This window comes from Xylanibacillus composti (assembly GCF_018403685.1).
GTDB classification, from domain to species: domain Bacteria; phylum Bacillota; class Bacilli; order Paenibacillales; family K13; genus Xylanibacillus; species Xylanibacillus composti.
On the sequence record NZ_BOVK01000013.1, the window covers coordinates 1 to 57671 of the forward strand.

General features: G+C 53.1%; 57 protein-coding genes, 1 pseudogene and 1 riboswitch. Of the genes and pseudogenes, 38 read left to right on the forward strand and 20 right to left on the reverse strand.

What is annotated here, in order from left to right:
• Positions 1–144 precede the first annotated feature (144 nt).
• The 3 genes from XYCOK13_RS04665 to XYCOK13_RS04675 are packed head-to-tail and all read left to right on the forward strand — an operon-like array spanning position 145 to position 1841.
• Positions 145–480, forward strand: a complete 336-nt coding sequence (locus XYCOK13_RS04665) for an ArsR/SmtB family transcription factor (protein ID WP_213410729.1) — start codon at positions 145–147, stop codon at positions 478–480.
• Between the two features lie 42 nt (positions 481–522).
• Entirely contained in the window at positions 523–1035 is a 513-nt protein-coding gene (locus tag XYCOK13_RS04670) for an SRPBCC domain-containing protein (protein ID WP_213410730.1), read from the forward strand.
• Between the two features lie 2 nt (positions 1036–1037).
• Positions 1038–1841, forward strand: a complete 804-nt coding sequence (locus tag XYCOK13_RS04675; protein ID WP_308443012.1) for an alpha/beta fold hydrolase — start codon at positions 1038–1040, stop codon at positions 1839–1841.
• Positions 1842–2053: 212 nt separating this feature from the next.
• Here the strand turns inward: XYCOK13_RS04675 and XYCOK13_RS04680 are convergent, their stop codons facing one another.
• Entirely contained in the window at positions 2054–2965 is a 912-nt protein-coding gene (locus XYCOK13_RS04680) for an SDR family oxidoreductase (RefSeq protein WP_213410731.1), read from the reverse strand.
• A 112-nt stretch (positions 2966–3077) separates the two neighbouring features.
• On the opposite strand from XYCOK13_RS04680, the gene XYCOK13_RS04685 reads away from it, so the two are divergent.
• Positions 3078–4070, forward strand: coding sequence for a helix-turn-helix transcriptional regulator (locus tag XYCOK13_RS04685; RefSeq protein ID WP_213410732.1), 993 nt, complete (start codon positions 3078–3080; stop codon positions 4068–4070).
• A 285-nt stretch (positions 4071–4355) separates the two neighbouring features.
• A complete protein-coding gene (locus XYCOK13_RS04690; RefSeq protein WP_213410733.1) occupies positions 4356–4697 on the forward strand; it encodes a hypothetical protein in 342 nt (113 codons plus the stop codon).
• Positions 4698–4954: 257 nt separating this feature from the next.
• Here XYCOK13_RS04690 and XYCOK13_RS04695 read toward each other — a convergent pair whose 3' ends face one another.
• The 4 genes from XYCOK13_RS04695 to XYCOK13_RS04710 form a co-directional block, all read right to left on the reverse strand.
• Positions 4955–6544, reverse strand: coding sequence for an MFS transporter (locus XYCOK13_RS04695; protein ID WP_213410734.1), 1590 nt, complete (start codon positions 6542–6544; stop codon positions 4955–4957).
• Between the two features lie 165 nt (positions 6545–6709).
• Entirely contained in the window at positions 6710–7357 is a 648-nt protein-coding gene (locus tag XYCOK13_RS04700; RefSeq protein ID WP_213410735.1) for a response regulator, read from the reverse strand.
• 303 nt (positions 7358–7660) lie between these two features.
• Positions 7661–7897, reverse strand: a complete 237-nt coding sequence (locus XYCOK13_RS04705; RefSeq protein ID WP_244864997.1) for an NAD(P)H-dependent oxidoreductase — start codon at positions 7895–7897, stop codon at positions 7661–7663.
• Between the two features lie 181 nt (positions 7898–8078).
• Positions 8079–9671, reverse strand: a complete 1593-nt coding sequence (locus XYCOK13_RS04710; RefSeq protein WP_280520875.1) for a sensor histidine kinase — start codon at positions 9669–9671, stop codon at positions 8079–8081.
• Between the two features lie 221 nt (positions 9672–9892).
• Between XYCOK13_RS04710 and XYCOK13_RS04715 the strand changes: the two genes are divergently transcribed.
• The 7 genes from XYCOK13_RS04715 (at position 9893) to XYCOK13_RS04745 (ending at position 18575) form a co-directional block, all read left to right on the forward strand.
• Positions 9893–10258, forward strand: a complete 366-nt coding sequence (locus XYCOK13_RS04715) for a VOC family protein (RefSeq protein WP_213410737.1) — start codon at positions 9893–9895, stop codon at positions 10256–10258.
• Positions 10255–10815, forward strand: a complete 561-nt coding sequence (locus tag XYCOK13_RS04720; RefSeq protein WP_213410738.1) for a winged helix-turn-helix transcriptional regulator — start codon at positions 10255–10257, stop codon at positions 10813–10815. Before XYCOK13_RS04715 ends, XYCOK13_RS04720 begins: the two co-directional genes overlap by 4 nt.
• A gap of 955 nt (positions 10816–11770) precedes the next feature.
• Positions 11771–12562 (forward strand): helix-turn-helix transcriptional regulator, encoded by a 792-nt coding sequence (locus XYCOK13_RS04725; protein WP_213410739.1) that lies wholly within the window; start codon positions 11771–11773, stop codon positions 12560–12562.
• Between the two features lie 85 nt (positions 12563–12647).
• Complete coding sequence (locus XYCOK13_RS04730) at positions 12648–14849, forward strand: serine hydrolase domain-containing protein (protein WP_244864998.1); 2202 nt, start codon at positions 12648–12650, stop codon at positions 14847–14849.
• Between the two features lie 129 nt (positions 14850–14978).
• Positions 14979–15530 carry a VanZ family protein gene (locus XYCOK13_RS22315; RefSeq protein WP_213410740.1) on the forward strand — a complete coding sequence of 184 codons (552 nt, stop codon included), beginning with the start codon at positions 14979–14981 and terminating at the stop codon, positions 15528–15530.
• Positions 15518–16198, forward strand: a complete 681-nt coding sequence (locus XYCOK13_RS04740) for an ABC transporter ATP-binding protein (RefSeq protein WP_213410741.1) — start codon at positions 15518–15520, stop codon at positions 16196–16198. The genes XYCOK13_RS22315 and XYCOK13_RS04740 overlap by 13 nt, the downstream gene beginning before the upstream one ends.
• Positions 16182–18575, forward strand: a complete 2394-nt coding sequence (locus XYCOK13_RS04745; protein ID WP_213410742.1) for an FtsX-like permease family protein — start codon at positions 16182–16184, stop codon at positions 18573–18575. The genes XYCOK13_RS04740 and XYCOK13_RS04745 overlap by 17 nt, the downstream gene beginning before the upstream one ends.
• A gap of 105 nt (positions 18576–18680) precedes the next feature.
• Here the strand turns inward: XYCOK13_RS04745 and XYCOK13_RS04750 are convergent, their stop codons facing one another.
• Positions 18681–19265 carry an NAD(P)H-dependent oxidoreductase gene (locus XYCOK13_RS04750; RefSeq protein WP_213410743.1) on the reverse strand — a complete coding sequence of 195 codons (585 nt, stop codon included), beginning with the start codon at positions 19263–19265 and terminating at the stop codon, positions 18681–18683.
• 205 nt (positions 19266–19470) lie between these two features.
• On the opposite strand from XYCOK13_RS04750, the gene XYCOK13_RS04755 reads away from it, so the two are divergent.
• The gene (locus XYCOK13_RS04755; RefSeq protein WP_244864999.1) at positions 19471–20496 is read left to right on the forward strand and encodes an AraC family transcriptional regulator; all 1026 of its coding nucleotides are present in this window, start codon (positions 19471–19473) and stop codon (positions 20494–20496) included.
• Here the strand turns inward: XYCOK13_RS04755 and XYCOK13_RS04760 are convergent.
• Positions 20478–20711, reverse strand: a complete 234-nt coding sequence (locus tag XYCOK13_RS04760; RefSeq protein WP_213410744.1) for a hypothetical protein — start codon at positions 20709–20711, stop codon at positions 20478–20480. The two genes, XYCOK13_RS04755 and XYCOK13_RS04760, sit on opposite strands and share 19 nt — an antisense overlap.
• Between XYCOK13_RS04760 and XYCOK13_RS04765 the strand changes: the two are divergent.
• Positions 20691–21013: pseudogene (locus XYCOK13_RS04765) on the forward strand (TetR family C-terminal domain-containing protein). The gene XYCOK13_RS04760 and the pseudogene XYCOK13_RS04765 overlap by 21 nt on opposite strands.
• A gap of 63 nt (positions 21014–21076) precedes the next feature.
• Here XYCOK13_RS04765 and XYCOK13_RS04770 read toward each other — a convergent pair.
• From XYCOK13_RS04770 to XYCOK13_RS04795, 6 genes are all read right to left on the reverse strand, one after another.
• Positions 21077–22198, reverse strand: coding sequence for an ABC transporter permease (locus XYCOK13_RS04770; RefSeq protein WP_244865000.1), 1122 nt, complete (start codon positions 22196–22198; stop codon positions 21077–21079).
• A 1-nt stretch (position 22199) separates the two neighbouring features.
• Entirely contained in the window at positions 22200–23129 is a 930-nt protein-coding gene (locus XYCOK13_RS04775) for an ABC transporter ATP-binding protein (RefSeq protein ID WP_213410746.1), read from the reverse strand.
• A 244-nt stretch (positions 23130–23373) separates the two neighbouring features.
• On the reverse strand, positions 23374–24381 hold the full coding sequence (locus XYCOK13_RS04780; RefSeq protein ID WP_213410747.1) for a FecCD family ABC transporter permease: 1008 nt from the start codon (positions 24379–24381) through the stop codon (positions 23374–23376).
• Complete coding sequence (locus XYCOK13_RS04785; protein WP_213410748.1) at positions 24378–25388, reverse strand: FecCD family ABC transporter permease; 1011 nt, start codon at positions 25386–25388, stop codon at positions 24378–24380. The genes XYCOK13_RS04780 and XYCOK13_RS04785 overlap by 4 nt, the downstream gene beginning before the upstream one ends.
• 67 nt (positions 25389–25455) lie before the next feature.
• Positions 25456–26430, reverse strand: a complete 975-nt coding sequence (locus tag XYCOK13_RS04790) for an iron-hydroxamate ABC transporter substrate-binding protein (RefSeq protein WP_213410749.1) — start codon at positions 26428–26430, stop codon at positions 25456–25458.
• Positions 26375–27226, reverse strand: a complete 852-nt coding sequence (locus XYCOK13_RS04795; RefSeq protein WP_213410838.1) for an ABC transporter ATP-binding protein — start codon at positions 27224–27226, stop codon at positions 26375–26377. The genes XYCOK13_RS04790 and XYCOK13_RS04795 overlap by 56 nt, the downstream gene beginning before the upstream one ends.
• A 347-nt stretch (positions 27227–27573) precedes the next feature.
• Between XYCOK13_RS04795 and XYCOK13_RS04800 the strand changes: the two genes are divergently transcribed.
• Positions 27574–28623 carry an NAD(P)/FAD-dependent oxidoreductase gene (locus tag XYCOK13_RS04800; RefSeq protein ID WP_213410750.1) on the forward strand — a complete coding sequence of 350 codons (1050 nt, stop codon included), beginning with the start codon at positions 27574–27576 and terminating at the stop codon, positions 28621–28623.
• On the opposite strand, the gene XYCOK13_RS04805 is transcribed toward XYCOK13_RS04800, so the two are convergent.
• Positions 28600–29445 carry a cytochrome c oxidase assembly protein gene (locus tag XYCOK13_RS04805; RefSeq protein WP_213410751.1) on the reverse strand — a complete coding sequence of 282 codons (846 nt, stop codon included), beginning with the start codon at positions 29443–29445 and terminating at the stop codon, positions 28600–28602. The two genes, XYCOK13_RS04800 and XYCOK13_RS04805, sit on opposite strands and share 24 nt — an antisense overlap.
• Positions 29429–29935 carry a DUF2243 domain-containing protein gene (locus tag XYCOK13_RS04810; protein ID WP_213410752.1) on the reverse strand — a complete coding sequence of 169 codons (507 nt, stop codon included), beginning with the start codon at positions 29933–29935 and terminating at the stop codon, positions 29429–29431. Before XYCOK13_RS04810 ends, XYCOK13_RS04805 begins: the two co-directional genes overlap by 17 nt.
• A 169-nt stretch (positions 29936–30104) precedes the next feature.
• Here XYCOK13_RS04810 and XYCOK13_RS04815 point away from each other — a divergent pair, with 169 nt between their 5' ends.
• The 20 genes from XYCOK13_RS04815 (at position 30105) to XYCOK13_RS04910 (ending at position 46774) form a co-directional block, all read left to right on the forward strand.
• Positions 30105–31061 (forward strand): calcium/sodium antiporter, encoded by a 957-nt coding sequence (locus tag XYCOK13_RS04815; RefSeq protein WP_213410753.1) that lies wholly within the window; start codon positions 30105–30107, stop codon positions 31059–31061.
• Positions 31062–31151: 90 nt separating this feature from the next.
• Complete coding sequence (modA, locus tag XYCOK13_RS04820) at positions 31152–31940, forward strand: molybdate ABC transporter substrate-binding protein (RefSeq protein ID WP_213410754.1); 789 nt, start codon at positions 31152–31154, stop codon at positions 31938–31940.
• 3 nt (positions 31941–31943) lie between these two features.
• Entirely contained in the window at positions 31944–32645 is a 702-nt protein-coding gene (modB, locus tag XYCOK13_RS04825; RefSeq protein WP_213410755.1) for a molybdate ABC transporter permease subunit, read from the forward strand.
• A 135-nt stretch (positions 32646–32780) separates the two neighbouring features.
• On the forward strand, positions 32781–33845 hold the full coding sequence (locus XYCOK13_RS04830; protein WP_213410756.1) for a peptidylprolyl isomerase: 1065 nt from the start codon (positions 32781–32783) through the stop codon (positions 33843–33845).
• Positions 33846–33857: 12 nt separating this feature from the next.
• Positions 33858–34151: a Dabb family protein gene (locus XYCOK13_RS04835; RefSeq protein ID WP_213410757.1), complete on the forward strand. Its 294-nt coding sequence runs from the start codon at positions 33858–33860 to the stop codon at positions 34149–34151.
• Positions 34135–35640 (forward strand): MDR family MFS transporter, encoded by a 1506-nt coding sequence (locus XYCOK13_RS04840; protein ID WP_213410758.1) that lies wholly within the window; start codon positions 34135–34137, stop codon positions 35638–35640. The genes XYCOK13_RS04835 and XYCOK13_RS04840 overlap by 17 nt, the downstream gene beginning before the upstream one ends.
• A gap of 27 nt (positions 35641–35667) precedes the next feature.
• Entirely contained in the window at positions 35668–36099 is a 432-nt protein-coding gene (locus XYCOK13_RS04845; protein WP_213410759.1) for a DUF86 domain-containing protein, read from the forward strand.
• Between the two features lie 47 nt (positions 36100–36146).
• Positions 36147–36587, forward strand: a complete 441-nt coding sequence (locus XYCOK13_RS04850) for a Fur family transcriptional regulator (protein WP_213410760.1) — start codon at positions 36147–36149, stop codon at positions 36585–36587.
• A 152-nt stretch (positions 36588–36739) separates the two neighbouring features.
• On the forward strand, positions 36740–37381 hold the full coding sequence (locus XYCOK13_RS04855) for a helix-turn-helix transcriptional regulator (RefSeq protein WP_213410761.1): 642 nt from the start codon (positions 36740–36742) through the stop codon (positions 37379–37381).
• A 147-nt stretch (positions 37382–37528) separates the two neighbouring features.
• Complete coding sequence (locus XYCOK13_RS04860; protein WP_244865001.1) at positions 37529–39100, forward strand: spore germination protein; 1572 nt, start codon at positions 37529–37531, stop codon at positions 39098–39100.
• Complete coding sequence (locus XYCOK13_RS04865; RefSeq protein WP_213410762.1) at positions 39097–40221, forward strand: GerAB/ArcD/ProY family transporter; 1125 nt, start codon at positions 39097–39099, stop codon at positions 40219–40221. The genes XYCOK13_RS04860 and XYCOK13_RS04865 overlap by 4 nt, the downstream gene beginning before the upstream one ends.
• Before the next feature lie 2 nt (positions 40222–40223).
• Positions 40224–41417, forward strand: coding sequence for a Ger(x)C family spore germination protein (locus tag XYCOK13_RS04870; protein WP_213410763.1), 1194 nt, complete (start codon positions 40224–40226; stop codon positions 41415–41417).
• Positions 41418–41447: 30 nt separating this feature from the next.
• Positions 41448–41588: a hypothetical protein gene (locus XYCOK13_RS04875; protein ID WP_213410764.1), complete on the forward strand. Its 141-nt coding sequence runs from the start codon at positions 41448–41450 to the stop codon at positions 41586–41588.
• Between the two features lie 113 nt (positions 41589–41701).
• On the forward strand, positions 41702–42208 hold the full coding sequence (locus XYCOK13_RS04880; protein WP_213410765.1) for a DUF948 domain-containing protein: 507 nt from the start codon (positions 41702–41704) through the stop codon (positions 42206–42208).
• Entirely contained in the window at positions 42186–42587 is a 402-nt protein-coding gene (locus XYCOK13_RS04885) for a YtxH domain-containing protein (RefSeq protein ID WP_213410766.1), read from the forward strand. The genes XYCOK13_RS04880 and XYCOK13_RS04885 overlap by 23 nt, the downstream gene beginning before the upstream one ends.
• A gap of 294 nt (positions 42588–42881) precedes the next feature.
• On the forward strand, positions 42882–43322 hold the full coding sequence (locus XYCOK13_RS04890) for a disulfide oxidoreductase (RefSeq protein WP_213410767.1): 441 nt from the start codon (positions 42882–42884) through the stop codon (positions 43320–43322).
• Positions 43323–43413: 91 nt separating this feature from the next.
• Positions 43414–44235: a glutamate racemase gene (gene racE, locus XYCOK13_RS04895; protein ID WP_280520876.1), complete on the forward strand. Its 822-nt coding sequence runs from the start codon at positions 43414–43416 to the stop codon at positions 44233–44235.
• 56 nt (positions 44236–44291) lie between these two features.
• Positions 44292–45506: a M14 family metallopeptidase gene (locus XYCOK13_RS04900; RefSeq protein ID WP_213410769.1), complete on the forward strand. Its 1215-nt coding sequence runs from the start codon at positions 44292–44294 to the stop codon at positions 45504–45506.
• 113 nt (positions 45507–45619) lie between these two features.
• The gene (locus XYCOK13_RS04905; RefSeq protein ID WP_213410770.1) at positions 45620–45841 is read left to right on the forward strand and encodes a YuzB family protein; all 222 of its coding nucleotides are present in this window, start codon (positions 45620–45622) and stop codon (positions 45839–45841) included.
• Positions 45842–45940: 99 nt separating this feature from the next.
• The gene (locus XYCOK13_RS04910) at positions 45941–46774 is read left to right on the forward strand and encodes a DUF2935 domain-containing protein (RefSeq protein WP_213410771.1); all 834 of its coding nucleotides are present in this window, start codon (positions 45941–45943) and stop codon (positions 46772–46774) included.
• A 77-nt stretch (positions 46775–46851) separates the two neighbouring features.
• Here XYCOK13_RS04910 and XYCOK13_RS04915 read toward each other — a convergent pair whose 3' ends face one another.
• Positions 46852–47988, reverse strand: a complete 1137-nt coding sequence (locus XYCOK13_RS04915) for a THUMP domain-containing class I SAM-dependent RNA methyltransferase (protein WP_213410772.1) — start codon at positions 47986–47988, stop codon at positions 46852–46854.
• A gap of 89 nt (positions 47989–48077) precedes the next feature.
• Entirely contained in the window at positions 48078–49280 is a 1203-nt protein-coding gene (locus tag XYCOK13_RS04920; RefSeq protein WP_213410773.1) for an MFS transporter, read from the reverse strand.
• 215 nt (positions 49281–49495) lie between these two features.
• On the opposite strand from XYCOK13_RS04920, the gene XYCOK13_RS04925 reads away from it, so the two are divergent.
• Complete coding sequence (locus XYCOK13_RS04925) at positions 49496–50791, forward strand: DUF4349 domain-containing protein (protein ID WP_213410774.1); 1296 nt, start codon at positions 49496–49498, stop codon at positions 50789–50791.
• Positions 50792–51553: 762 nt separating this feature from the next.
• Complete coding sequence (locus XYCOK13_RS04930) at positions 51554–52216, forward strand: DUF559 domain-containing protein (protein ID WP_213410775.1); 663 nt, start codon at positions 51554–51556, stop codon at positions 52214–52216.
• Positions 52217–52444: 228 nt separating this feature from the next.
• Here XYCOK13_RS04930 and gcvPB read toward each other — a convergent pair whose 3' ends face one another.
• The 3 genes from gcvPB to gcvT are packed head-to-tail and all read right to left on the reverse strand — an operon-like array spanning position 52445 to position 56409.
• Positions 52445–53944: an aminomethyl-transferring glycine dehydrogenase subunit GcvPB gene (gene gcvPB, locus XYCOK13_RS04935; protein WP_213410776.1), complete on the reverse strand. Its 1500-nt coding sequence runs from the start codon at positions 53942–53944 to the stop codon at positions 52445–52447.
• Positions 53941–55299, reverse strand: coding sequence for an aminomethyl-transferring glycine dehydrogenase subunit GcvPA (gcvPA, locus tag XYCOK13_RS04940; RefSeq protein WP_213410840.1), 1359 nt, complete (start codon positions 55297–55299; stop codon positions 53941–53943). Before gcvPA ends, gcvPB begins: the two co-directional genes overlap by 4 nt.
• Before the next feature lie 18 nt (positions 55300–55317).
• Positions 55318–56409 (reverse strand): glycine cleavage system aminomethyltransferase GcvT, encoded by a 1092-nt coding sequence (gene gcvT, locus XYCOK13_RS04945; RefSeq protein WP_244865002.1) that lies wholly within the window; start codon positions 56407–56409, stop codon positions 55318–55320.
• Positions 56410–56605: 196 nt separating this feature from the next.
• Positions 56606–56737, reverse strand: a riboswitch (glycine riboswitch).
• A 295-nt stretch (positions 56738–57032) separates the two neighbouring features.
• Here gcvT and XYCOK13_RS04950 point away from each other — a divergent pair.
• Positions 57033–57599, forward strand: coding sequence for a spore coat protein (locus XYCOK13_RS04950; RefSeq protein ID WP_213410778.1), 567 nt, complete (start codon positions 57033–57035; stop codon positions 57597–57599).
• Positions 57600–57671: the final 72 nt, after the last annotated feature.

Genomic DNA, 57671 nt, shown 5'->3' on the forward strand with positions numbered 1-57671 from the left:
CATTGATGCAAGGCTAGTGCAACGATTTCCCCTATTTGGTTGTGACAGCCGCATGTAGTCAGAAATAAGGGGATGAATTCCCGTTTTCGTACAAAATTTATATATTTGTTGACACGTATATATTCCTTGGTGTATATTAAGGCCATGAACACGACATCCATGCAAGCTGCCTTGGCGGTCATGGCCGAGCCGAATCGATTCAACATTATCGAGTTGTTGAAGGCAGGACCGCGAACGGTAAGCGAAATTGTGCAGCTGTTGAACATTGGCCAGCCTCAAGTGTCGCGGCATTTGCGCATTTTGAGCGAAGCGGGAATGGTGCGCGCCCGGAAGAAAGCGCAGCAGCGCATCTATAGCCTCGAAGCCCAGCCATTTCAAGATTTGGAGGTCTGGCTGGATTCCTTCCGTGTATTGTGGGAGGAGCGACTGGACAACTTTGAGGACTATATGAGCGATATCCAGCGGAAGGAGGATTCGTGACCGCGCGCGATGCGGTCATAGTTTGAACTGGGGGGAATGGAAGTGAGGAGGAAAACGCGGGTTACGAAAGTTCCCGAGCGCAGAGAGCTGATTGTGGAACGCATGGTATCCATTCCGAGGAGCGTTGCTTGGCAGGGCTGGACGCGTCCGAAGCATGTAGAGCGTTGGTGGGGACCGCGCACCTGGTGCGCAACGGTGTATGAGATGGATGTGCGCCCTGGCGGCATCTGGCGCTACCTGCTGGCCCCGGAGAACGGAGAGGGAGAAATCGCCAGAGGGATGGCAGTTTATGAGGAAGTGACGGCCCCATCCAGACTTGCCTATACAGACGCTTTCGCCGATCCAGCTTGGCAGGTGGTAGAGGGTAGCCAGATGCCCACGACAGTGACGTTCGAAGAGGCAGGGCAGCACACGTTGTTGACGATCACAACCCGTTTCGGCAGTGTTGCAGACTTGGAAGCGGCTGAATCGACTGGAATGATCGAAGGATTTACGGATGCGTTGGAGAGGTTGGAGGAGTACTTGCACAATAATCGAAAAGGTCTGGAGGACTGAAAATGATGAACGCGATTACGTCGAAAGATTCAACGAGCATTGCCTATGTCAAGCAAGGTTCTGGCCCTGCCTTGATTCTGGTTTCCGCAGCTGCTTCCGATCATCACGATGCTGCTAAGCTGGCGGAGCTGCTGGCCGCGCACTACACCGTCTACAACTACGACCGGCGGGGCCGCGGGCAAAGCACAGATGCTGGTGCTTATACGGTTGAACGTGAAGTAGAAGATATTGAAGCGTTGATTGAACTTGCCGGGGGTACTGCTAGCTTGTTCGGAAGTTCGTCCGGCGCAGTGCTGGCGCTTGAAGCGGCACATGCCCTAGGCGACAAAGTCAGCAAGCTCTTTCTGTACGAGCCTCCGTTCATTGTGAATGAGGGCCGCGCTCCGGTTCCCAACGATTATGTAAGCCGCTTGGAAGCGTTGATCCAATCTGGGAAGCGCAGCGAAGCGGTAGAGTATTTCATGACAGCGGCGGTCGGCGTGCCGCAGGAATTCCTCGAATTTATGAAGGCCGACGCGTCGTGGAAATCTATGGAAAGCATGGCGCACACGCTCGCATATGACGGCCGTATTATGAGGGATACGCAATCGGGCAAGCCGCTTCCGCAAGGTCGCTGGAAGGTGGAAGCCCCGGCCTTGGTCATCACTGGGGAGAATAGCGAAGCCTTCTTTCAGGATGCGGCGCAGGCTTTGGTCGATCAGCTGCCACGGGGTGAGCATTTGAAACTGGCTGGCCAGGATCATGCAGCAGTCGTCATGGCGCCGGATGCATTAGCCGAGGTAATGCTTGAATTCGCTCAAGCATAAGGGGTTGGCGGCACATTTGCCATCGGAACAGCTCCCCTTGATAAAAGCAGGAACCGATAGCGGCTGTTCTGGCGCAGCGCCATACGACGAACATCATGATTGCAATGATGAGACCATGAATCATCATATCCAGGCTGCCTCTAGTCCGAAGCGGACCCGAAGGCAGCCTTTTTCCTAATTGCTCCTACCAGCATGCGGACACGGGAAGCGTCTTATCGGTAGCCTTCCACGTATTCGGTCTTGCCGGCATCGACGACTTCTATGAGATATCGCAGGCAGTCAGGCCGGGAACCGTCCAGATCGGTGAACCCATACACCTGTGCCAGTCCGCCGCTGGAAAGTGATTGGCCGTTCCAGCGCTGTACATCCGGGTCTCCAGCCAGCGCTGCAACGGCCCGTCCGACATACCGGGGAGTTTCGGAGATGAGGAAGTGAGGTTCCTGTTTTGCCGCATCCCGCCAGGTTTGTTCGGTAACGTTGAAGTGCTCAAGCATGATTTCCGAGCGCATCCAACCGGGCGTCAGGGAAACGGCCGTGCATTGATGCGGCTTCAGCTCCTGGGCAAGCGCCCAGGCCATGCGCGTGACGGATGTTTTCGCCAGATCGTAGAACATCGACAAGCGGTAGTGGTCCCGGTTGTATGCTTCCGTGCCGTCAGTCATTTCAATGACAAGCCCGTTCGGATTTTGAATCAACAGGGGCAGCGCGAAATGGCTTGTGATCAAGTGGGTGTCAATGGCGAGCCTGAGCATGCGCAGTCCCTTCTCCAGCGAATGCTCCCATACGGGAACTTCCCATTCGGTCAAGTATTCCCCTCCCCATATATCGTTGACCAAGATGTCCAGTCTTCCTTGTTCCTCCTTAATTCGCGTTACCAACCATTCTACCTGCTTGGGATCCAGATGATCGGCTTGCACAGCTATGCCCTGTCCCCCGGCCGCAGTGACAAGCTCTGCTGTTTCCTCGATTGTCTCTGGCCGGTTGTACTCCGAACGCTGCGAGCGCGTCGTGCGCCCCGAGACGTAAACGGTTGCGCCAGCGGCTCCGAGCTCCACGGCGATGCCGCGGCCTGCTCCGCGCGTGGCACCGGCCACCAGTGCAATTTTTCCCGTTAGTGATTTCATAGCTTCTCCTCCTATTGGTTGCTAGTCAACGTAATCTCATTGTAGTCTATAATCAAGACACCTCATGTCATATATGGAAAGTTCATGTTTCATTTCAAAGGAGGAAGCGGCTGTGCGTGCGGACCGGCTTGTGCAAATCATGATTCTGCTGCAGAACAATGGAAAGATGACGACGGGTGAACTCGCAAGAACGTTGGAGGTATCCGAGCGCACGATCATCCGGGACATGGATGCGTTGAGCATATCCGGCATCCCGGTTGTCTCGGAGCGGGGCAAGTCAGGCGGGTGGCGGCTGCTCGATGGCTTTCGCAGTCGGCTTCACGGCCTTAAGCTGGAGGAGTGGAAGTCATTGTTTATTCTTCCCTCGGAAAAGTTGTTGGAGGACCTGGGCGTGCAGGCGAAGGGACCGCAGCTGCGTCACAAGCTGCTGGCCTCCATCCCGCAAGAAAGTCAACCTGCCGTGCAGCCGTATATGGAAAAAATCCTAATCGATACAGAAAGCTGGAAGCCTTCTCACACGGATTCCGCAAGCATGAACCAGGTATTGAATGCGCTGTGGAGCGACCGCAAGCTTCAGATGGTCTATACGAAGGCAGACGGCACCCGCACCACCCGAATCGTTCATCCGCTTGGCTTGGTCTCGAAAGGAAGCGTCTGGTATCTTGTCGCCTCGCTCGACGAGGGAGAAATTCGCAGCTTCCGTATGTCCAGAGTAGAGCAAGCCGAACAGCTCGAAGAAACATTTATCCGGCCCCAGCACTTCTCGCTGGCCGATTATTGGATGAGGAGCAAGCAGGCATTTGTTTCCTCTCTTCCCTCGCTGGAGGTAAAGCTGCTTGTGGACAGAGAAGTAGTAGGGCGCCTGACGTTTACGGACAAGTTTGTGCAAAAGGTGCATATGGATGAGAAGTCATGCGGCGAGCAAGTGCGTGTTACGTTGTCATTTCATACGGAGGAGGAGGCTGTCGCCTACGTGCTGGGCTGGGGCGGGAAGGTTCGGCTGCTGGGACCGGCACATTTAGCAGAACTGATTGTGCAGCGGGCGCGCGAGGTTGTGGCGATGTACGGAGGAGCACCGGGCCCCGCTCCGAAGATCGGGGAGTAAGGTCTGAACGGCGAGGCTTCATCTTCAACGAGGAATGCACCTACATGAAATCCCGTTACGTGAACGGATGCGGCACCTCCCCACCTACAGCGTGACAGCTTCCATTCGTTTATCCAGTCTTGGCGGCTGTTCAGGAAGCAGTGCTTAGCAAGGGCGTCATGTATTTCAGGGAGATATTGCAGTTGCCAGGCATGGCAGCCATGCTTTCAGCAGATGCTTGACAATCGGTGAGCAAGTGGGCTGATACCGCTCCGGTTTTTCCCTCCGGAAAAACGAGGGTCGGCGATGAGCAAATCCTTCGTCGGCTTGGCTATCGGCAGCGCGCTCGGACCAATTGTTGCAGCGATACTCGTCCTCGGTCAGGTCGGTCAAACCGTTATAAAGCTGGCGATGGCCAACTCCGTCTCGCAAACGCTGTCGCCCGAGCATTCCGGTGCGGGCATGGGGCTGCTGTCCCTCATGAATTTTATATCGGGGGGAATTGCAACAGGTGTCTATGGGAAGCTCATTGATCTTGGAGCAGATCAGCATTGGAACCCGCTTCATCTGTTCGGGGTCGGATCGTTGTACAGCAATCTCTTTCTATTGCTTGCAGTGCTGCATGGGGTATGCTGGCCGTCTATATGAAGCAATTCGGATTTCCGGGCAGACGGGAGAACACTGTAGACAAGTCAGCTTGATGGAAGCTGGGCTTTCGCGGGGATTATGCTGCTGTAGAACAGGACTGTGCAGCGCTCAGCTGCTCAGTCCACCACTTGTGTTTTCCCGTTCTACAGGGGGCGTCCAACGAAGGGGGGAATCCTCTGCTTGCACCGTGTATAAAATTTTGCATCGCTTGATAAAAAAGAGGTTTCTCAACAGCCTAACAAGGCGGCAATATGCAGCTAGGCGTCTCGAGCGGGTTGGCCGTCTCCTGCTGGTCTGACCTGCTTGAGCAGGAAAACTGCCAACAAGGCGAACACGATGACACAGACAGTGCCTACGCCTGCTACGGTGTTCAAGCCGTCCGTGAAGGCGGATTGCGCAGAGCCAAGCAGCTGCGTCCCTACATCCTGAGGCAGATGTTCCGCGGCGTTCCAGGCTCCGGCAAGCGTATCCCGAGCGGCTTCGCTGATGTCGCCGGGAAGTCCTTGCGGCATATTCTCTCCGACCTGTGCGCGATAGACAGCGGTGCCGATACTGCCCATGACCGCGACCCCGAGCGCCATGCCGAGCTCGGCGCTCGTTTCCGACATGGCTGAAGCGGAGCCCGTCTTTTCCGGCGGCGCTGAGCTGACGACAAGGTCTGTTACGAGCACGCCTTGAGGACCAAAGCCGAAGGAGGCGATCACGAATCCAGTCACAAGCAGGGCCAAGCTTCCCGCGGCTTCCACCTGTGTGAGCATCAGCAGTCCAATTGCTGCAATAAGAAGCCCGCCCGCGATGACATAGGCGGGACGGATGTGGCGCGTCAGGGCAGGCGCCAGCATGGAGCCCGCGATCATCCCGAGCGCCTGCGGGATTAGCCACAGCCCTGCGCGCAGCGGGGACAGGCCTTCCACCATTTGCAAATATTGAGTCACGAAGAGGAACACGCCGCCCATGCTGATCCCGCCCAACAGCATGATGCCCAGCGATGCGCCGAAAGCCGAGTTGCGGAACAGGCTGACATCCACCAAGGGATCGGTCAATTTGCGTTGTCTGCGGACGAACAGCAAGCCGAACAGCAGCCCGGTGACAATGGTCGCAACGGGCAGGATTTGCCAGCCGTACTTGGCCAGTTCCTTGATCCCGTATATGATCGGCAGCATAGTGATCAAGGAGAGCACAACGCTGACCAGATCGATGCGTCCGGCCTGCGTGTCGCGATATTCGGGCAGCAGAAATGGCGCCAATACAAGCAATAGAACCATGACGGGAACACCGAGCAAAAATACCGAGCCCCACCAGAAAAATTCAAGCATGATGCCGCCGACAAGCGGCCCGATGATTGTGCCGACCATAAAACAGCTCATCCAGACCCCAATAGCGACTGAACGCTGATTTGGATTGCGAAACATATTGCTGATCAGGGACAGCGTCGAAGGCATTAGCGTTGCGCCCGCAATGCCGAGGAGGGCACGGGTTACAATGAGCATCTCGGCACTGACCGAGAATGCAGCCAGAATAGAGGCGATGCCGAAGCAGGACGCCCCAATCATGAGGAGCTTTCGGCGGCCAATGCGGTCGCCCAGTGTCCCCATCGTTACGAGGAAGCCTGCAATCATAAAGCCGTATATATCCATAATCCAGAGCATTTGGCTGCTGCCGGGATTCAGATCCGCGCCCAAGTGAGGCAGCGCAATATACAGCACGCTGATATCCAGCGCAAGCAGCAGAGTCGGCAGCGCCAGAACCGCCAATCCGATCCATTGTTTGCTGCCGGCTTGCGGCGGGGCTGCGGGGGTGCCAGGACTGTCGTAGTGTTCATGTGTAGACTGGCTCAATATGATCATCCTTTCTCTCCACGAATGAATCTCTTTCTGTTGACAAGCGTTTGTGCCTTTCGCTCGCAATTTTCCTTATCAGAAAGCTTGCAGGTGCGAAGGGCAGTTTCACTTTACCATGAACGTTCCTATCCGATTTCTTATCGATTGCGATCTAAAGTGAGAACATCCGGATCAAACAGCCCCACCCTTAAACCACCCGTGCTTGATCGCATGCAGCACTGCCTGAGTGCGGTCCTGCACGCCCAGCTTGCCGAAGATGCGGGTAATATGTGTTTTTACAGTTTTCTCGGAGATGATCAAGCGACCAGCGATCTCTTTATTGCTGAGGCCCGTGGTCATCAGCTCGAGTACCTCACGTTCCTTGGGCGTCAGCAAGGACATATCCGATTCCGTGCCGCGGTTCGCCACGAGCTGAACGAGCCGATCCGTCACTTCTGGATGAAGCATGCGATTGCCGTCCACAGCGCCCAGAATCGTATCTGCGAGAATTTCTGGTTTTACGTCCTTCAATTGGTACCCTGCAGCGCCCGCCTGCAGCGCAGGCAGTACGCTATTGCGATCCGAGAAGCTGGTCAGAATAATCACCTTTATCTCAGGGTAGCGCGATGCGATTTTTCGGGTAGCCTCAATTCCGTCCATCTCCGGCATGTTCAGGTCCATTAAGATGACATCTGGCTGCAGGGCGTCTATCTTTTCCAACGCTTCCTTTCCGTTCAATGCTTGGCCGACGATTTCGATGTCAGGCTGTGTTTGCAGGAAATAGCGCAAGCCGTGCAGGACGACCAAGTGATCGTCAACCAGCAACACTTTAATAGCCATATCTGTTCCAGTCACGCTCCGTTCGGTCATTCAAATTGAGAGCATACAAGTTGCGGAACGAAGGTCGGCTTGCTCTCGCCTGAATTTTACCATATCGGTGCGGATAATGGGGCGACTTTTGCTGAGGGCTATGGGTGCTGCTATCTGCATGAAGTGCAGTTAGTGTGATGCATGTAATCCACCTCTACGTCCTCGCTCCCTGCACGCGTGGATGGAGTCACACCATGGCTGGATCATAGTTTCCAGCGGATTCGCAGGGTCGGCGATTCGAGCGGAATAATCAGAAGGCGGCAGCGGCTTGCTTCACCCGGTTAGTCCTTCGTCGATGAGTGCCGCCCTCCGATCAGGGAATTGATGATGACCTTCTATCACGACCGTCGTCAAATCCTGAATCCCGAAAAACGCTAGTTGATTCCGCACGAAGCGCACTGCCATTTCGCTAGGATCGTCTTGGTACACGCCGCCACGCGCGTTCAGCAGAGCGACCTTCATATGAGGCAGCAGTCCGGTCGGCCCGTCACTGGAATAGGAGAATGTCATTTCTTCATGATCCCTTCACTCCTCATCTTGTCTGATCTGTTCTAATTGTAAAGGGATGCGGCTGCAGATACGTCCGACAGCAACTGCAATTTGGCATACAAAAAAAGCCTTATCCGAAGATAAGACTATGGTCGTAGTTTCCATGAATATGCGCCAAAGCGAGAAGCCAAGATGAGGATTGCTAACCCCGCTCCTCTGCTTGAAGCGGTAGACGAGCCGTTATCACGGTTCCCAGCCCCTCCTCGCTAAGGATGTGCAGGCTGCCGCCCAGCTCCTCTGTCCTTTCCCGCATGGAAGCCAAGCCAAGGGACCTTGCTTCCTGCTCAGCTTGTTCGAGCGTAAAGCCGCGTCCTTGATCACTCACCTTCATCGTGACCCATCGCTTGTCATGGGTGAGGCTGATCCGGGTGCGATAGGTAGCGGCGTGCTTGCGGACATTGTTCATAGCCTCTTGAGCGATGCGAATCAAGGCAAGCTCGAGTTCATGCCGATAGCGAGGCTCTTGGTCCGACTGGATGAACAGGCGAAGACCAATCGTCTGCGCGTATTCCTTAAGCGTGCGAAGAAAATCAGTTCCTTCGCTGCTCGGACGCAGCTGCCAGATGAGAGAACGCATCTCGCCGAGCGCTTCCTGCGCGATCCGCTCGACCTCCCGGATGGCATTTGCAGTTTCCTCATGTTCTGTCTTCGCATGCTCCCATATGCCGCGAGCCAAGAGCGAAAGGGAGAACAGCTTCTGATTGACCGAATCATGCAGCTCCCTTGCCAGCCGGTTGCGCTCTTCAGCCAGCAGCACCTCTTCCCACTCTTGGTATAACCGGACTTTTTCCAATGCGATCGTAACGTGATCGGCGAGAATCCTCAGAATTTCCAATTCGACCTTTTCGAATGGTCTGGAGCTTCTGCTCAAGTACAAAACACCGGACTCATGGGTATGCAGCGGCAGAGCAACGGCATAAGGCCCAAAGCCATGTTCGGCCAGTCTGATCTGCTGCTCCCTGTCTGCCTGCTCGACCAGGTCTCGCATGACGAACGGAAGCGCAGCTTGTGCCCCCTTGGTTCGACCATTCTCGTAGATGGAGCGCAAGCGAAGCTTTTGCTCCTCACGCAGTGCTACCGCTACCGTAGACCAGCCGAATTGGCGGCCGATGCTGTCGACTGCCGCCTCCAGCAATCGCTGTATATTATTCATCTTCAACAGCGCACGGGTGATGCTGTTCAACTGCGAGTAATAGTTGACAATATATCGCGACATGTCCTCAACTGCTCGCCGCTCCCGCTGTTCGTACAGCTTGACTCGCTCCACTGCGGTACCGATCTGGTAGGCGACCGATTCCAAAAATGCCAGCTCCTGATCCGTGAATTGCTCTTTTCCGGGAGAACCGACATTAAGCAGACCGAGGCGCTCCCCGCGTATGGTAATCGGGACGGTGGCATGATATTCCAGGTTGTTCGTCTCCCCCCAGCATTGCTGAACAGCGTTGTGCAGCCGTTCGCACTCAATCATCGTGACAGCCTGCTCTAACTCCTCTGCCCAATACAAGCGCAAACAGAAGCAGTCATCGCAGCGCATCGGGCGCTTATCCTCCCGGCATAGCGCAGGAGGAAGGTTGGAATCGGCCACAAGCCGGTAGCCTTGCTCGCCCTCCAACAAAAATATCCAACCGCTCTCCAGATTCGTCAATGCCAGCAGCTGGACCAGTGTTGTCTGCAACATCCCCTCCAAGTCATTGCTCTGGTTCAGGGTTTCAGCAATGGTCTTCAGCGTAAGCAATTCTTCGTAATAGCGCTTTTCTGTTGACAGTGGCGCCGCCTCCGTTCCGCAGGAAGTAGTACTCCCATTCTAGCATATGTGAGTGATGTGTTTCGCTACTAGGCTATCAACAGACAAAAGCAGATAAATTATTAGAAAATTTGTGAGATGGAATGTTTACTTCCGATTTTATACCTGATATAATCTCAGTATCTCGTAACCATTAAAGGAGGAAGAAAACAATGTTTAAATCCGGTCTAACTATTTGGTACAACGTATCCAATATGGAGCGCACGCTCAACTTTTACACCAAGAGTCTGGGATTTGCGCTGGACTTCCATGATGAGGAAAGACAAATGGCCATGATCAAGACGAATACGAAGGACTGCTATATCGGTTTTGCGGAAGCGGAAACCGTCGTGCCTGTCATATCTACCACCGTGTTCGAGGTAGAGGATATCGAGCAAGCGGTGGAGCAGCTGCGGGCACAGGGCGTAACATTCACAGGCGAGATTGAGGTTATTCCGGACTTTGTGAAGCTGGCGACATTCAGCGATCCGGACGGTCATTGCTTCGAGTTGTCCCAGACACTTGTCACCTTCGAATGACGAACGACCACATTATTCAGACTACACAGGAACTTTCCGGACGGTGGACGATTCCGATTTTGCTGACTCTGCAGCAGGCAGGGGGGCGATTTACGCCACTAGGCCGCCAACTGGACATCTCTCCGTCCCGACTAAGCAGCAACTTGAAGAAGCTGGAGGAAAAGGGCATTATTCAACACTTGTCTCCGTATGAACGGCGCCACCCGCTGCTGCCGGAATACCGGTTGACGGAGAAAGGTCTGCTGCTGCGAGAAGCTGCGAAAGCCATCCAGTCAGCCGAAACAGAGCTCGGCCGCGGTTTTCTAGCCGAGAGGTCATGGAATTGGCCGGTCATGCTCGCGCTGTACTATCAGTACAACCGATTTCAGGCCATACGGAAGCTGCTGCAGTCGGCTACGCCGCGTATACTGACCATGCGCATCTCCGAGCTGTGCGAGCAGGAAATCGCGGAGAAGCAGCCAACCATGGAGCCCCGGCCGGGCTATGACTATTGGCTGCTCCCAAACGCAGAGCCTCCGGTGGGGAGGCTGGAGAAAGATCTTTGCTCGCTGTTATAGCAGCCAAGTGAAAAAGAGACATGAGGGGAAACGTGCTGTTTTCCCCTCGACAGCACGTTTCAGGTATAAGGGGGAGCTTCCAAAGTCCAAAGAGACTTGGGAACAGCTCCTTATATTTTTGTTTCTTATTCACTAAGCAGCCGGTTATTCAAAAGTAAAATAAAAGATCTCTTACAGCACAAAGCTGATTCGGGAACAGTCTCGATTTTGAATTGCGGCGAGCGATATTGGACGCGATAGTTGAACGGGGTGCCCGAGCCGCGAGTCGTTCGCTCTACGCAGGTATCAGACAATTTGATTACATACCATACTGGGCTGATTTTGCGTGGCACATCGTTTGCTCCTTACTGCTCAAATATCTGCTAAAAAAAGCGGCTGGAGCCGGGGCAGGAAGCGTAGCGGATGGGAGCAGAGAGGATGACCGAGCCAGCCGGTTCAAACTGTTCGGTCATCCATAAGCCTGTCTATTCAATGTTGACTGTTAAGCCATCTGCCTAGGCCATCCGCCAGTTTTGTATGATCTCTCACACAAAATCAGTCCAACGTGGGGGATACGCACAACTTTTATACGATCTTTCGTATAAAAACGAGGATATTCCTTACAGCACTGTTGATTTTATAAGATTTTTCATACAAAACCTGCAAACCGGGACGTACAGCAAACCCTTTTGTACGATTTTTCGCACAAAATCAGTCTAATGTGGGGGATACGCACTACTTTTATACGATCTTTCGCACAAGCAACTATTCGTTTCCTCGGTTGTGCAAGGAACAATGCTGATGCATTCCACTTACCCGGAACGGTTTCCAATTGAGCAGGTCAAGGTTCAATATCCAAGCTATTTTGCCAATAGAAAGAATGGTGTGGTAGACTAATAGAAGGAGAATAAGTGTTCGGTTGCAACAGGCCGTGCAGTGTCCAGGCTTTCGAGTATGAAGCAAAGAGGTGTCGCAGGTGGAACACGGATTTCCAGAGATCGATCATGTCCTTGCCTATATCCAGCAGCATCTGTACGACCCGCTGACGCTCAACGATCTGGCGAAGCAGGCCGCGTACAGCCCTTATCATTTCACCCGGCTGTTCAAGAAGAGGATAGGGGTTTCGCCTCAGTATTATGTATCTGTGCTTCGGTTGCAGAGAGCGAAGGAATTGCTCCTTCATACCGGATTGAGCGTACGGGATATATCTTTGGAAGTCGGACAGCAGAGCCTGGGAACGTTCACAACCAGATTTACAGAACGGGTCGGTGTCACGCCAGCGCAATTTCGCAACTCGCCCATGCTTGCAGAGGACCACAAATATACGTTGCGGCACTTGAACAATTGGGAGCAGTATGAGATGAAAGCCGGAAGGCCGGTCTCTCCCCATACAATAGAAGGCAACGTTCATGCAGACCAGCCATTCGAGGGTGTGGTATTCATAGGCTTATTCGCCAAGCCGATACCGGAGCGAATTCCCTTGTACGGCACCCTGCTTTTCAATCCTGGAAGTTTTCGCTTTACGAATGTGCGGCCGGGCATCTATTACATTATGGCCACGTCCATGGCATGGGACATGCAGGCGATCGATGTGCTGCTGCCGCACAACACGCTGCGCACGCGTTCGAGAACGCCTGTGATTGTAGGGGGCAGCGAGCCTGTGCCGTTTCAGCATGTGCAGCTTTATCCGCCAAGAATAGACGACCCTCCTATACTGATTTCTTTGCCGCTTCTCATGAATCGGTTTCTCCAACGTGTTTCTAACTAACAACTGGCAGGTAATTTTCCTAGCAATCTGCTATACTGGTACTAGAAACTATTCAAAGCAATGAATAGAAATCAGGGAGGATGCAATGACTATTATAACTGCAACCATGAAAACAAATTACAAATGGCTCTTGCTGCTCCTATCCCTCGTCATGGCCTTCAGCATGGCAACGCCTGTTGTTCAGGCGGAAGACCTGGATTCAACGGGTGAATCAGTCGGGCAGCAGGCTGAAGAAGAGAATGGATCAACGTCAGACGGGCAATCAACCGCGGAGATAGATCCGCAAGGCGATGGAGCAGCAACCAAGCAGGTCCCGGAGCTGACGGAGGAAGCCGTCACGGCGTTTTTGGATGATTTCTTCGCAGCGGAATCGACACAGCCTTATTATGTCGGGGCATCTGTCTCTATAGTCAAAGACGGGGAACTGCTGGTGCAGAAAGGATACGGACATACGGATCTGACTGGGCAGGAGCCGGTGGACCCTGCAAGCACGGTGTTCCGCATAGCGTCTGTGTCCAAGACCTTTACTGCGGCAGCAGCACTGCAGCTGGCGGAGCAAGGGAAGCTGGACTTGCAGGAGGAATTCACTGCCTATTTGGACGGGGTTACCTATGAAAATCCATACGGTACGCCTGTGACCATTGAGCACTTGTTGACGCATACAACCGGGTTTGAAGTCCGTGACCCGAACCCGAGCGACATTCACACAGAGCTTGATCAATATGTGGCAATTGAGGACTTCGTGCGCGAGCATATGCCTCCGGTTGTTCGCGAACCGGGAACATCCTACATGTACGACAATTTTGCTTCCCTTCTGCTAGGCTACGTCGTACAGGAAGCGAGCGGCATGCCGTTCGAGGATTATATGAAACAGTATATGTTTGAGCCGTTAGGCATGGCGAACAGCGGCTATGTGCTCGAGGAAAAACTGGTTGAGAATCTGGCGGCAGGCCACGATATGCTCGGCAACCCGCTTGAAGTGTATACCGTAACGCCGACCGTCATGCCGCACGGCGGCATGATGACCACGGCAGAAGACGTGGGCAAATTTATGATCGCCTTGCAGAATGGCGGAATGGCGGAGGGCGGACGCATTCTGTCCGAGGAATCGGTCAAGCTGATGGAACAATACCAATCCGCGATTCACCCGCTGCTGCCGGATACGACGTATGGATTTGAAGCGCCGTTCCAACTGCCTGGAGCCGGAAGCCATCCCGGCATCATTACGAAAGCGGGCGACTTGAACGGTTACAGCTCCTATCTGTTCCTGATCCCGGAGGAGAATGTCGGTGTATTTCTGACCTATAACCAAATGGGTGTGCTGCGGAATTTGTTTTATCCGCAATTTATTTCGACCTTTTACCCTGAATATGCCGCACCCGCCTCGCTGGATGAAAACTTCAGGCCGATGACAGCAGAACAACTCGAGAAGTTCAGCGGATTGTATGCTGACCTGCGGTTGGATGTCTTTGTCTCCACGGTGGAGGTCAACGGCTCGGGCAGCCTGCTCATTTCGGACGCGCTGCTTGGCCCGCGCGAGCTTACCCAAGTGGATGATGCTTTATTTGTCGATGCATTAACGAATCAATTCACTGCTTTCCAACTTGACGAGAAGGGTCAAGTACTCTATATGAAGGAGCCATATATCAATCCGCTCGGATATGCGGCCAAGGGCAAAGAACCGGCCGGATTCATCGATGTCGGAAATTCCGATCCGTTCGCCCCGTTTATTCACGGGCTGCAATCGCTCGGTCACTATGACAACAGCGGAGCCGCGGCTTTTGAGCCGGAACGGTCGGTAACACGCGCTGAATACGTAGAGCGGATGATGGTCGTCAGCAATGTGAAGGGAAGCAAGGCCGAGGCCTACGCTTTCACAGATATTGCGGGCCATCCGGCAGCCCCGTATATCCAGGCCGCCTATGAGATGGGACTTGTCGCTGGAGACGGGCAGGGCCTGTTTGAGCCGGATCGGATCATCACGAGGCAGGAAGCTGCTGTTTTGATTTGGAACTCGTTGAAGCTGCAGTATCCTGAAGAGTTGTTTGCGGATGTGCAAATTGCCGATGACATCAGCGAATGGGCCCAGCCTGCAGTACGGATGATTGTGGCGCTCGGCCTGTACGGTCCTGAGGTGCAGATCGATGCGGATGGCACAGTGCATTATCTTGCGCTAAATCCGCTAACCCGTCAGGAGGAAGCGGCTATTCTGTATAAGCTGCTCACCCAGCCGACCGATGTGATTGTGTCGCAACTGCTGGCGGCCCAAGCGGGGGAAGCGCAGTAAATGAATAAGCCTGTGAAGACCGACAGCCCAGAATGAAATACAGCGAATGCAGGAACCTTGCTCATGGAGCGAGGTTCTTTGCGTTATTGTGGAAGTATCGAAAATTCGAGTATATAAAGCGAGGAAATCATGAGACTATTCATAGATATATTCACTTTTTTTGTAGGACCTACCTTACTAGCATACCTGCTGATTAGGCTAAGTCTGATTAAATGGTTTAAGGTGAGAGTCGTCAAGGATGCACTCATCCTGTTATTTGTCGCATATGTAGCGTTTGTTTTATTTATCGTCTGGTTTGACCGCTCTATTCCTACTGATTATTTACTATTTAATCTGGTCCCTTTTTATACGCTGTACGAATACTTCAGTAGAGGATTTAATCATATAGCGGTCGTAAATATCTTAGGCAATTTGATCATGACCCTGCCTTTTGGCATGTTTGCGTATTTTAAAATTAACGTGATACCGAAGTTGAATATATTCTGGTATTCGCTTTGTATTCCAATCATCATTGAACTGGGGCAGCTTGTCATTTACATGTCCGGATATGGCATGAGATCGGTAGATATTGATGATATCATACTCAATTCGGCAGGCATTCTGATCGGATACTTCATAGTAAATAGTTGTTTTAAACGATTTCACTGGAACCAAGAAAGGATACTTAGATGGATTTACTAAATGCTAACTTTATTACCAAAAAATATAGTTCGGCTAGCACACAAGCAGAATTGCAATCGTTATCTTATAAGTTCAAAAAGGGTAATATCTATGTGATAAAGGGGAAGAGCGGTTCGGGCAAATCGACATTGCTCAATATCCTGGGCGGAATGGATAAACCGACTTCAGGCAGTGTTTATTATAAGGGAAGATCATTCTACGAGCTGTCGGATAAGGAGCAGTCCATTATTCGAAATAAGGAATTTGGTTTTATATTTCAGTCCTTTAACCTAATTCCAGAATTAACAGTGCAAGATAATATACATATTCCAAAGTACTTCAATAAGGACTTACAAATAAGCAGTTCAAGTGTAGAAGACTTGTCGCACGAACTTGGGATCTATTCGATATTGCATAAGAAGCCACCACAGTTATCAGGCGGTGAACAGCAGAGAGTGGCTATAGCCAGAGCACTGATTACCAACCCCGAAATTATATTTGCTGATGAACCTACCGGGAATTTAGATCTTGCCAATACTACAAAGATTGCAGATCTTCTGGTTTATTTAGTTGCAAGCAGGAACAGCACACTAATTCTTGTGACGCATGAACAAAATTTGATAAAGCATCCGCATATAGAGTTGACATTACAAGATGGAGTTTTGAAAGCAGATGAAGCCAATGTTTAGTCTCGCTATGCGATTGCTGTACGCTAGGAAAAAATGGATGGTATCCATTGCCGCGATTTTTGCAATCGTCATTTCGTCAGTCGTATCAATATTTACTTCGACTGAAACTATCAAAATAAGTATTCAGCACCAAGCATTCCAACGATACGGTGAGTTTTCAGGAATGCTGTACAACATACCGAATGGAGAATTTCATTTATCTGCTGGACACAAGTACGCAGAGTATAAATTGTTTGATAAAATACGGTTTTCTAATAACTTGAATGTGAATATTGGATGGGCAAGTGCAGATTATTTTGAAATGGGTCATATTTCACTGCTCTCAGGCGATTATCCAAGTGAGGCTAATGAAGTAGCCATTGAATCTTACTATCTGGAACAAATAAGTCCGTCTTGGAAGATTGGACAGACACAAGAAGTGCATTTAGGAAATGAAACATTTCATTATAAGTTAGTAGGTATTATTGAAAATTATTCGTCCAGGTGGACATCGGTCGATTCAAATTATCCGAACATTTTTCTTGCAAATTTTGAATCAGCTGAGAGCCATTATTTGATTGGCTATAACAGGAATTCGAGTTTTGAAAAAAATCTGAAATCAATACAAAAAATAATAAGTGATATCGGCGGCCATGGATATATAAATGAAAGACTCTTTTATGTAGGATTGAATGATTTAGTAAATATAAGTGTCATTACCTTCGCGGTAAAGCTAGCTATTTTGGTCGTCGCCTCCCTATCTATATTCACTACATTCTCTTTCTTTACTGTGAATCAAGGCTCCAAATTAGCAGTATGTAAAGCGCTGGGTTGTACAAATAAGAAGCTGTACACGATTATAGCTTTACAAACCATATCTATTTACATGTTGGGTACTGTCCTTTCCATACCGATCGTATATGTCTTGAACAAAATAATCATCGGTAGGACATATGGGCAAATCGGTATTCCTGAGGGCGTGTTTGGCTCAATCATTGGAACTGCACTTCTATGGTTAACTATACTTCTAATCATTGTGCTCTGTTTGTCCTATTATTCTGCAAAAGGCATCATGTCAGGAAACATCAGCAGGTTCTTAAAAGGTGAAGTAAACTCAGGATCTGATTCCGGTTATTTTGATAAGAATATAGACAACTATAATCTCAAGCTTCTACTTATCCAGATTCAATCCTTTCCTAAGCATGCGATTTTTTGTGTCTTGACCTTAACTTTATCGATTATCGTTGTTTTGTTCTCAACAACTATAGCTAAAGAATCCACGGGTCTGTGGACTACAGATATTGATTATTACTTGACGTCACAAGAATCAATTCAAAGTACCCGATATGGTAATCATACAGTAGTGCTGTCAAAGGGTTTAACCTTTTCACCCAGCGATGTTAAGGAGGTTGAACAGCTTGAAGGCATTCGCCATGTTGAGAAAATCCCATATATGTTTGATGTACAGAGTAGAATCAGTACAGGCTTATTAACGCCGAGCATTAAAAAATGGGTTGATTCATCTGATGTGGATACAATCACAAATACAGCGTTACTTAGAAATATCCACTATCGATTAGATGATTTGAAAGATACCAATAGCGATAATCCTCAAGAAAATATTGTACGCCTCCATATTCCGGGCATCCAACCCGATGAGGAAGTACGGTTGCATGGTAAGTCAATTACGCTTTCAAAAGCGGTGAAAAACGAGGATGAATACGAGATAAAGGAATGGGATTTCATTATTGAGGAAGTAATGGACGATTATGAAGCAGGTGAGCATCAGGCAGCACTAAAGAAAGGTATAACTATTGTTTTAGATGAGAAATATGCAATAGAGAATGAAATTACGCTAGGGTATCAAGATATTTTTATCTATACGGATGATAGTTTAGACAAAGAGATACATGCCAACATTTACAATAAGGTGTATGCATTATCAGAAGGTATACCAGGAAGTTTGTTCCAGTATATACCTGACCTTTCTTACGATGGTTCTAGGATAATCGAATTATTGATTTTTTTGGGCAGACTGAGCTTTTTTATTTCACTGGTACTTTCAGTTGCCAGTATATATGCAGTGATAACAGGCAAGTTTCATATTAGAAGAAGGTACTGGGGGATATGCAGATCTTTGGGCATGAGTTTGAACAAAGTTTATTTGCTGATGCTTTATGAAGTGGTTCTTTATTTTGTGCTGGCGTCCCTGTTGAGCAGTCTAATCTATTATTTATTTTTATTGACTATTCATATATCGTACCCAATTCTAAGTTATGCTTTGCTAACCATTACAACATTGGTTTCGGTATTTGCACTGTTATTGGCAAGTACAATAGCGATGAAATTCAGTCTGGACAGGCATTCCATAGCTTCACTTCTAAAAATAAACGAATGAATGTTGGAATGTGTAAAAAAAACCGCAACCGCGCGCACATCGTACGCAGACGCATTCATCTCTTCGGACGATAGCGCGACGGCTTCAGTATCGGTAGTGTGAGAATCAGGCAAGCTTCTCCCCGAGCCGCTTGACGAGGCGCAGCCAGTTGCCGCGCTGCTGCTCGGAAGAGGAGCTGACCGGCGTAATATCGGTGATGCCGACTGTCTTGATGCCGCAAAAGCCTAATATATTGCGTCTCATAACCAGATGTCCTGCCTGTCGGTAGATGAGCCGATTGTACCATTTCGGCGTATCCGACGTAACGATAAGACGCGCTGTCTTCCCGGTGAGCAGCTTATCCCACAAAGGGGAATTGTCGCGATACCGATAGGCAAAGCCGGGCAGGAAAGTCCGGTCGAAAAATCCCTTCAGGATCGCTGGCATCGTTCCCCACCATGTAGGGTACACGATGACGAGGTGATCGGCCCAGCGTATCCATTCCTGCGCCTGCTTCAAATCTTCCTCCAGCTCCATCCGCTTGCGGTACCCGTACTTCAAGATCGGTTCGAAGGAGAGCTGACTCAAGTCCAAGCACCTCACCTGGGCAGAATTGCTTGACGCTCCCTCGATATAAGCGCGGGATAATGCGCCGCTGAAGCTCTCCGCATCGGGATGTCCGATGATGACAACGATTTTTTTGTTCTTCATGTTCGTTCTCCTCCATTGATGGTCTGAATCGAATAAACAGTAGTGTTAAGAATGCGCTGTTCAGTACATGCCTGCTTTTGTGTTACGATAGGGGCGGGGATAGTTCCAATCATAGCGTTTGCATGGCGGATGCGACATGATGAAACACGCAGAAATAGTAAGGATTCGCGCAAGCGGACGTTTTGCCTTAAGGAGTGGATAGACAGTGCGCTCAGACTATGGTTTTGCCATATCCATGCTGTACCCGCTCAAGAAGTCATTGCTTATGCAGGGCTGCGATTTTGAGCATGTTTGTCGTCAAGTCGGTTTTGATGCGGACAGGCTGCACGATCCGGAGGACCGTATCGATGAAGAGGATTTGATCCGCTTGATGTACGAGGCGGCTGCGCATACACAGGATGACCACTTTGGTCTGCACCAGGGAGCACTGACGGACGTCTCGGACTTGGGCATCCTGGGCTATGTCATGATGCACTCGGCGAACGTCAAGGATGCGCTTCAGTGTTATCGGCGCTATCACGATATATTGTGCAGCGGTTATAACATGGATTGGCAGGTGCAGGGGAATGAGCTGCGCCTTTACTTTCTCCATGTGCATGCAAGCAATATCTCCAGGCATTGTATGGAAGACATGGTGAGCGCCGTATTCCATTTGCTTGGCCGCATGGCTAGCCGTCCTGTTCCGGTACGGGAGCTTCACTTTCGGCACGAGCCTCCTTCGGATGTATCGCCGTATACGAAAATCTTCGGGATCGTCCCGCGTTTTTCCGCCGCACACAATATGCTGCTCGTGGACAAAGAGGTGCTGGATTACCCGATTTTGTATGCAGATGCACGACTGCGCCGCACGTTCGAACCGATGGCGGAATCTATGCTGGAGCAGCTTGTTCAGGGCAAGGTATTTACAGATAAGGTGGTTCAACATATGATGGATTGCCTGCCTGCAGCATTCCCGAGTCTGCCAGAGACAGCGCGGGCTTTCGGATTAAGTGCGCGGTCGCTGCAAGCAAGGCTGAAGGAGGAGCAGACGACGTATCAGGAGCTTGCTGCTCAAGTTCGCCGGGAAATAGCGGTCAGCTATTTGCGGAAGCTGGATTACTCCATTGCGGAGATTGCCTACTTGCTTCACTTTTCCGAGCCAAGCTCGTTTTCTATGGCGTTCAAGCGGTGGACCGGACTGACGCCCGGACAATACCGTGATCAATTGCTGCGTCAGACAGGTGCAGGATAGGGCTGTGAGAAGGGGTCATGAGCAGCCAGCGAATTTCGCCAAGAGCGCTCTACCCTCACTTCCGCAATAAGCAAGAGCTGTTTCGCCATGTTTTGGAAGGCGTTCAGCGAGAAGTGGCCGATCAGGTAGAACAGGAAGCGGCAAAGGGAGCGGACGTATGGGAGCAGCTCTTTATGGGCTGCCGCGCCTTTGTGATGGCGGCTGTAACTGAGCATAACAAGCGAATCATGCTGATCGACGGCCCTTCGGTGCTTGGCAGGGAAGCATGGACGAGCGGCACTCGATGCGCTTGCTGCGCAGTCAGCTGGAACTTATGCAGCAGGTCGGTGCGCTCAAGGCCGGTTCAGTGGAGGCGATGACGCAGTTTTTGTCCGGCGGGCTGAAGGAAATGACGCTTTGGCATGCGCAGGAATCGGCTCAAGAGGGCCGAAAGATTAGTTTGGAGGAGACCATGGCGGTTATTTCGCTGTTTTTGGAGGGAATTAGACGGCGGGCAAGTGCGGAAAGCCATTCATAAATGCGTGGGCGACAAAAAAAGGCTGCTCCGTCGTTTCAGGCGGAACAGCCTTTTTCAGCATGTTTATCGTGCAGCAGCGATTGATTTCGCCTTATAGAGCCAGGAGCCGAGCAAGAAGGTTGCCGCGCCCCACAGCGCCAAGATGCCGAGTCCGCTCCAGAGCGAAGCTGAGCCGAGTCCTGTTGCGTATACCATGCTTTCCCGCAAATTGTCCACGAAGTAAGTCAAGGGCAGGAAGACGGCAACGGGCTGCAGCCACTCTGGCATCGTCTCTACCGGGAAGAACACGCCGCTCAGGAACATCATGAGGAAGCTGGCAATGTTGGCCATGCCCATGTAGGCTTCCGTCGTCTTGCTGAAGGATGAGAACAGATAGCCCATCGCATTGAAAGACAAGGCGCCGACCAGAAAGACTAGGATGAGACTCGGCAAGTGCAGATGCAAGGTCGCCCCAAATGCCAATACGCCGATAAGCGACAAGACGATAATCTGGACGAGTCCGAATATCATGCGCATCGTCATGTCGCTGAGCCCGAACAAGCTCATCTTGGCGGGAGTCATGCGGAGGCGCTTCAGCAAGCCTTTGCGCCGCATCTCGACCATATCGACCATGCCGAACAAGCCGCCTTGGGCAATCGCCAGCGCGATCATGCCAGTCAGGAGGAAATCTTCATATTTCAAGTTTTCGTTGCCCGAGGAGACCGCTTCAAATTGCAGCTCATACGTTGGCGCGGCGCCAGCGGCTGCCAGGTTGGCTTGTTGCACCAGCTTGTCGAGAATGCCGAAGATCGCCTGGGTCGATACCCCTTGCTCCTGCTCTTTGTTCACAATCAGCTGCAGCGTATGGACATCTTCCGCATTCGGCAGCACGATTGCAGCTGTTACGTCTTTTTCCTTCACCCAATGGTCTGCTTGCTCTTGTGAAACAGGCTCCCCAGACTTGACCTCAAGGGCAGGGATTTGGCTAATTTGCTGAAGCAGTGCTTGCGAGACGGCATTCGGGTTTTCCTCTACTATTGCGACCTCGGCGCTAAAGGAACTATCCGAGCTGCCGCTGAAAATCAGCATGAACAGCACCATCAGAATAATCGGGAAGAAGATGCCCCAAAACCAGGCTTGCTTCTCCCGCAGTGTGATCTTCAGATGCGAGACGAACATCTTGGAAAATTGTCTGGCGTTGTTCAATTCAATCCCTCCATTCCTTGCCTGTGAAGGCGATGAACACGTCCTCCAGGCTCATTTCCCGAATTGAGACCTGCTCTACCCGATAGTCCTTCTCCTTGGTGAAGCCGAACAGCGCATACAACGTATCCTCCGGCTGCTTCGACCACACCTTTAGCGCGCTTCCATCCCGGTGTGTCCGCACCACGGATGGCAGCTCCTGCGCAAAGTGCTGCGCATGGGCGGCAGACTCCTCTCCATGAATGAAGGACAGGCGAATCTCGCGTTCCTTGGTCAGTCGATCAATTAAGGCGGACGGCGTATCCAGAGTCACTACCTTGCCTTGGTCGACGATGCATACCCGATCGCTTAGCTTCTCCGCCTCCTCCATATAATGGGTCGTCAAGATCGTAGTCTTGCCCATCTCCTTCAGCTGGAGGATAATGTCCCAGATATTCCTGCGGGCTTGCGGGTCTAATCCGGTCGTCGGCTCGTCGAGAAAGATGATCTCCGGGTCGTTGATCATGGCCAAACCTATAGCGAGCCGCTGCCGCTGGCCGCCGGACAAGGATTTAACATGCTTGCCGCGGTGGTCAGTGAGGTTGATCATCTCCAGCACCTCTGCGACAGGCCGCGCTTTGACATAGAAGGTTGAGAACAGCTCAAGGTTCTCCTCCGGCGTCAACAGATCAAACAGCGCGCTGGACTGCGGCTGCACGCCGATCATCATCTTGATTGCCTGCTCGTGGCGCTCCCAAGTCCGGTCGCCGAACACAATTTGACCGCCGTCCGGGACCGTCAAGCCTTCGATCATTTCCAGGGTAGTCGTCTTGCCTGCCCCGTTCGGGCCAATGATCGTGAATACTTCGCCGGCTTCCACCGCAAAGCTGATATCCTCCACCGCGCGGACCGCACCGAATGATTTGCGCAAATGGCTTACTTCCAATACAGGCATTAATCATTCCCCTCGCTTCCATCAATTGTGATTCGTTTCTATTATAGGGGATGCACGCGAGAGGAGATAGCTTCGCAAGAATGAATCTGGGTACGCCTTAAGTATGAGGGGGAAACCATAATATGTATTTTTCTCTAAGGGGGGTGGGGAAAAATAGCTCGCGGGAAGCGTTTCGAGTGCAGTTCAGCCATCGCGCTGCTCACTTGTTCTCATACTGTTGCTGCGGAAAAAAAACCGCTTCCGCTCATTTCCGCAGCAGCAGATAAATGAAATAAGGCGCACCAAGCAGGGCAACCATGATACCAGCTGGGATGCCGTCCGGTTCAAGCAAGTTGCGCCCAATCGTATCGGCTATAAGCAGCAGCCAACCGCCGAGCAGCAAAGCAAGAGGGAGGTGCATTTGGCTTCGCGGGCCGATCAGTGCTTTGGCCATGTGCGGAGCCATCAGTCCAACAAAGGCAATGCCCCCTGTAATGGATACCGCGGAGGCGGCAAGGGCGACGGCAGCAGCAAATAGCTGCATGCGCTCTTTGCTTACGGCAACGCCAACGCCGATGGCGGCAGGTTCATTCATGCCGAGCAAATTGAGCGTACGGCATTTGTACAGCACAAATGGAACGAGGAAGATTAGCCATGGCAGCAGTGCCCAGATAAATGGCCAGTCCGTTCCCCAAATATTGCCCGCCAGCCACTTGGCGATGAACTCGACCTTCGTCCGTTCGGCTGAGGAGATCAGCACGATCATGACTCCAGAGAGAGCCATGGAGAACCCGACTCCTGTCAGCACAAATCTGATGGGCTGCAGCCCCGTGTGCTTCTGGTAGGAGAAGAGGTAGATCAAGCTGGCAGCGGCAAATGCGCTGATAAACGAGACGAACGGCAGCATATAGACAAACAGGCCGGCATGGATCGGGAAATACAAGTAAAACAAGGCCATCCCTACGCCTGCCCCCGAATTGATGCCGATGATGCCGGGGTCAGCCAAATCATTGCGCGTAATCGTCTGCAGGATGGCGCCGGACAAGGCGAGCGCCATCCCCGCCAGGAGCGTGACGAAAATGCGCGGCAGACGAACGGAGAACAAGGCAAACTCTTCTTTGAACGTTCCTTGGCCGAATAAAGTCGGAAGCAGTCGATCATAAGAGAGCGAAGAATAGCCCAGACCCGCGCTGACAAAAATGGTCAGCAGAATAAGCAGAAACAAGGAGACGGTCATCCATCGCTGTCGGCGAATCATAGCTGGATGCATCATGAGAACGCATTGCCCCCTTTGCGAACGATGATGAGAAAGAATGGGATGCCCATCATGGCAATGATGGCAACGACCGGTGTCTCAAAGGGCGCGTTGATGGTGCGCCCGATCGTGTCCGCCAGCAGCATGAAGGCAGCTCCCGCAATGGCGGACATTGGCAGAACGAATCGGTAATCGGTTCCGACGAGTGGTCGTACCAGGTGCGGAACCATCAAGCCGATGAATACGAGATTGCCGACTAGCGCGACAGAGGCGCCGGCGAGCAGAATAATGATGCCGAACAGGGCGAGCTTGACAGCTCGAATATTTTGCCCCAGCCCGGCGGCAACCTCTTCATTCAAGCTGAGGATCGTAACTTGTTTGGCCAGCAGCAGAGCCAGCAGTACACCTGCCGTGATAAACGGAACGATGATGCGGAGCTGATCCCAGGTTGTGCCGATCAAGCCGCCGGCTGTCCACATGGAGACGTCCTTTGAAATGTTGAAGTAAAGGCCGATGCCGTCGGTTACAGCATAGAGAAAAGCGGAAATTGCCGCGCCGGCCAGCACGATGCGAAAAGGCGAAAATCCCCCGCGCTTCATGCTTCCGATACCGAAGACAAGCAGAGAGCCAAGCGCAGCGCCGACAAGACTTGCGATCATGATCCAGAACGTGCCTGCACCTGGAAACACAGTGAGCATCACCGCAAGCGCAGCGCCTGCACCTGCAGTCAAGCCCAGCAGACCGGGATCGGCCAGCGGATTACGCGTAATTCCTTGCATAACCGCGCCGGATACGGCCAGCGCAGCACCTACGAATGCAGCTGCAATCTCGCGCGGCAAACGCAGCTCGCGAATAATGGACAAGTGGTCCGGTGCGTCTTTGGACACAAGTGCGGTCCACACGTCCTTCAGGGAAGTGTCTGCCGCCCCCAGCGTCATGGCCGCGATGAACATGCACGCAAGCAAGAGCAGGCCAATCCCAAGCGTAACCGGGAACGGGATAGGTTGTCTGTGTAAGGTCTTCATTTGTTTCATCCTCTGCAAGTCATAATACACAAAAAGAATGTAATCCAGCCAGCCCTTTATCCAAGGTCTAGTCTTCACCGAGGAAGCTTTTTCGGAAGAATGCCAGCTGATGTTCGAGCGTCAGCGCATCATTGAAATAAAATGATCTGGAATCGACTTCAAATACCCGGTTGTTTTTCACCGCAGGTATATTCCGGTACGTATCTGTCTCCATGAAGGAGTTGTCTGTTTCAGGATGCTTGCTGAACACCAGATAATCGCCTGCGAATTCAGGCAGCACTTCCAGCGACAGTGCATAGTAGCCTGCCTCCAGCGCCATTTCCTTGACCTTTTCCGGCATTTGCACCCGCATTTCCTGATACAGAATTTCCGTCCCTCGCCCCCAGTTGTCACCGAAGACATAAATTTGCTTGTCGAAGTTTTCGATAACGGTGACAGTTGACTCTTCGCCAATCTTGGCACGAATCTCGTCTCCCGATTGGCGGGCGCGCTCACGGAATTGGTCTACCCAAGCTTGCGCTTCTGCTTCCTTGTTCAGCAGCTTGCCAATTTCGATATGCTGGGTGAGATAGTCAACTTGGTTGTATGTAAACGTAACGGTTGGGGCAATTTCATTCAGTTTCTCTATGTTGTTCATCGTGCTGAAGCCGATGATCAAGTCCGGTTCGAGCTCGATGATCTTCTCCAGACTTTCCTCTGAAACTTCTTCTACGTCCTTCAAGGCTTCTTCAAAATGGGGATTAGTCTTGGACCAGGAATCGACTCCGACCAGATTCACGCCCAGCTGCATGACATTGCCCGTGAAGGAAGCCAGAACGATGACGCGCTGCGGATCAGCCGGCACTTGGATGGGACCACGCTCTGATTCATAGATGATCGTATCAGGCGAATTTTCTCCAGCAGCGTTGCTGTCGCTGCTCTGTTCGTTGTTGCTATGCTGGGCACCGGTGTCGACCGGAGGAGCGGCGGTATTACTGCCGCATGCGCTAATAACTAGCAACAGCAGCAGGATGAAGGGCATCCAGATTTGTTTCGGTTTCATGTTGATTCTCTCCTTTGATCAAATTGTAGGTAACGCACATAGGCTTGTTCGTTCTGGGATCTCGGCCAATTTCGGCATCAATGTGAAATACATGGCGCAGGACATCCTTCCGCATAACTTCCTCTGCGCTTCCGGCTTTTACGATGCGGCCATCTTTCATGGCGATCAAATGGTCGGCAAACCGTGCGGCCTGATTGAGGTCGTGGAGCACCATGACAATGGTGCGCCCCTGTTCTTCGTTCAGCTTCTGCAGCAGCTCCAGCACTTCCAATTGATGTGCCAAATCGAGGTAAGTCGTCGGCTCATCGAGAAAGATCATATCCGTTTCCTGAGCCAGGGCCATCGCAATCCAGACGCGTTGCTTCTGTCCGCCGGACAAGGCGTCGACTGGACGGTACTTGTAATGCAAGGTGCCGGTTACCTCCATCGCCCAATCGATAACTTCGCAATCCCGTTTGCTCAACCTGCCGAGTCCCTGCTGATAGGGGTATCGGCCATATGAAACAAGCTCGCCTGCCGTCAAGCCGCTGGCAGATTCCTGAGTCTGTGGAAGAATGGCCAGCTTCTTGGCGATCTCCTTCGTCTTTTCTTGCATGATCGGCTTCCCATCAAGAATGACCGCGCCTGCCTGAACCGGAATAATACGGGTCATCGCCTTAAGCAATGTGGACTTGCCGCAGCCGTTGGGTCCGAGTATCGTCGTGATCTGCTGATTCGGAATGGTCGCCGTAAGCTCCTGAATAATTCGGTGCTCACCGTAGCCGACTTGTAGTTTATCCGCAAGTAATCGCAAAATCGTACACCTCCATGTGTTGGAATAAAAGGGATAAAACCCTTGCGATCAGAGACCTGATTGAAGACAAAGGACTATACCGGGAAGAAAGGAAGCCAATAGTGCCGAAGCGCCAGACACAATGACTCGGACTAAAGCCATCATTTACGTGAGAGCATGTAAGGTAGATCCAACAAGCCCAATCGATAATGATTATCAATATCACATTGAATACTATAAATTCAGATGATTTTGATTGTCAACCACTTTTTTTCGGCCAGAAGCAGTTGATTAATGAGCATGGAGCTTCTATAATCATATGAGAATGATAATCATTCACATTCATATTGTACAAACGGATGGTGATCGGATTGAATCCGGAACATATTTATGACGTAACAGTTATAGGCGGAGGGCCTGCGGGACTTTATGCAGCGTTCTACAGCGGACTTCGCGAGATGAAGACCAAGATTATCGAATATCAGCCCCAACTAGGCGGCAAGCTGCATGTGTATCCCGAAAAGATGATCTGGGATGTGGGCGGATTAACGCCGCTGCCCGGCGCCAAGCTGCTGGAGCAGCTTGTGTCGCAAGGGCTGACGTTCGACCCGACGGTCGTCCTTGGGGAGAAGGTGGAGGCAATTCAGCGCGAGCCCAATGGCCTCTTCGTGCTTCCGACCGCATCCGGCCAGCTCCATTATTCCAGAACCGTCATCGTTGCGATAGGCAGTGGCATTTTGAATCCGCACAAGCTGGAAATTGAGGGTGCCGAGCGCTTTGAAATCACCAATCTGAACTACACAGTGAAATCGCTGAAGCAATTCAAGGATAAGGTGGTACTCGTTTCGGGAGGAGGAAATACCGCGGTGGATTGGGCGAATGAGCTGCTGATGGTTGCGCGAAAGGTAATTGTCGTGCACCGGAAGGAAGCCTTCTCCGGTCATGAAGCCCAGGTTAAGCAGCTGCTGAACAGCAAGGCTGAATGTCTGTTGCACACGACGATTACGAAGCTGATCGCAGGCAAGTCGCATGAGCGTATTGAACAGGTTCAGCTCACCAACAAGCAGACAGGCGAGGTCTTTGCACTCGAGGTTGATGAAGTTGTGATCAATCATGGCTATGACCGCGACAGCTCATTGCTGGATTGCAGCGAACTGCCAATTGAACGAAAAGACGGGTACTACATTGCAGGCAATGCAAAGAGCGAATCCTCGATTGAAGGGCTGTACGCAGCCGGGGATATTTTGAGCTACGAAGGAAAGGTGCACCTGATTGCAGGTGCTTTTCAAGATGCGGCGAACGCAGTGAACCGGGCGAAGCAGTTCTTGGAGCCGGGCGCTGGCAGCACGGCAATGGTTTCCTCTCACAATGAGCGGTTCGCAGAACGCAATCGGGCATTAATCAGGCAGTTGATGCGTTAACATGCAGCGGCGCTTATTCGAACCGGCTGATTGGCTCGGAGGCGCAACATGGCGCGGGCGTGCAGCCCGGTACCATTGATAGCAAAAAAGGATGATCATGGCAGCCCCAACCGCATCGCCGCCATAATACATAAGCTGGCTTCCCGCTGTCGCTTGGTCAAGCGGGACGCCTTTCGGAGGATGGGCGTATAGATGCTTGGCCAGGATGCTATGGCCTGCCGAGGCCAGCAGCAGCACAGCGGCCCGGTAAGCAAATCGGGTTCGGTGCGGTGTCGGATCGATCGGAATGATGGCAACGGTATAGAGATATCCGGCTATAAAAAAATGAGCGTGAATGAATAGATGCAGCAGCAAGTTGTGATGCATGGCTTCGTATACGGGTGTTGCGTACAGCCCCCACAGTCCGCCCACATGCAAGAATGAAGCAAGAAGCGGGTCGCCCAGAATGCGCAATGGGCGGCTCTTTAGCGTGCACGCAAGCTTGCGTGCGGCATTTGTTGAGATCGTTCGGTATAATAGAGAGAAGGGAGCGGCAAGAGCGGCCAGGAGCGGCGCCACCATGCCAAGCAGCAAATGAGCCAGCATATGGGCAGCAAAATCTGCGTGCGCCTTCTCTGCCAAAGGTCCTGCTAATGAGACAGCAGCGCTAAGCATTGCTGCGCTCCATAAGGCAAGGCGATAGAGGGGAACAGGCTTGCCGCGCAGGCCGGATATGTACATAGCCGTGATATAGAGGACGATGGAGACTAGGCAGATTCCGATAACCAATGCGCCCCAATGCCAATCGCTTGCAGCCTGCAGCGGTTCATGCCCGACGTGCATCGCGCTGACCTCCCGTCTGCATGGAGGAACGGGGGCGACGCCCGATTAGTGCTCCGCCTGCCACGATCATCAGCAGCGCAATCCCATTCCAGACCAAATCATAATAGAAGACATGATCCACATAGCGAATTTGATGAATGCCCATGACTTTATGCTGAATCAGTCCGTCGTAAAGCTGGAAGAGGCCGGCGCCTAGCCAGATGCTTCCGAACCAGCGCTTCACTTGCAGCATGTCCTTTCTGCGGAGGTCGGCGAACAGGAACAACCCGCCGATGGTGGCCAGCCAGCTGAACGCGTGGAAGAAGCCGTCGGACACTAGACCGATGCTTGTTGTGGACTTGTCATAGAAGTGATGCCAATGAAGCAGCTGGTGGAAAATCGCTTCATCGAGGAAGGCGACCATGCCAATGCCGAACAGGCCGCCAGAAACCAGATTTCTCCTTGCCGCCGTTCCATTCGATGAAGCAGTCTTATAGGAATGAGCTTGCATGCCTGCACCTCCGCATCACTAGGAAACCTTCTTCCATTCAACCAGTTTAGCCAGATTGGCGGAGAGTCAATCCTAGTTTGTCCCCATAGGTTTAATCCGGAACTAACGAGAGGATGCTAAAGAGAAAGACAGCCATTCTAATTGAAACAGATCATGGAGGATTTGCGATATGGAATATGTTTGGTTGCTAGCTGGATTTGCTCTGCTCATTTTTGGAGCGAACTACTTTGTGGAAGGGTCTGCCAAAATCGCTGCGATGCTTCGCGTCCCTCCCTTGCTGATCGGCCTGACCATTGTTGCCTTCGGCACAAGCTCTCCTGAAGCTACGGTCAGCATCATTGCGTCCATTAACGGCAGCGCGGGCGTATCGCTGGGCAATGTAATTGGCAGCAATGTGTTTAACACGACCTTGGTTATCGGCGTCACCGCCATTATCCTCGCCATCCAGGTACAAGGGGAGACGATCCGCAAGGAAATCCCGTTCACACTGCTGTCGACTACCATTCTGCTTGTGCTGATTAGCGATATCGTTTTGCAGCAGGACGAGCAAAACATGCTCACGCGGGCAGATGGATTGATTCTTCTGCTGGTCTTTACGGTATTTATGTATTACATCTTTGAAGCGGCGAAGAACAGCAGGGAGGAAGGATTCGTCCAGCATCAGCCCGCTGCCGGGGAATCGTGGGCGAAGCATATCCTGTTCAGCTTGGGCGGGTTGGGCGGCATCATTCTGGGCGGTCATCTCGTTGTCCAGAACAGCACGGACATTGCATTGGCATGGGGCATGAGCGAAACGCTGATCGGCCTTACGATAGTGGCCATTGGGACATCTCTGCCTGAGCTTGTTACCTCCGTTGCGGCGGCACTCAAGAAACAGAACGAAATCGCCGTAGGGAACATTGTGGGCAGCAATATTATGAATATTTTGTTCGTGCTCGGGGTCTCAGCGGTCATCAACCCAATGGCCGTCGAATCTACTATTGGCATTGACGTGCTGTTCCTGATCGTGCTGACTGCCCTGCTGCTGGTAGTTTCGCGAACACAATACAAGATCGGCCGAATCGAAGGAGCGCTGCTTGTAGTCTTATATATCGGGAATATGGTCTACCTGGTGATACGGGGCTAGCTTGCGTGTCAGGTTGTCGTGCGGACAATTCCCAAAGACGGAACGCTGTGCTAAGATGGGGACATGAAAGCCATGAGGAGTCCTATCTATATGCACAGAATTCCCTTTATGCAGCTGGCGCTGTTCTGTGTGCTGCTTGTTCTGGCAGGCTGCAAGCCTGCGGACTCGGCAGTACGAGATCAAACAGAAATCGTAATTTCCGCCGCTTCCAGCCTGGCGTCTGTCATGGACGAAATCAAGACACTGTACGAGTCGGGGCATCCTGCAGTGAGACTGAAGATGAACTATGGCGGATCTGGCGGATTGCAAAGGCAAATCGAGCAGGGAGCGCCGGTTCATCTGTTCCTTTCCGCAGGAGAGCAGCACACGCAAGCTCTTATAGACAAGGGACTTATCGAAGAGATTCAGGTGTTGGCGGCAGGAAAGCTTGTAGCCATCGTGCACGCAGACAGCGGCCTTGTGCTCCAATCGGCGGAGGACCTGACGCAAGCAGCAGTCGGCAGGCTGGCGATCGGAGAGCCGGACCTGGTCCCGGCTGGATTCTATGCCAGACAATCGCTGCAGTATCACAGCCTGTGGGATGATGTACAGGCTATGCTCATCTATACGAAGGACGTTCGCCAGGCTCTGCATTATGTAGAAAGCGGAAATGCAGATGCGGCTTACGTATATGAGACCGATGCGGCGAATGCGAGCAAGGTTCGCATTGCGTACTATGCCGATTCGGCCAGCCATCCCCCGATCATCTATCCGGCCGGATTGGTGAAAGGCAGCGGAGACAGAGAGGAGGCGCTGCGCTTCCTGCGCTTTTTGGTAGAAGAAGAGGCGCAGCAAGTGTTCCGCAAGCACGGCTTCCATATACCGAGGATGGGAGGCTGAACGATGGATTTGCACTTCATCCTAACGGCTTCGGGAAGCTCAGCAGACTGGTCGACCTTCCTCGAGCCGATTGCCACTTCCCTCAAGGTATCCATCGCCTCGGGTGTGCTTGTATTTCTTGGCGCCGCTGTGGTCGCCTGGCGAATGAGCCGGCGCTCATTCCGCGGAAAGCTCTTGCTGGAAACGGTGATCCTGCTTCCCTTGGTGCTGCCGCCTACCGTTGTGGGCTTCGTCCTGCTGGCCGTTTTCGGCCGTTCCAGCTGGACGGGCAAAGCCATTGAGGCCGTATTTGGCGCATCGCCTGTCTTCACAGCTACAGCTGCTGTCATCGCGGCGATGGTGGTGTCGTTCCCCCTAGTCTATCAAGCGGTAAAGTCAGGCTTCCAATCGGTGGACAGCCAGCTCGAAGAAGCGGCGCGCTCCATGGGCGCGAATGAATGGCAAGTCTTTCGCTGGATTACGCTTCCATTGTCTGGTCGGGCTCTGGTATCCGGATTTGTGCTTGGTTATGCGCGCGGCTTGGGGGAATTTGGCGCGACCTATATGTTCGCGGGCAATATTCCGGGACGCACGCAAACTCTGCCCACAGCCGTTTATCTGGCGGTAGAGACTGGCAGATGGGGCATGGCTTGGATGTGGTGCGCGGTGATGGTGGCGATCAGCATGCTCATGCTGTATGCGGTCAGCCGATTAAACCGACGTTGATTGCATCTTCGAACCGGAGGCTGCAGCGTTAAGCGGAGCTTTGTTTTCGCTGTCCGTTTCTGATAAAGTGGTAGAGATGCAGCTATAAGGTGCAGGCAGGTCTATTATGGAAAAACGAAAAAGGAGATGCGCATAATGTCGGACAAGTTGTCGCGGGAGCAGGAAGAGCAGGCGAACGCCGCCCAAGAGGAACACAAGGAACAGGATGATGTGAATCAGCCGCAACCGAGCGGATCAGGAGAACAGGAGTCGCCGGATTCGCAGGAACAGGAGGCTTCCGCGGATCAAGCGTTCAGAGAACAAGGAAAAGCCAGCCACTGGCTGTCTAATTCGGGACTGCCTTGGACGCTGTGCGGCTTGCTGGCATTGACCATCCTAGTCCTTATTATTTATATGAAGCCATTCGGCCATCCGCAGGCGGTTGCCAAAGTGAATGACGAGCCGATTACGAAGGACCAGATGTATGAGGCAGTTATAGGGCAGTTCGGGCCGCAAGGGGTGGACCAGGTTATCGAGCAGCTGATCACAGAAGAATTGATTCGCCAGGCAGCCGAAGACAAGGGTGTTGCCGTGACGGAGGAAGATTTGGAGGCGGAGCTGGCGGAGCTTCGGGAGCAATTCCCGAGCGAAGAGCAATTTCAGGCCACGCTAGAGCAAGTCGGCTTGACGGAAGAAGAGCTGAAGGAGCAGATGCGTCCGCAAGTTCTTCTTGATAAGATGCTCGCTCCGGAGATTCAGGTCACCGAGGCGCAGGTCAGCGAGCTGTTCGAGCAGCGAAAGCAGGAATTAACGGATCCCGAGATGATTCGCGCTTCCCATATTCTCGTAGATAACAGAGATGAGGCCGAGCAGTTGCTCGGCGAGCTTCAGGAGGGGGCGGATTTCGCCGCACTCGCCGCTGAGCATTCCACGGACGGGTCGGCGAGCCGTGGAGGAGATTTGGGTTACTTCGGAAGAGGCGACATGGTTCAGCCTTTCGAGGAAGCCGCCTTTGCGCTGAATGAGGGAGAACTGAGCGAGATTGTAGAGTCACAGTTCGGATTTCATCTGATCCTGGCAACGGACGTCCCTCGCAACTGGACGCTGGAGAACAAGAAGGAAGAGCTGCAGCTGGAGCTTGAACAGCAGCAGCTTGGCCAGAAGCGAACGGAATGGCTGGCCGGAAGCCGGGACGAAGCCAAGATTGAGAAGCTATACTAGGAGGCAGGCAGCATGCTGACACACATCGTCTTCTTCAAGCTGAAAAATCGGGAACAGGACAATATACGGCACGTGCGCGATACGCTGTTGTCGATGAAAGGCCGCATACCGGAACTGCTGGAGCTGGAGGTGGGGGCAGATATTGTACGCTCTGCTCGCTCCTTCGATCTAGCGCTCGTATCCAAATTCAAAAATCTCGATGCGATGCAGGCGTACCAGGTGCATCCGGTTCATCAAGAGATCATTGCCTTTATGCGAGAGCAGACGGAATCGTCTGCTGCTGTTGACTATGAAAGCGAGGCATAAAAAGGCTACCCATCGGCCGCTTGTGCTGGCATCTGTTGTCATGGGGATGTTCATGGCGGCGATAGAGGGTACAATCATTGCCACGGCCATGCCCAGCATCGTTGCCGATCTGGGCGGATTTCACTTGTTCAGTTGGGCGTTCTCGATTTATTTGCTGATGCAGGCTGTCACGATCCCGATCTATGGGAAGCTTGCCGACTTGTACGGAAGAAAGCCGGTCTTTGTCGGTGGAGTTGCTGTATTTCTGATCGGGTCGCTGCTGTGCGGCTTCGCGCAGTCGATGACCCAGCTGATCGTATTTCGACTTATTCAGGGATTAGGCGCAGGCGCAGTGCAACCGATCGCCATGACGATAGTAGGCGACATTTATTCACTGGAAGAGCGCGGGAAGATTCAGGGCTATTTGGCGAGCGTGTGGGGATTGAGCTCCATTATTGGTCCGGCGCTGGGCGGTTTTTTCGTGCAATACGCGCATTGGGCGTGGGTATTTTGGGTGAATGTGCCCGTAGGCCTCCTGGCGGCGGCAGGATTGATGCTGTTTCTGCGGGAAGATGTCGAGAAGAAAAAGCGGCAGCTTGATTTTCCGGGCTCGCTGCTTTTGTTTCTGCTGATTGGCTCGGCGATGGTCGTCTTCGTTCAGGGGGGCGTCAGGTGGCCCTGGTTCTCCACTCCCGTCCTGCTCCTCACTGTGTTTTTTCTCATCGCTTTTGTTCTCTTCATACAAGTCGAGCGAAGATCGCCGGAACCGGTTGTGCCGCTGGGCATGTGGAAGAAACGGACGATCGCGGTGGCCAATATCGGGTCTGTCCTGACAGGAGCGTTAATGATGGGCGTCTCGACATTTCTGCCGACCTACGTCCAAGGGGTTCTGGAAAAATCGCCAACGCAAGCCGGATTCGTGCTGGCGATGATGTCGATAGGCTGGCCGCTCGCTTCGACGATATCAGGTCGGCTCATGACCCGGACGGGCTTTCGGCCGCTTGCGCTTGTTGGCGGCGTGTTCCTGATCCTGGGGGCATTCGTCTTTCTGACGATGCGCGAGTCATTCGGGCCGTTCTGGCCGGCTGGCGGAGCCTTTCTTATTGGCGTTGGCATGGGCTTGGCGACGACCACGTTCGTCGTTGCCGTGCAGAATGCGGTGGAATGGCGGGAACGCGGGGCGGCTACTGCGTCGAATATGTTTGCGCGCATTGTCGGGACCACGATCGGTGCGTCGTTGCTCGGCGGTGTGCTGAACAATCGGCTGTCAGCTTATTTTCAAGCGAATCCTGTAGACGGAACGGTATTGGATATCGGGCTGGCCGATCAAATCCTGGACCCGGAGAAGCGGCAGGCGCTGGATACAGCGATAACCGAAACAGTGCAAAACGGTCTGGTCATATCCCTTCACTCGGTATACACGGGGGTATTCGTACTGGCAATCTTGAGCATGATCAGCATGGCGTTATGGCCGCGCGGGGAAAAACGCAGGGCTGGAACGTCGGCCTAGGCTAATGAAGGTTTAGGGGGGATAGGCATGTACTATGTGAATATCGATCAAATCGAGAAACGGCTGGACTTCTCGCAGCATGTCGGAACTGTGGCGCGGCGTCTTGCAGAGAATGCGGCTGACCCTGACCCGGTACTGGCTTTGTCCCGGGAACGGGTGCTGCAGCTGGCCATTGAATTGGTTACGGATGTCGGCTCTTATCTGATTGACGGTTTTATGATGCGGGATGCCGGAAGCTATGAGGACATCGTGGAAGTGCTGCAGGGCGAAGAAGTGCTGGATGATCGACTCGCGGAAGCGCTGGTGAACCTTGTGAAGTGGAGGAAGCCGCTGATGCAGCAATATATGGATTTGCCGCAGGAACAATTGAGCGGCCTGATTCCGCCGCTCGGGGAGCAGCTGCAGGCATTCGCCGAGCAAGTGCGGCAGTTTTTGCAGCGAAATAAGGATTTGTTGTAAAAGAATTGTTATAATAAAGGGAAATTAGGAATGATCGGGGTGTCTTCATGGCTGATGCGCAGAGAATGAAAGAATGGGTGCAGTTGATGAGCGACAAAGGCTGGCGGGTTACGAATCAACGCAAGAGCTTGCTCGAGCTGTTCCTTTCTTCCGAGCGGTACTGGTCTCCGCTTGAAGTGTATGAGGAGATGAAGCGGGACTATCCGGGTGTCAGCTACGATACGATCTATCGGAATCTGCGCTTGCTGAGCGAGCCGGATCTGGGCGTGTTGGAACAGTTCCATTTCCACGACGGCATGAAGTTTCGGGCACGCTGCGAGTCTCATCATCATCACCATATGATTTGCATGCAATGCGAAAAGACCATTCCCTTTGAATTTTGTCCACTCCCGTACGTCGGACAACAACCAGGCTTCGAACCTGTTATGCACCGCTTTGAAATTTACGGCTATTGCGGAAACTGTCAGGGAGCCGAACAGAAAAAGTAATCGTTAAGCTGGTCTATCCAGTCGAGTGCCGACTGTTCGGCCAGCTTTTTGGCATGCCGCCTTTTTTGGATGCCTCCTTCTGACCCGCCGGTTCCATTCTCCCAATTTACACGGCATGTTCACTAAGCTACAATAGGAGATAGTAAAGGGTGATGGAGATGCGGCAACCGGATGTGTCGACAAAACAGACGATATTGCATATTTTGAAAACACAAGGAGCGCACAGCGTCGGAGAACTGGCGGTGCAGCTGGGTGTAACCGAGATGGCAGTGAGACGGCATATCCAGTCGTTGGAAAAGGACGGTTTCCTCCAGTCGGCGGCAGTCAAGCTGCCGAAAGGCAGACCGCTCCATCGCTATATGCTTGCTCCGGAAGCGGATAAGCTCTTCCCGAAAAATTACAACGTGCTCGCGCTTGATCTGCTCGAAGAGCTGGAACAGGAAGACAGTGCGATGGTGGAGCGCTTGTTCGAACGGCGCAAAGCCCGTCTGGCCGAGCGGTATACCGAGCGCATGAAGGGCAAGACCCTGTCCGAAAAGGTCACTCTGCTTGCGCAAATCCAAGATGAATCCGGTTATATGGTTCGGGTTCACCCTGATGAAGAGGGCGGATATACGCTGGTTGAGCATAATTGTCCGATCTCGCATGTAGCCTATCGTTATCAGCAAGCTTGCCGCTGTGAGCTCCAGCTGTTTCGGCAGCTGCTGGACAGCGAGGTGGAACGGACCGAATGTCTGGCGAAGGGCGGGCAGAAATGCAGCTACCAAATTCGTCCGCGCCGAGTGAACACTTGAAGCGTCCCATACGATTCCAAATAAAAAGCTGTCCCCCAGTTATTTCTGAACTTGGGAGGCAGCTTTTTCTATTTGGTATTCTCTCGTTTAGTTCCCGCGATTCTGGAGAACACTAGGGAAACAACACTGGAATCGGAGCGTGAGTATATGTTGTTCGGCATGCTGCGGCGTCTAACTCATCATTGGTTCACCAGCCAGCATCGGAAATCGGTTCCGCCCGGCACGTCAGATGATCTGCGGTTGTATGCGAATGCGGAAACGAATGTGCAATATATTCGCGACCTGCTTCGTCATCCTGTCGATCTGGTCGTTCGCAGGTTTCCGCTAACGTCAAACTCTGCCCTGACAATCTTGTATATGGAAGGATTGGCCGACACCGAGAGGATTGAACAGTTTGTATTGGAGCCTCTTAAGGATTATGCGCTCCATGGACACTTCCGTCACAATGCTGCAGGGCTGGCTGAACAATTGCCTGAATTGCTCGCGGCAGGTCAGGTCAGTCGCGAAAGCTGTTTGCCTCAGCTTGTCAACAAGCTGCTATCCGGCAGCTGTCTGCTATTCGCAGACGGCTGGACAGGAGCGATGGTTGCGGATTTCAAGGGAGGCCCTTATCGCAGCGTAGACGAGCCTGCCAGCGAAGCAATGATACGCGGCCCGCGCACGGGGTTTATCGAAAATATTACGACCAATATAGCGCTGCTTCGCAGAATAGTGGTAGATCCCAATCTGCGGCTCGATTCCTATGTCATCGGCAAGCGCTCGAAGACACGCGTCGTTCTTGCTTATGTAGACGGTGTAGTGCCCCCTGACCTTGTTGCCGAAGTGAAACGGAGGCTGGATTCATTCTCGCTTGATACTGTACCGGAGAGCGGAGCCATCGAGCAACTGATTCAGGACAGCTTCCTTTCGCCTTTTCCCCAAATTCGCCATACCGAGAGGCCCGACAAGGTAAGCGCGAATTTGTATCAGGGCAAGGTAGCGATCTTTATTGACGGCACGCCGTTTGTGCTTCTCCTGCCGATCACGTTTGGCTCCGAGTTGCATTCCACAGAAGACTACAACGAGCGCTGGATGATTTCCACGCTTATTCGCATTCTCCGTTACATCTGCGCATTTATCGCGGTGTTTTTGCCGGGGTTGTATATTGCGCTTGTTGAGTATCACCCTGGCATGATTCCCTCGAAGCTTGCCTTCTCCATTGCGGGCGCCAGGGAGGGTGTGCCTTTCCCAGCTGTAGTCGAAGCCTTCTTCATGGAGGTGACGCTGGAAATATTGCGTGAAGCCGGCGTCCGTATGCCTAAGCAGCTCGGTCAAACGATTGGCATCGTCGGGGGGTTGGTAATCGGGGAGGCGGCTGTCATGGCCGGCGTAGTCAGTCCATTCATGGTTATCATCGTTGCCGTCACCGCGATCTCCACGTTTGCCCTGCCGAACTACAGCTTCGGCATCTCCTTGCGGATCATTCGTTTTGCCGTCATGATAGGCGCTGCCATCTTTGGCTTTTATGGGCTTGTACTGGTCTACATTATGGTGAATATTCACGTTACGAATCTGAAAAGTTTCGGCTTGCCTTATACTGCCCCATTCTCGCCGACTTTCCCGGGAGACTGGAAGGACCTCGTCCTGCGTGCGCCCTATACGACCATGCAAGAGCGGCCGGACATGAACAATACGGCGGACAAGGTGAAGCAAAAAACCAACAAAGGTGAGAAGCAATGAAAAATGCCTATCCGTATTCCGATGAACTGGTATCCGAGAGGGAGTATATGGTGGCGATTCCTGCGTTTACGATTGGGGTAAGCATTTTGTCGTTGCCGCGTATCCTGGCCACGCATACGTATGCGTTCGACGGCTGGATGCCCTTGCTGAGCGCCGGCTTGTTCTTCATGGCCTGCGGCTGGCTTGCGGCGCGCCTTGTACAGAAGTTCCCGGGCATGACGTTCCATGAATACGGCTCGAGGCTCGTCACGCGTCCCATTTCCGCTGTTCTGACCTTTGTAATGGGGGTGACATTCGCCTCTCTCGTTGCCTACGAAGTCCGGGTGCTGAGCATGATCTCCAAGCTCTATTTGTTTGACCGGACCCCGATTGAGGCCATCGCTTTGGTTTTTTTGCTTGTGGTCATCTATGCGGTAGCAGGGAGCCGGGCAGCATTGTTCCGGATCAACACGTTGTTTTTGCCGATCGTGCTGCTCTTTACTTTGATTGTGCAGCTGGCCAACCTGAAGTACCTGGACATCGGTGAAATCAAGCCCTTCTTTCAGACTCCCGCTCCCTCGCTGTTGAAGGCCGCCTTCTTTTCATCGGGGGCTTTTGTCGGCTATATCATATTGCTGCAATATGCTTCCAGTGTGCGCAATCCGACTCATTTGCCCAAGCATACACTTGTCGGCATGGCTGTGCCGGTCGTGCTCTATCTGATCATTTATTTCTTTGTCGTCTCTACATTCGGGCAAGGAGCATTGCGAAATATTGCATTCCCGACAATCGAAACGGCGAAGGAAGTAGAGCTGCCGGGAGGATTTTTCGAACGCTTCGAGTCTATCTACTTCACGGTCTGGACGATGACGATATTCAGCACAGCGGCGATGGCCTACGATCTGGCTATCCTATCGCTCTCTTCCGTATTCAAGCGTGTGTCCAAAATGAGATGGATCTACATATTGTCTCCTCTCATTATGCTATTGGCCATGGTGCCCAATAACAATATGGAGGTGGAACAATGGGGGACTATTTACATTGTGATAGGAATCATATACGGGGTGATCGTTCCAATTATGTATCTAATCATGGCCCGTCTCAGGAAGGCAGGCGCAGGCTCAAGCCGGCAGGGCTGCTAGGTATGCTGGTTGCATGCGCGCTTATAACAAGCGGCTGCTGGGACCGGATAGAAATAGAGGAGCGGGGATTTGTCATTGGCGTGGCGATTGATTTCCCTAAGAGCGGGCAGGCTGAGGACCGCGCCGATAAGGAAGCGGGGAACAAGGCCAAGGGACCTGAACGCTTTGCGCTCACACAGCAGCTTGTTGTGCCCGGGGCGCTGGCTGGAGAAGGAGCCGGGCAAGGAGGCGATGGAGGGGGCAAAGCTTATATGAACATGACGAGCGAAGGGGACACCATCTTGGAGATGATCCGGTCGACCGCGGCCCGGACAAGCCGATCTCCCTTCTATGAGCATATCAAGATTATTATTGTGTCGGAGGAAGTAGCCAAATCTGAGTACTTCGCTTCCACGCTGGACTATTTCATCCGCTATCCAGAAATGCGGCGCGGCACAAAGCTGTTTGTTTCCAGGGGAGATGCGCGCAAGGTGCTGGAGGTAGAACCGACGAACGAGAAGCTGCCCGCCATGTATATCGATTCCATTTCCAAGAACGATTATCGGAACGCGCGCATGCAGCCGCCGGTTCGTATCGGGGAAGTGCATGATAAGCTGCTGGAGAATGAGCCCTTCCTGATTCCGCGCATCAATGCCGACATGAACGAGGTAAAGATTGCGGGCAATTCCGTATTCCGCGATGGCCGACTGGCAGGATTTCTTGGCGAGGAGGAAACGGAAGGGCTGAATTTTTTGAATGGCCAGCTGCATGGCGGGATTTTGGAATTTGAGATCGAGGGAGGGATTGCTGTGATGGCTGTAACCTGGGTGAAGCCGTATATTCAAGCAGTCATTGAAGCAGGAAGACCCGTATCCTTCACCATACGGATGCAGGTGGAGGGGAATTTGCACGAAACGCTGAAGCCCCTTTCCTTGGAGGAGTCGCGCATGTACGAACAGATCGAGAAGGAGGCTGAGCAGGAGGTTATACGCCTGTGCGAGCTGGCTGTGAAGAAGCTGCAGAACGAGTTTGCCGCAGACGTAATCGGCTTGGGGAAATGGCTCAAAACCGAACGGCCTAAGGTGTGGAATGCGGTGAAATCGGAATGGAATGGAGAGGGAGGCATGTTCAGTCAAGTAAGCATTAACATCGAACCGGAAATAGATCTCCGCAATATTGGTTCTGTGTTGGACTCTTCACGCATGCATGCGGAATAGTCAGGCTTTCATACGAAAGGAGGATGCATCATGCGGTTATGGCTGGCCGATCATATCCCATCGGGCGCCACGTTTGTTTGTGCGGCGCTCAGCTTGTTCGTTCCTTGGTTGATCGTTAAAATTTTTGCCGCCTTGCACCGCCGGGCAGATCCGCCGTGGAAAAAAACTTGAGCAATCGCATTTTGGTTGTGTCAGGACGAGTGTGCTATACTTACAATACAATATGGCAACTGGGCGTATGCCCGTAAGCGTCGCGAATCCCCGACGGAAGAGGTGATGCGTTGGTGTGGGAAATCAGTGTAGTCGTAATAGCGGCCGCTTTTGTCGTACTCACAGTCTATTTGATCGCAACGCTGCGAACAGCACGAGCGTCGATGCTGCAGATGAGTCAAACGGTACGGCAAATGGAGCAAAGGGTGGAAGAGATCAGCGGCGAAGCGCAGCAGCTGCTGAAGCACTCTCGTGAAATGACGGCCGATCTTCAGGACAAGGTGAAGAGTCTGGACAGCATGTTTGCCACTGCGAAGCAACTGGGGAACTCCATGAAGCAAGTAAGCAGCGCAGTGGAGCAGGCAGGGGATGCGGTGCATGAGATTACCTCGTCTGTGAAGCAAGTATCCGCTGCTGTATCGCACAACGTGACGAGCAAGGTTCAGCGCGCGGCGTCCTCGAGCAACAGCACAATCGATACGGCGATTGCCTTTTTGACATCGGGGCTTCAGCTGTGGAACAACCTGAAAGAGTCAAAAATGAGAGGAGAGGAACAGCATGACGGAAAAGAACAACAATAGCCAATCGTTCAGCGGCAAGCATTTCGCGGCTGGCGCAATTCTTGGCGCTCTCGTAGGAGCGGCAACCGCGCTTTTGCTGGCGCCGAAGTCGGGCAAGGAGCTGCGCGGCGATATTGCGGAGGGCTACCATCAAGTAAGCGAGAAAACGCATCAAGTCGCTGACACGGTAGGCAAAAAGTCGCGTGAAGTATATGGAACAGTCAGCCAGAAGGGGCAAGAATGGGCGGGCAAAGCCAGGGATACAGCAGAAGATTTGAAGACATGGGTGCAAGCTCGCCGCAATCCAGCTGCCGAAGCGAGCGAAACGGAGACTTTGGATGCACAGGCGGAAATCGCCGCAGCAAGCGAGTCCGCACAGGAAGAAGGTCAGAATAACTGATCCTGCATGACACCGTCATCTCGCATACATCAAGGCTGCCTCTAGCGTCGCGAATCGACTTGGGGGCAGCTTTTTTCTATGGTTTCTTGAAGCTCTTGCGAAACTCGGCGGACGGACCTATTCCGCTTTTGATCAGCCGCGGCATCAGCAATCCTGCTGCCTGCTGCCAGACCGGCTCTGGCTCTGTCAAGCTAAAGCCGCGTCACTTGTCCGGCGAACCGGCTCGTGGGATAATAAGAAAAAAAAGAGAGAGACCGCTGCTATATTAGTAGACAGAAAGGAGGCGGGAGATTGATGAACAAGAAATCATTTGTGCTTGAGCAGGGGTTATACCTAAGCTGGGGAATTGCGCTTGCAGCGACCTTGGGCAGCCTGTATTTCAGCGAAATCCAGAAATTTATTCCATGCACTTATTGCTGGTACCAACGTATTTTGATGTATCCGCTGGTTATTCTCCTGGGCATTGCCGCTGTGCGCAATGATTACAAGCAAAGCTATTATGTGCTGCCGTTCTCGGTGCTCGGCATGGGGATGTCCACCTATCATTATTTGGTGCAGAAAACCCCCTGGTTCCAGTCAGCGGGATCAGGCTGCGGCATTATTCCTTGCAACACGGCCTATATTAATTGGCTTGGCTTTATCACCATCCCATTTTTGGCGTTGATCGCTTTTACCCTGATCACCGTGCTGCAAATCTTGATTATCCGCAATGCCCGTTCGGCTGCAGGCAAGTAAGGCTCCAAATCAGGTACATTTACCGATTTTCCTTCATACGCTGAATAAGAGCAAGGGTACAGTCACTTGAACAATGAAGGAAGCGGTAATTGTGCAGCATCCTATAGCCATTCTGGATTCGGGCGTCGGCGGCATTACCGTGGCGAAGGAGATCATACGCCAGCTGCCGCAGGAAAAGATCGTCTATTTCGGTGACTCGGCGCGGTCGCCCTATGGGCCGCGAAAGCCGGAAGAGATCGTCCGGTTTACTATGCAAATTGTGCGTTATCTGTTGCGCTTCCAGCCGAAGCTTTTGGTAATTGCCTGCAATACAGCGACAGCCGTTGCTTTGGATCAAGTGCGAGCTTCTGTCTCGATTCCCGTCGTAGGGGTGATTTGCCCCGGCGCACGGGCAGCAGTCAAGAAGACGAAATCCGGCGTGATCGGGGTCATTGGCACGGAATGCACAGTTCGCAGCCAAGCGTACGATCAAGCGCTGAAAGATTTGTCGCCCAAGCTGGAGGTGCTCAGCCAACCCTGTCCGCGGTTCGTTCCGCTGGTGGAGCAGGGGGATTTTCACTCGCCTCAAGCGAAGCAAGCAGTATGGGAGTCGCTGGCGCCGCTTAAGCACCATGCGCATGGAAAACCGATGGACTGCTTGATCCTGGGCTGTACCCATTATCCGTTTCTTCAAGATGCCATTTCGAGCGTGATGGGCAGCGGAGTGGAGCTGATCAACTCTGCCGAGGAGACGGCGCGCGAGACCAGCGCCGTCCTTCATCATCAAGGGCAGCTGGCGAAGACGAGGGAACGGCCGGTTCATCACTTTTTGTGCAGCGGCAATCCGGCTACCTTTCAAGGCATTGCGAGGGAATGGCTGAATGAGGATATCCAGGTAACGCCTGTCGTGTGGCAGGGTCCCAAATACGTATAATTTCATGGAAAAACCTCCTGTTGCATAGGTTACTTGCAAAGGAGGTTTTTTGACGCATGTCCTTTCCTTATTTGGTCCAAGTCGGTGACAACCTGCATCGCATTGCCCGCAAATTCGGCATCAATGTTCCTTCGTTGTTAGCTGCAAACGCGCAGCACCATGATCATGCTTATGTCATGCCGGGTCAAATTCTCCGGATACCCGTTCGTCCGTCCCGTCATTATGCCGTGCAGAAAGGGGACAGTTATGCGACTATTGCGCATGGCTTCCAGATCAGTGAGAAGCGATTGAAGCAGATCAATCCGGCTGTGCCCGCCGAACGGCCGCAAGAGGGGCAGGTGCTTCTGATTCCCGGCCAGGAAGGCGGGCTATGGAATGAACCGGGCTTGTCCTACGGATATGTGGAACTTCAGAAGGATTTGAACCGATGGAAAGGGGCGTATCCTTTCCTGCAGCAGGAGGCAATCGGCCAATCCGTATTGGGAAGAGAGATTGCCGCTGTGTTGCTCGGCACGGGCTCCCGCCGGGTACATGTGAATGCGAGTGTTCACGCGAACGAGTGGATGACGACCCCGCTCCTCATGAAGTTTGTGGATGATTGCGCGGCTGCTCTTCAGCATGGAACTCTGTTCCGGGGAACCGACATCGCCTCGCTCCTCGAACATGTCAGCTTGCATGCGGTGCCAATGGTGAATCCGGATGGCGTGGAGCTGGCACTGTGCGGGATACATCCCGCGCATCCGTATTACGCGGAGCTGACTGCCTGGAATAACGGCTCCCGTCAATTTCAGCAGTGGAAGGCGAATATCCGCGGCGTCGATCTGAATGACCAGTTTCCGGCTCACTGGGAGACAGAGCGGGAACGGCGTTCTCCGAATGGTCCGTCGCCCCGGGATTATGCAGGCGAAGCGCCGTTGTCCGAACCGGAAGCGAAGGCGTTGGCCGTCTGGACAGAGCGCATGGATTTTCATTGTGTCGTATCGCTGCATACGCAAGGCGAGGAGATTTATTGGAACTATCGCGGCTATGAGCCGGAAGAGGCGGAACAGCTGGCAAATCGTCTGGCCTCGGTGAGCTTCTATCGGGCCGTCAAGCTGGCGGGCAGCGATGCCGGATATAAGGACTGGTTCATTCAGCGGTTCAGGCGCTGCGGCTTTACGGTGGAATGCGGCTTCGGCGTCAATCCGCTGCCGGCCGAGCAATTTCCGGCGATGTATGAGCGAGTAAGCGCATTGCTGCTGGAGGCGATGAAGGCTGCGGCAGTAGGGTAGGCGGTACAAATTTGGGGGACGGGATTGCTTTCTTGGTGCCGATTATATACAATAGCACTCAGATTAAAATGGATCGGTGCTGCCGGTATCGAAGGAAAGGAGATCCCGCACCTATGGCGAATGACATAAGAATCTGCGATAAGTGCAGGCATATACGGTTGAAGACGATGGTGCCGAAGCTGGAACAGCTGGACCCGGAAGCGGAAATCAAAATTGGCTGCAAATCTTATTGCGGTCCCTGCTCCAGAGCGGCATTTATCTATATAAATGGACGGTATGTGACAGGCCAGACAGAAGACGAAGCGATTGAAAAAGCGAGAAAATATGTGAAATAAACATCATCTTCCTCAGATCGGTCTCATACAATGAGGTGGGCGGATACGCATATGCTGCCCGCGGTTGGTCCCGATCGATCTATGAGGGAGGTTTTTTTTATGGCTGATGGGAAATCACCGGATACGGCTGCCTATGACGTGGAGAAGGCGCTGTTTGAACATCGGTTTTGGCTGCAGATTCTCGGCGATCACGCCAGATTCATCGAAAGCTCCATGCCCATTGCTGAGCTGAAGGAAATCGAACAGGCACAAGCATTCATCACTTTGTTCGATTCCTTGCTGGGAACGGCAAGAAGGCGACTGCCGGCTGCAGACACGCTTCGCCTGACACAGGAAGCGCTCCAGGCGGCGCAGCAATTGCGCGCATTCAAGCTTCATTTATTGTCCAGACATTTGCAAGGCGATCTTCGTTCAACGCTGCCCCCGACCTTTTACAATCATATGGTGAATGAAATCGATGAATACATTCGCATCCTAGCTTACTTGACTGTGGAGAAAACGCCGCCGCTGCTTCATCCTGTGCATCATCATCTGATCTGGCTGCTCGATGCCTCCGGACACGCTGCCTCGATTCACGATCAACTGGACCCGGTCGAAGCGGATCTCCGAAACAATAGCGACATGTACAAGAAAAAATTCGATGCCTTTTACTTAAAGGCTGTGGAAATGGCAGGCTACCTGAGAACCGGCTTGACCGCCTTCCCTGCGCTGCATCGCTTCAATCGTCAGGTTGATCTGGAGATGAAGCTGTTTCAGGGCTTCCTGGCAGAATTGGTTGAGCTGAATCTTACCGGGGAGGCGCTTGATGTGCTGACACCGCTTATGCCGGATCATATGTACAGGGAGGAATGCTATTACTTGATCAAGCTGGCTGAGACAAGCGGAGTGAAGCCTCCCGAATGTGATCCGACCAAGCCTCGCGTACAGGAGTGACGGTCGTGGCTGCGCGCTTTGCGGAGAAAGCCGCCCGAACCTGCAATGGCTGCAGCTTTGGGCGGCTTTTGTTGCGGTTAGCGCACCTGATCGGCCGGTATTTTGTACTGGTAGTACTGGCATTCGATACGGCCATTGTAGAGCTTGCGTTTTTTGTCTGCCTCTTGTTCGAAATAGCGCTCGAATGCTTTGGTCGGACTGAGAGCGAAGGCGGACCAGCTCCCTAGCTTGCGGTACAAGTGGCCGAATTGGCGGATCAGCTTTTCCACCTCACGCTCATCCGATAACCGTTCACCATAAGGCGGATTGGTAATAAGGAAGCCTCGTTCCCCCTCCGGCTTCGCCTTCGCAACCGGCAAGGCTTCGAAGCGGATATCCTTGGCCAGGCCAGCGGCGCGGGCCGCTGCCTGCGCTACCTCAATCGCCTGCGGGTCGATGTCCGAGCCGGCAATGTGCAAGGGGGTATCATCCTTCAGCGCGTCATAGGCTTCGTCACGGGCGGATTGCCAGGCCTGCTCGCCAATCCGCTGCCAGGCCTCCGCCGGGAAGCTGCGGCGCAGGCCCGGCGCCACGTTCCAGGCGATCATAGCCGCCTCAATCGGTATGGTGCCGGAACCGCAGAACGGATCGTAGAGCGGCAGTTCCGGACGCCAGCGGCTAATGTAGATCAGGGCTGCCGCCATTGTTTCCTTCAACGGCGCTTCGGTGACCAGCTTGCGGTATCCTCGCTTGTGCAGGCTGGGTCCGGTCGTGTCCAGCGTCAAGGTAGCCGTGTCCTTCAGAAGAGACACTTCGATAGCGTATCGCGGTCCGTTCTCCTCGAACCAGGACTGGCGGTATGCTTCTTTCATTTTTTCCACGACCGCTTTCTTCACAATGCTCTGGCACGCCGGCACACTGGACAGCTGGGACTTCTGCGATCTGCCCTGAACGGGGAATTCGCCGTGCATCGGAATCCAGTCCGGCCAATCCAGCGCTTTGGTGCCTTCGAACAGTTCCTCGAAGGTTGTAGCCGGGAACTCCCCCATCTTGACAAGAATACGGTCGGCTGTTCTCAGCCAGAGATTGCAGCGGGCGATATCCGACGCTTCGGCGCTGAAGATGACGCGGCCGTTCTCCGTCATTTGATCGGTGTACCCAAGCTGCTTCAATTCATAGGAGACGATGGCCTCCAATCCCATCGGGACGGTGGCAATCAGTTGGAGTTTCGACATGGGATAGACAGCTCCTTCTTGATAGGTATAGCTGAACTAGCTAGCGTTCACGGGGCGTTATAGGCTGACCGGCTCATCTCGCGGCAGCGTCAGGATGATGCTTGCCTGCGGCGGGCAAACAGCGACCAGTACACCCAGTAGGCGTTGACGGCGAACAGACAGGCCGCGATCAGAAAGATCGGACGAATGCCCGCCCATCCCGAGAACAGGCCTCCCAACGTAGGACCCAGCACATTGCCGAGTGCGAGAAAGCTCGTATTGAAGCTGTAAGCCCGGCTTTCCATTCCGTCCGGCGTGTATTGGCGAATCAGCGCATTAACCGACGGGATCAGTCCGCCGATAAAGACCCCCATCAAAAACCGGAAGACGAGCAGCTGCCAGACGTTGTGCACGAAGGCTTGCGGGATGAAGGTCATGCAAGCGCCGATCAAGCTGAAGCGCAGAATGCGCTCTGGCCCGAGCTTGTCGCTCAGGCGGCCAAGCAGCGGTGAAGCGATCATGTTGCTCAACCCGGTCACGGAGGCAACGAGACCGGCAAGAAAGGCGAGCGAAGCGGCTGCCGGATGCATCTCCTGAATGAAGACGGGAATAAGCGGCATGGAGCTCATCAAGGCGAACTGGATCATAAAGGTTACCGCGAACAGGGCTGTCAGCTGACGAATGCGCGCCAGCTCCGCGAAGCCCTTGGACAGGGAGAGATTCGGCTTCTCCATCGCCTTCTGCTTGTCGAACTTCTCCTTCACCAGCAGCGCGGCTGTCAGCGTGGCGACAAACAACAGGGAGCTGGTAATGTAGAAGATCGGACGGTAGCCGACCCAGTCTGCCAGCACGCCGCCAATCAGCGGACCGAGTATCGTCCCGGCCACTTGGCCGGATTGCAGGACGCCCATCGTGAAGCCCATCTTCTCCCGGGGCGTGCTCGCCGATATGAGCGAAACGGCTGCCGGGATGTAGCCGGAGATGGTGCCGTTCAGCATGCGCAGAAGCAGCAGCTGCCACGGTGTGGCGGCAAGTCCCATCAGCGCCATCACAACCGCCATGCCGAAGCCGGAGCGCAGCACCATGATTTTGCGTCCATGGCGGTCGGCCAGCCTGCCCCAAATGGGCTGGAACAAAAACGCCGTGACAAAGTTCGCCGCGAAAATCACACCGGCCCACATCGCCACACTGTCTGCATCGGTAACGCCCATCTCTTGTATGTAATACGGGACGAAGGGTATGATCATCGTCATTCCGGCCATTACGACAAAAGTGCCGAACCAAAGAACAGCAAGGTTGGCTTTCCAATTCATGCGGTCCCCTTCTTTCCGGCGTATAACGCTGTAGCATTCCTTTAGTATAGCACAGGACCAGCCGGAATATGGAATGATGCGCCGCCGCCTCGCCCCGCTGTGTGGCAATGTCTATTTGCGATGCATGCAACACTTGGCAGCCAAGCTTCGTCTATATAGGAGATTGCGGGTTATAAAGAAGGGGAGACGCCAACAAAAGAGGGGGTCATGGAACAATGAGAGAGAGAATGTATAATTGGCATGCGGTTGCGGGAAAAGCGCGTCGCGTAGGGGCTGTGTGGCTGGCTGTCATGCTGCTTGCAAGCTTGCTTTCTGCCTGTGGAGGAAGTTCGGACCAGATGAGTATTGCGAATCAAGACACTGCGGGCAGTATGGACGGCGCTGAAAGCTCCTACGACTATGCAGATCAAGTGACGACCACTTCAAACGCCAACGTTGCTGCGGGTGAAGCGTCCAGAAGAGAAGTTCAGCAGGGTGAAGGTGAACCTGGTTCGCAAGCCGGCATGGAGCAGGCTGCTGCGGATAACAGCGGCTTGAACCGGAAGCTGATTTACAAGGCCGATGTTGTGATGGAAGTGAAGGCGTATGCAGATGCGCAAGCTAGCATTCGGCAATTGGCCCATCTGTCCGGCGGCTATATTCTGAATTTTGAAGAAAATGAATCGCGTTATGATCGCAGCGGCACGTTTACCTTGAAGGTGCCTTCCCAAGGCTTCTCCTCGTTCCTGGACGAGTTGGACAGCTTGGAGCCGATCAGCCTTCATCGCAGTGTGGAGGGGACCGATGTCACGAGCGAATATGTAGACTTGGAAGCTCGTCTCAGGGCAAAGCGCGTAGTGGAAAGCCGGTTGCTCGCATTTATGGAGCAGGCTGACAGCTCGCAGGATTTGCTCGCCTTTTCGAATGAACTGGCAGTTGTGCAAGAGGAAATTGAACGGATACTGGGGCGCATGAGGTATTTGGATCAGAACGTTGCCTATTCTACGGTTACCCTGCACGTCCATGAAAGACTGGATGGCAAATCGCATATGATGGGCGAAGGCGATCCCTTTTACAAGCGTGCTTATCTGGCTATGGGCAAGAGCTTGCAGCTGCTCAAGAATGCGCTCGAAGGAATGGTGGTCGGACTTGCGGCGATGCTCCCGGTTTTGCTGTTTCTGGCGCTGGTAGCGCTGCCATTTGTCGCAAGGTATCGGCGAAATCGAAAATCGGGGGGCAGCAGAGGAGTCAGTCTCACTCCATCAGCGGCGGACGGTTCGCTATCGTCGAAGGATAACAGCCAAGCACATCAGGAGGACAATCTGACGCAAGCAGGCGATTCCGTCCTTCCGGAGCCGACAACGAATGAACGCGAAGCGACAGCGGACGATCCACCCCAACAATCTCGACCTTCTCAGGTTCGAGAAGCAACAGACGAAGCGACAGCGAATGAAGACGATGTGAAAACTGAGAGAGATAAAGAGAAAACTTACGTAGATAATGAGAAGACTGATGGGGATAAAGAGAACTGACGCAGAATGAAGCAAATACCAACCAAGGGGAGCGGAAAAACTAAGGTACGGGTCAAAAGTCATCAATGTAGGCAGCCATTCGCACAAGGATTCGTATGAAATCAGTTGGGCGTCGCGGGCAAAGCGGGCGTTATGGTAGCACTACCATTTATTAATGGTACCTAATTCATTATTTTTCGCTTCTAGTAGTTGAGATCACGCGATTTATTACCCTTTTACCATTCATAATGAAGCTGGCTTCCACTATTACTGGTAATGGGGTAACAAAGTACTCGGAAACTATGAAAATCAGCGAAAAGAATAACTTTACTACCAATAAAAAATAGTAGTGGTATATAAAATAAATTTGTTGCAGCCCATGTGTCCGTACCACCGAATTCAATTACTTGACAATATTAGGAGAAAACGCGACAATGAATAAAGGAGCACTTGAGCCGGCCTTAGTCGGTCAGAGAGTCGGGCAGTAATCGAGTATTGCCACAACAAGCGGTACCTGCGCGGTTCGGAGATTCAGAGGACAAAGGCAATCAATCATATACCAAGCAAGCTGAGTACCAAGCAAGTTAAGTACCAAGCAAGTCGAGTACCAAGCAAGTCGAGTACCAAGCAAGTCGAGAGTGAAGCACACTCCGTCTTTCCTATCTGCTGGGCGTTTGCCGGATTTTGATCCGGAAATGAACAGGCAGTTGGGTGGGCGGAGTTTTTTTATGGATGAACTGGAACAGGAGCAGGGAGCTAGCCATTAAAGGAGGGGACCGATTCATGCATCCGGCAGTCAGGAAGTTTGTTGAGGCGTATGAAGCCGAGGCGAGAGCCAAGGGAAGGATCCGAACGAAGATTGGAAAGTACGAGCTGTTGTTTCTGGAGCAGGTATGGGGACCTAATTTCGATTATCGATTTGATGGGCTCCAGGCGGAATATCCGTTCATGGATTCGAAGGGCGGGCAGCGATTCATTGACTTTATATATCAAAAAGGCGAGGTTCGTCTGCTCATTGAAATCGACGGCTACACGACCCATGCGCGGCAAATCACCTACAAGGAATTCGACGATCATCTCAATCGGCAGAACGATCTGGCTGCGGCAGGCTGGCATATCCTGCGCCTGTCTGCCAACCAGGTGGAGCATCAAGGCGCACATTGCCAATATCAGCTGCAGCGGGCCATCGGGGCATGCTGGTCCCGTACTTATGGCTTGCAGACTGGCTCCCCGGAACAGCTTTGGACCACGAGAAAAAATCGCTGCCTGCACCTGGCGCTGCAGCATGAAGGCAAGCTGAAGGCATCGCTGGTCGCGGCGGAGTTCGGGGTGACAATGAAAACCGCACATGACTGGATGCAGCGATTCGTAAAGGAAGGGATGCTCATACCGATAAAAGGAAAGAAGCGTATAGTCGGCTACCAGGTCATTGAACTATTGCGATAGAGAGCGGAAGGGGAAGGAGGGCGGATTAGAAGGATGTTGAACCGCGCGTGCAAGCAAAAAAAAGCAAGCACAATGACAGTGCTTGCTTTCGATGATCCTGCCGAAAGATCGGTACGCCTATCGGCAATAGCAACGCCTCACAGATCGGACAGGCTTGCACGATGGCAGGCTTGGCGGGCAGTGCGACTTTATCGCTTGACGTGTGCGTAGCTGCCCAATCCATACGAATTATACTCCGCAAGCGCAGTTCAGGACGGGCTTGCGGGCGGCCTGCGTTTCGTCAAGCCGGCGCACCTTGGTCGTGTAAGGCGCGTTCTTCACCAGCTCCGGATTCTCCTCGGCTTCCTTCACGATTTGGATCATCGTGTCGATGAAGGCGTCGAGCGTTTCCTTGCTTTCGGTTTCGGTAGGCTCGATCATGATGCATTCTTCCACATTAAGCGGGAAGTAGATCGTAGGCGGATGGTAGCCGAAATCCAGCAGCCGCTTGGCGACATCCAATGTGCGCACACCGAAGCGCCTGAGCCCCTTGCCGGAAAGGACAAATTCATGCTTGCATATCCGGTCATACGGCACGTCGAAATACGGCGCAAGTCGGCGCAGCATGTAATTGGCATTCAGCACTGCGTTTTCCGTAACCTGGCGAAGCCCGTCAGCGCCAAGGCTGCGGATGTACGTATATGCGCGGACGAGAATACCGAAGTTGCCGTAGTACGCCTTCACCCGGCCAATCGACTGCGGGTAATTGGCGTCCAGAAAGTACTGGCCATCTTCGCGCTGCCCGACTACTGGCGTAGGCAGAAACGGCGCCAGATGTGCCTTTACGCCGACCGGGCCGGCGCCGGGACCGCCGCCGCCGTGCGGGGTGCTCATTGTTTTGTGCAGATTAAGATGCACGACATCGAAGCCCATATCGCCCGGCCGGGTGATGCCCATTATCGCGTTCGAGTTGGCGCCGTCGTAATACAGCTGCCCGCCAGCCTCATGCACAATGGCCGCGATTTCCGTAATATGCTCCTCGAACAGCCCGAGCGTATTCGGATTAGTCAGCATTAGCGCGGCAGTATCGCTGCCGACTGCTTCCCGCAGCGCATCAAGGTCTACCAGTCCATCGGGATTCGATGGGATCGTGATCGTCTCGAAGCCAGCCGCTGTAGCGCTGGCCGGATTCGTGCCGTGCGAAGAATCCGGCACGATGACCTTCGTCCGCTTCTCGCCACGCGATTCGTGGTAGGCGCGGATCATCATCAAGCCGGTCCATTCGCCGTGTGCGCCGGCCGCCGGCTGCAAGGTAACCTGGTCCATGCCTGTAATTTCAGCCAAATCCTGCTGAAGCCGATACAGCAGCTCCAATGCGCCTTGCACAGAGGATTCCGGCTGATAAGGATGAATTTTGGCAAAGCCCGGGAAGCGCGCAACATCTTCATTGATTTTCGGATTGTATTTCATCGTGCAAGAACCGAGCGGGTAGAAGCCGTCATCCACACCGAAGTTGCGTTTGGACAGCGCCGTGTAATGGCGGATAACATCGACCTCATAAACCTCCGGCAGCTCGGCAGGCTCCGTGCGGAGATATTCGCCCGGAATCCAGGATTCGAGCTCCGCTTCGGGCACGTCCAGTTCCGGGAGAGAGTAGGCGATGCGGCCCGGTTTGCTCAGTTCGAAGATCAGGGCTTGATCGTGCTGCTCGTTGTTTGCTTGCGGGATGCTTACCGATTCTTTGCTCATCCTAATGCCACCTCCAAAGCGCGGGCGAACCCGTCGATTTCTTCGCGTGTCCGGCATTCGGTGACAGCGACGAGCATGCAGCCAGTCAAGGCTGCGTCGACCTGCCCCAAATCCAAACCGCCGATATATCCATGTTCAAGCAGCTGCTCATTCACGGCAGCAATAGAAGTGCCCGCCGGCAGGCGGACTGCAAACTCGTTGAAGAACGGAGCGGCATGGACAGCCTCCACGCCGGGGATCGCAGTCAGCGCTTGTTGCGCGTAATGAGACTTGCTTACATTTTGCTTGGCAACCTCCTGCAAGCCCTGCTTGCCCATTACCGACAAGTAGACGGAAGCGGCCAAAGCGAGGAGCGCCTGATTGGAGCAAATATTCGAGGTCGCTTTCTCGCGGCGGATATGCTGCTCCCTGGCCTGCAGCGTCAGCACGAAGCCGCGCTTGCCGTCGCGGTCGACGGTCTGGCCGACGATTCGTCCCGGCATCTTGCGCATATGCGCCTCGGAAACGGCGAAGAAGCCGCAAGTCGGCCCGCCGAACGAAGCCGAAATGCCGAACGGCTGCGCGTCGCCGACGACGATATCCGCCCCCAGCTTGCCGGGCGCTTCCAGCAAGCCGAGCGCAAGCGGATTGACGCTGAGTGCCAGCAGAGCGCCGCACGAGTGGGCCTCGTCCGCAAGTCGGCGCACATCTTCGATGCAGCCGAAGAAATTCGGCGACTGCACGAGCACGGCGGCCGTCTCGCTGTCAAGCGCCTCCCTCAGCTTGGCTGCATCTGTGACGCCGTTCTTCGCGCAAGGTACGACGGCGACCTCCAGGGACAGTCCGCTTGCTACGGTTGCCACGATTTGACGCGCTTCCGGATGAACGGCTTCGGACACCACGATGCGCTTGCGCCGCGAGGAATTCGCTGCGAGGGCAGCCGCTTCCCCTAACGCGGTTGCGCCATCATACATGGAGGCATTGGCGACGGCCATCCCTGTCAGTTCGCAAATGTAGGATTGGAACTCGAAAATGGCCTGGAGCTCGCCTTGGCTGATTTCCGGCTGATAAGGCGTATAGGCTGTATAAAATTCCGAGCGGGACAACACATGGTTCAGCACGACCGGCACATGGTGGTCGTACAAACCAGCGCCAAGAAAGCTGGCGTATTGGTCGAAATCAGCATTTTTGCCGGACAGCCCGCGCATATAGCGAAGCAAGCTGCGCTCATCCATTCGCTCGGATACTTGCAAGGAACGCTTCAAGCGAACCTGTTCCGGAATGTCCCGGAAAAGCTCCTCGACTTGTGCCACGCCTACAGCGGCGAGCATCTCCTTGCGGTCCTCTTCTGTCATTGGCAAATACCGGTGCATCATCATCTCGCAAGCTCCTCTCTATGACCGTTTATAAAATGGCGTGGCGGCGACTAGTGCTTTCAGCCGCTTGCCGCGAATTTCTACCCAAAGTTCCTGTCCAAGATCGCTGTACTCCCGTGCTACAAGAGCCAGGCCCACATTTTTCTTCAGTGTCGGGGAATGAGTGCCGGTAGTGACTTCGCCGATCCGCTTGCCGTCCTCGGCAAATACAGGGTAATGGCTGCGCGGAATGCCGCGCTCCAGCATCTCAATGCCGACCAGCTTCCTCGGCACGCCTTGCTCCCGCTGTTCAAGCAGAGCGTCACGCCCGATAAACTCGCCTTTGTCCAGCTTGACGAAGCGCAGCAGGCCGGCTTCCAGCGGGGTGATGGACGCGCTCAGCTCCTGGCCGTACAGGGGAAGCTTCGCCTCGAAGCGAAGGGTATCGCGCGCGCCCAGTCCAACCGGCATGATGCCTTCCGGCTGGCCGGCTTCCAGCAGCAGCTCCCAGACGTGCACGGCATCTTCGCGGGGGACATACAGCTCGAAGCCGTCCTCGCCGGTGTAGCCGGTGCGTGAAAGGAGCGCGTGCACCCCGCGAATTTCGGCCTGCTCCACAAAGCGAAACGGCTTCAACTCCGCTGCGTTGGCATTCGTGACCTTGGACAGAATGGCGGCTGCTGCCGGCCCTTGCAGCGCAAGCAAGGCGGTCTGTTCAGAAATGTCCAGCAGGTTGACGTCCGGCTCGGCATGCTTGCGCAGCCAGTCCAGATCCTTGTCGATATTGGAGGCGTTCAGGACGAGCATATAGTGGTTGGCTGCCAGCTTGTAAATGAGCAAGTCATCTACTACGCCGCCATCGGGATAGCACATGAGCGAATACTGCGCCTGCCCCTCTTCCAGTTTCGTTACATCATTCGTGGTCAGCTGCTGCAAGAATGCTTCCGCTCGCTTGCCGCTTACCTCTACTTCGCCCATATGGGACACATCGAATAAGCCTGCTTTGCTGCGCACGGCATGATGCTCATCCATAATGCCTGTGAATTGAACGGGAAGCTCCCAACCGCCGAAGTCGATCGTTTTGGCGCCATAGCGCGCATATACCGGGTGCAACGGGGTTTTTTTCAGCATTGTACGATTCCTCCTGAATTTAAGGCTGCCAGACATAACAAAGAGCGAACGGAAAAACTAATGCACAATATGCATCAGCAATTCCATTCGCTCTGTCCTTTTACCTGAGAGTTGCCTTCCCCTGCTTTCATGGCACGTCCGCAGCGGAAGTTGCTCCTTGGGTGATTCCTCACGGGAGGAATTCTCTCCAGAGATGCGTCCGGTACAGGTCCTTTTGCCTGAGAGATTCACCGCCATCATGCGGTTTACTCCTTCGGCGCCGCCAGAGACGAGAAGCGCGCAAACTGCTCTTCATCCGTCCACCGGCAATCTCTCCCTGCACCCTCATTCGCGTATAATTCCGTATATTCCATTTTTCTCACCTCATCATTATTCGGTTTTTGTGCGTGTTTGTCAATTGTTTTTTTCAAAGATAGGCCAAAATGATCGGTTTTTCAAATGAGAGCCGGTCGGAGAGGGATAATATCGCAAATCCGGGACAAAGTAACGGTGGCTGTCCGGGCGCAGGCTCTCCTCAGAGCATGGGGCAGGGATACCATTAGCAAGCAGTGTGAAAACAGCGGGTTTTCGCCTCTGCGGGAAGAAGCCCCGCTAATCTGGAGTGAAAACAGGAGATGAGAAACATGCCATTTGGCGCACATGAGACAATGGAAGTCCACGAAATTCTGAATGAGAAAATTCACTTGATCAATCTGTTCGGTCGTATGGCCCATGAGACCGAAAATCACCAGCTAAGGCAAATGATCGAGCGCCATCTGCAAACGGCAGTGGAGGCGTATGATCAGATGGTAGCCTATACGCATGATTACGGTGCGGCTAACCGAATGCCGCAAGTCTACGGCATGCCGCGCATGTCCCCGGAGCAGGTGCAGTACGGGCTGCACAACCCGGCGCCAATGCTGCCGCAGCCGCAGCAGGCTTTTCGTGACCAGCAAATTGCATCGGCACTGCTGCTGGCTCACAAAAACTCGGCCAAAAACCATATGGCCGCTTCCCTAGAATGCGCAGATCCGAATTTGCGGCAAATGATGGTCAACGGTGCAATCACTTGCTCGAATCAAGCTTATGAAGTGTTCTTGCTCATGAATGAGAACGGTCTGTATCAAGTGCCGACAATGAACGACCATACGGCCAAGACGTTCCTTCACGCTTACCAGCCCACGAACAGCCAACCGATGATGCACATCTAATCCGCATGGACAATCGCGGCTTTCCGACACGCATGCAGCCAGCAGACAACGCTTGAGGCTGCATGGCTTCGG

Coding starts and splice junctions, on each gene's coding strand:
- XYCOK13_RS04665 (WP_213410729.1), top strand. CDS start 145: ATGAACACGACATCCATGCAAGCTGCCTTGGCGGTCATGGCCGAGCCG.
- XYCOK13_RS04675 (WP_308443012.1), top strand. CDS start 1,038: ATGATGAACGCGATTACGTCGAAAGATTCAACGAGCATTGCCTATGTC.
- XYCOK13_RS04680 (WP_213410731.1), bottom strand. CDS start 2,965: ATGAAATCACTAACGGGAAAAATTGCACTGGTGGCCGGTGCCACGCGC.
- XYCOK13_RS04690 (WP_213410733.1), top strand. CDS start 4,356: ATGAGCAAATCCTTCGTCGGCTTGGCTATCGGCAGCGCGCTCGGACCA.
- XYCOK13_RS04695 (WP_213410734.1), bottom strand. CDS start 6,544: ATGATCATATTGAGCCAGTCTACACATGAACACTACGACAGTCCTGGC.
- XYCOK13_RS04700 (WP_213410735.1), bottom strand. CDS start 7,357: ATGGCTATTAAAGTGTTGCTGGTTGACGATCACTTGGTCGTCCTGCAC.
- XYCOK13_RS04705 (WP_244864997.1), bottom strand. CDS start 7,897: ATGACATTCTCCTATTCCAGTGACGGGCCGACCGGACTGCTGCCTCAT.
- XYCOK13_RS04715 (WP_213410737.1), top strand. CDS start 9,893: ATGTTTAAATCCGGTCTAACTATTTGGTACAACGTATCCAATATGGAG.
- XYCOK13_RS04720 (WP_213410738.1), top strand. CDS start 10,255: ATGACGAACGACCACATTATTCAGACTACACAGGAACTTTCCGGACGG.
- XYCOK13_RS04730 (WP_244864998.1), top strand. CDS start 12,648: ATGACTATTATAACTGCAACCATGAAAACAAATTACAAATGGCTCTTG.
- XYCOK13_RS22315 (WP_213410740.1), top strand. CDS start 14,979: ATGAGACTATTCATAGATATATTCACTTTTTTTGTAGGACCTACCTTA.
- XYCOK13_RS04740 (WP_213410741.1), top strand. CDS start 15,518: ATGGATTTACTAAATGCTAACTTTATTACCAAAAAATATAGTTCGGCT.
- XYCOK13_RS04745 (WP_213410742.1), top strand. CDS start 16,182: ATGAAGCCAATGTTTAGTCTCGCTATGCGATTGCTGTACGCTAGGAAA.
- XYCOK13_RS04750 (WP_213410743.1), bottom strand. CDS start 19,265: ATGAAGAACAAAAAAATCGTTGTCATCATCGGACATCCCGATGCGGAG.
- XYCOK13_RS04760 (WP_213410744.1), bottom strand. CDS start 20,711: ATGCTCAGTTACAGCCGCCATCACAAAGGCGCGGCAGCCCATAAAGAG.
- XYCOK13_RS04775 (WP_213410746.1), bottom strand. CDS start 23,129: ATGCCTGTATTGGAAGTAAGCCATTTGCGCAAATCATTCGGTGCGGTC.
- XYCOK13_RS04780 (WP_213410747.1), bottom strand. CDS start 24,381: ATGATGCATCCAGCTATGATTCGCCGACAGCGATGGATGACCGTCTCC.
- XYCOK13_RS04785 (WP_213410748.1), bottom strand. CDS start 25,388: ATGAAGACCTTACACAGACAACCTATCCCGTTCCCGGTTACGCTTGGG.
- XYCOK13_RS04790 (WP_213410749.1), bottom strand. CDS start 26,430: ATGAAACCGAAACAAATCTGGATGCCCTTCATCCTGCTGCTGTTGCTA.
- XYCOK13_RS04805 (WP_213410751.1), bottom strand. CDS start 29,445: ATGCACGTCGGGCATGAACCGCTGCAGGCTGCAAGCGATTGGCATTGG.
- XYCOK13_RS04810 (WP_213410752.1), bottom strand. CDS start 29,935: ATGCAAGCTCATTCCTATAAGACTGCTTCATCGAATGGAACGGCGGCA.
- XYCOK13_RS04815 (WP_213410753.1), top strand. CDS start 30,105: ATGGAATATGTTTGGTTGCTAGCTGGATTTGCTCTGCTCATTTTTGGA.
- modA (WP_213410754.1), top strand. CDS start 31,152: ATGCACAGAATTCCCTTTATGCAGCTGGCGCTGTTCTGTGTGCTGCTT.
- modB (WP_213410755.1), top strand. CDS start 31,944: ATGGATTTGCACTTCATCCTAACGGCTTCGGGAAGCTCAGCAGACTGG.
- XYCOK13_RS04830 (WP_213410756.1), top strand. CDS start 32,781: ATGTCGGACAAGTTGTCGCGGGAGCAGGAAGAGCAGGCGAACGCCGCC.
- XYCOK13_RS04835 (WP_213410757.1), top strand. CDS start 33,858: ATGCTGACACACATCGTCTTCTTCAAGCTGAAAAATCGGGAACAGGAC.
- XYCOK13_RS04840 (WP_213410758.1), top strand. CDS start 34,135: ATGAAAGCGAGGCATAAAAAGGCTACCCATCGGCCGCTTGTGCTGGCA.
- XYCOK13_RS04845 (WP_213410759.1), top strand. CDS start 35,668: ATGTACTATGTGAATATCGATCAAATCGAGAAACGGCTGGACTTCTCG.
- XYCOK13_RS04850 (WP_213410760.1), top strand. CDS start 36,147: ATGGCTGATGCGCAGAGAATGAAAGAATGGGTGCAGTTGATGAGCGAC.
- XYCOK13_RS04855 (WP_213410761.1), top strand. CDS start 36,740: ATGGAGATGCGGCAACCGGATGTGTCGACAAAACAGACGATATTGCAT.
- XYCOK13_RS04860 (WP_244865001.1), top strand. CDS start 37,529: ATGTTGTTCGGCATGCTGCGGCGTCTAACTCATCATTGGTTCACCAGC.
- XYCOK13_RS04865 (WP_213410762.1), top strand. CDS start 39,097: ATGAAAAATGCCTATCCGTATTCCGATGAACTGGTATCCGAGAGGGAG.
- XYCOK13_RS04870 (WP_213410763.1), top strand. CDS start 40,224: ATGCTGGTTGCATGCGCGCTTATAACAAGCGGCTGCTGGGACCGGATA.
- XYCOK13_RS04875 (WP_213410764.1), top strand. CDS start 41,448: ATGCGGTTATGGCTGGCCGATCATATCCCATCGGGCGCCACGTTTGTT.
- XYCOK13_RS04885 (WP_213410766.1), top strand. CDS start 42,186: ATGACGGAAAAGAACAACAATAGCCAATCGTTCAGCGGCAAGCATTTC.
- XYCOK13_RS04890 (WP_213410767.1), top strand. CDS start 42,882: ATGAACAAGAAATCATTTGTGCTTGAGCAGGGGTTATACCTAAGCTGG.
- XYCOK13_RS04900 (WP_213410769.1), top strand. CDS start 44,292: ATGTCCTTTCCTTATTTGGTCCAAGTCGGTGACAACCTGCATCGCATT.
- XYCOK13_RS04905 (WP_213410770.1), top strand. CDS start 45,620: ATGGCGAATGACATAAGAATCTGCGATAAGTGCAGGCATATACGGTTG.
- XYCOK13_RS04910 (WP_213410771.1), top strand. CDS start 45,941: ATGGCTGATGGGAAATCACCGGATACGGCTGCCTATGACGTGGAGAAG.
- XYCOK13_RS04915 (WP_213410772.1), bottom strand. CDS start 47,988: ATGTCGAAACTCCAACTGATTGCCACCGTCCCGATGGGATTGGAGGCC.
- XYCOK13_RS04920 (WP_213410773.1), bottom strand. CDS start 49,280: ATGAATTGGAAAGCCAACCTTGCTGTTCTTTGGTTCGGCACTTTTGTC.
- XYCOK13_RS04925 (WP_213410774.1), top strand. CDS start 49,496: ATGAGAGAGAGAATGTATAATTGGCATGCGGTTGCGGGAAAAGCGCGT.
- XYCOK13_RS04930 (WP_213410775.1), top strand. CDS start 51,554: ATGCATCCGGCAGTCAGGAAGTTTGTTGAGGCGTATGAAGCCGAGGCG.
- gcvPB (WP_213410776.1), bottom strand. CDS start 53,944: ATGAGCAAAGAATCGGTAAGCATCCCGCAAGCAAACAACGAGCAGCAC.
- gcvPA (WP_213410840.1), bottom strand. CDS start 55,299: ATGATGCACCGGTATTTGCCAATGACAGAAGAGGACCGCAAGGAGATG.
- gcvT (WP_244865002.1), bottom strand. CDS start 56,409: ATGCTGAAAAAAACCCCGTTGCACCCGGTATATGCGCGCTATGGCGCC.
- XYCOK13_RS04950 (WP_213410778.1), top strand. CDS start 57,033: ATGCCATTTGGCGCACATGAGACAATGGAAGTCCACGAAATTCTGAAT.